Origin of the sequence: Kaistia terrae, from assembly GCF_026344005.1 — a bacterium.
Taxonomy (GTDB): domain Bacteria; phylum Pseudomonadota; class Alphaproteobacteria; order Rhizobiales; family Kaistiaceae; genus Kaistia; species Kaistia terrae.
Window position 1 is genome coordinate 337378 of record NZ_JAPKNH010000001.1, and the last position, 54419, is coordinate 391796.

Here is a 54419-nt window from a genome sequence, read left to right on the forward strand (position 1 = left end):
GGCGGCGTCCTGCTCGGACTGGGGCTCGGCTTTGGCGCAGCAAAATTCCTCTCGGCGATTTTCACGCGCGAGAACGGCGTGGTCCTGCCGGTAGCCTTCTCAAACGCTGACTGGGCGCTGGTCCTGGCGTTGCTGGGCGTGGCGGCGATCCTGGCGGCTATTCCCGCCCTGATGGCCTATCGCCAGCCGGCGGCGGCGGCTTTGCGCGCCTGAGGGGTACTGCGAAGTCTCAACTCGCCGTGGCGGCGTTGACGATGATCACCATGGCAATGCCGAAGGCTGTAACCAGAAGGCCGCTCATGAAGCGATTCTTGGCCTTCTGGTAGACCGGGATTTCGAGCGAGTTGACCTCCAGCATCTCGGCCAGCGATTTGATCTGGAGCACGATGCCGATGACGAGGGCGATCGCTGCCACATAGTCGGACGTGATCCAGGGGGCTTCGTCCGTCGCCCATTGCGCCGTGAAGCCGAGGGAGAAGCCGAGAACGATACCGATCGCCGTCAGCGAGCCGTTGCGGAAGGTTGCATCGATGCGCGGCGTCGGCTCGCGTGGGCTGTTCGGATCCGTTGCCATCGGGACGTCTCCACCTGACGAGGCGGCGGCTCGGCTTCCCAAGCGTCGCTGCGGTTGTGCTCGCCCTCCTGTTTATCGCAAGGGCGGGGGATTGGACATCACCTTGCTGCCTTGCCAGTCGCGCCTGGCACGGACGCGTCGCCCATGGACGCTTCGGCATTGCAAAACATCGATTTGCGTGATGACACCATCAATTTTTCTGCACTTTTCTTTCCAATCGACCGCGGCCATAGTGCTTTTCCTCGGAAAGACCTCCGGAATCGCCGCTTTTGGGCTCGCCCTTCCCCTGGTCAACCTCAATCAAGGACGTTGGAAGTGAGCGAGAGCGCGCAAGTTTTGCCCGCGTCGTCCGCCCGCGGTATCGCGGAACGGACCTCCCTGGGTATTTTGGTGGCCATCAGCATCTCCCATATGCTGAACGATCTGATGCAGTCGGTCATTCCGGCGATCTATCCCATCCTCAAGGCAGAGTTCACCTTGAGCTTCGGACAGATCGGCTTGATCCAGCTGGCGTTCCAGCTGACGGCGTCGATTCTCCAGCCCGTCGTCGGCATCTATACCGACAAGAATCCGCAGCCCTTCTCGCTGGCGGTCGGCATGGGCGTGACGCTCTGCGGCCTGCTGATGGTGTCGATCGCCTCGTCCTATCCGATGCTGCTGCTGGCGGTGGCGCTGATCGGCATGGGCTCTTCGATCTTCCATCCGGAAGCCTCGCGCGTCGCCCGCATGGCGTCGGGCGGCCGGCATGGTTTCGCCCAGTCGCTGTTCCAGGTCGGCGGCAATTTCGGCTCGGCCATTGGCCCGCTGCTCGCAGCGCTGATCGTGCTGGCGCGCGGCCAGGCCAGCGTTGCCTGGTTCTCGCTGGTGGCCTTGGCCGGCATGTTGATCCTGACCCGCGTCGGTTTCTGGTATCGGGACCATCAGCGCGAGCGCAAGAAAGCCAACATCGCCCCCGCCGTACAGACGCTGCCGCTCAATGTGGTCAAGCGCTCGATCCTGATCCTCGCCGTGCTGATCTTCTCGAAGTTCTTCTACATGGCGGCGCTGACCAGCTACTACACGTTCTACCTGATCGAGACGTTCAACGTGTCGGTGAAGGACTCGCAGCTCTATCTGTTCGTGTTCCTCGCCGCCGTCGCTGCCGGCACCATCGCCGGTGGCCCGATCGGCGACCGTTTCGGCCGCAAGTTCGTGATGTGGTTCTCGATCCTCGGCGTGCTGCCCTTCACGCTGCTGCTGCCGCACGCCAGCCTCGGTTGGACGATCGCGCTGTCGGTGGTGATCGGCTTCATCCTGTCGTCGGCCTTCCCGGCGATCATCGTCTACGCGCAGGAACTGGTGCCCGGGAAGGTTGGTCTCATCTCCGGCCTGTTCTTCGGTTTCGCCTTCGGCATGGGCGGCATCGGCGCGGCGGCTCTCGGCGAACTCGCCGACTGGACCTCGATCACCTTCGTGTTCCAGGTTTGCGCCTTCCTGCCGATCCTCGGCCTGCTGACGGCGTTCCTGCCGGACATCCGGAAGGTCAAACACGCCTGACGAAACGAACTTCGACATCGGCGGTGGACAACGCTCCGCCGCCGATGGACCGAAAGCCGGTCAAAATCCTTGCTGCCGCAGCGTCGAGAGCAGGCTCGAGCGGTTCCGGGACGCTGCCCCGCAGCGTCACAATCGATCGGATTCGGCCGATTCTCACCTCCGTTTTGGCGGCCGGAAAGCGTTGCAGAAACGCGCCAGACTTGACTTGGACGCCGGAACAGACGATTAGCCGCCGCCGAACACGCGACAACCATCGCAGTAACATTTCGTGCGGGGCCAGCCATGACGATCGCTCTCACATTTCCCGGCCAGGGCAGCCAGGCCGTCGGCATGGGCAAGGCGCTCGCCGATAACTTCGCTGAAGCACGCGCCGTTTTCGACGAAGTCGATGACGCGCTGGGCCAGAAGCTCTCCGCTGTCCTCTGGGACGGTCCGATCGAGACGCTGACCCTTACCGCCAACGCCCAGCCCGCCTTGATGGCGGTCAGCCTCGCCGCGCTTCGCGTGCTGGAGGCCCAGGGCTTCTCCGTCTCGAAGGCCGCTTATGTGGCCGGCCATTCGCTCGGCGAGTACTCGGCGCTGGCCGCTGCCGGCAGCCTGTCGATCTCCGACGCCGCCCGGCTGCTGCGCATTCGCGGCACCGCCATGCAGCAGGCCGTGCCGGTCGGCGAGGGCGCCATGGCAGCCCTTCTCGGTCTCGATTTTGAAACATCCAAGGCCGTCGCCGACGAAGCCGCCCAGGGCGATGTCTGTGAAGCCGCCAACGACAATGGCCCCGGCCAGGTCGTCATCTCCGGCACCAGGGCCGCCGTCGAGCGCGCGCTGGATATCGCCAAGGCCAAGGGCGCCAAGCGCGCGATCCTGTTGCCGGTCAGCGCGCCGTTCCATTGCCGCCTGATGCAGCCGGCCGCCGACGTCATGGCCGAGGCGCTGGCTCAGGTAGCAATCAACGCGCCCGTCGTGCCGCTGGTCGCCAATGTGCTGGCCGCGCCGATTTCCGACCCGGCCGAAATCCGCGCTCGTCTCGTCGAGCAGGTCACCGGCATGGTGCGTTGGCGCGAATCGGTCAGCTGGCTGGCCGAGAACGGCGCCGACCTGTTTGTTGAAATCGGCACCGGCAAGGTGCTGTCGGGGCTTGCCAAGCGCATCGCGCCCGAGGCACAGACGCTGAATGTCGGCACGCCCGACGACGTGGCCGCCGCGATCGAGCGTCTCGCTTGATCGCCGGTCGTGTTGCCGCCAAGTTTGGCATGAACAGGGTAATCAGAAGGAAGTCGTCATGTTCGATTTGACCGGCAAGCGCGCGCTGGTAACCGGCGCGAGCGGTGGCATCGGCCGGGCGATCGCCCTGGCGCTGCACAAGCAGGGCGCTACCGTCGCCCTTTCGGGCACGCGTCGCGAGGCGCTCGAGGCGCTGGCAACGGAAATGGGCACCAATGTCCATGTCCTGCCGTGCAACCTCTCGGTCGCCGAGGAAGTCGAGACGCTGGTCCCGCGCGCCGAAGAGGCGATGGGCGAGCTTGATCTCCTGATCAACAATGCCGGCATCACCCGCGACATGCTGTTCGCCCGCCTGTCGGACGAAGCCTGGCAGGACGTTCTCGACGTCAACCTGACCTCGGCCTTCCGCCTGACCCGCGCGGCGCTGCGCGGCATGATGCGTCGCCGCTATGGCCGCATCATCTCGATCACTTCGATCGTTGCCGTCACCGGCAATGCCGGGCAGGGCAACTATACCGCGTCGAAGGCGGCCCTGATCGCGATGTCGAAGTCGCTCGCCCAGGAAGTGGCGAGTCGCAACATCACGGTCAATTGCGTCGCTCCCGGTTTCATCGAAACCGCGATGACCGACGCGCTGAACGAAAAGATTCGCACCGCCCTTCTCGAGCGGGTTCCGGCCAAGCGTCTCGGCTCTGCCGACGACATCGCGTCCGCAGTGGTCTACCTGGCCTCTCAAGAAGCGGCATACGTGACCGGTCAAACCCTCCACGTTAACGGCGGTATGGCTATGATCTAATTGAGGAATCTGCGTTTTCGCAGGCCTCTTGGAGAGGGTTGTCACGCCCCCTCGCGGCGACTGGTCAAGGTTCAGAAACTATGTTAGGACCGCGCAATATCAGTGCCGCGTCTTCGCCGCTTTTGCGACGGAGCAGGCGTGGATTGACGATCGCCGAAGACTAGTGACGATATCGCGGTACGTTTTCGGGGGATTGCCGAGGCGTCCGGGTTTCCAGCGCGCGACAAGTCGCGGCAATAGTAGACAGAGAACAATCGAGGTTTTTAGACATGAGCGACATCGCTGATCGGGTAAAGAAGATCGTCATCGAGCATCTCGGCGTTGAAGCCGACAAGGTGACCGAGGGCGCTAGCTTCATCGACGATCTCGGCGCTGACAGCCTCGACACGGTCGAGCTGGTCATGGCGTTCGAGGAAGAGTTCGGCGTGGAAATCCCCGACGACGCAGCCGAGACGATCCTGACGGTCGGCGACGCAGTAAGCTTCCTGGAGAAGAACGCCGGCTGATTGCCGATGTTCATCCAACATAAGCCAATGACAAAAACGGCCGGACCCATTTGGGTCCGGATCGGGGGAAGCGTATGAGACGTGTCGTTGTAACCGGGATGGGTATGGTGACGCCGCTCGGTTGCGGCGTTGAGACCAACTGGTCCAATATTCTTGCCAGCAAGAGTGGCGCCCAGAAGGTCACGAGCTTCCAGGTCGATGACCTGCCGGCTCAGATCGCTTGCCTCATCCCGCATGGTGACAAGGCCGACGGCAAGTACAATCCAGACGATTGGATGGAGCCGAAGGACCAGCGCAAGGTCGATGATTTCATCGTCTACGCAATGGCTTCGGCCGATCAGGCCGTGCTGGATTCGGGTTGGCTCCCGACTGCCTACGAAGACCAGATCCGCACCGGCGTGCTGATCGGTTCCGGCATTGGCGGCATCCAGGGCATTGTCGAGGCCGGCATCACGCTGCGCGACAAGGGCCCTCGCCGCATTAGCCCCTTCTTCATTCCTGGCCGTCTGATCAACCTGGCCTCCGGCCATGTCTCGATCCGCTATGGCTTCAAGGGTCCGAATCATTCGGTCGTCACCGCCTGTTCGACGGGATCGCACGCCATTGGCGACGCGGCTCGCCTGATCGCGCTCGACGACGCCGACGTCATGATCGCCGGCGGCACCGAAGGTTCGGTCTCGCGCATCGCGCTCGCCGGCTTCGCTGCCTGCAAGGCGCTGGCGACCAATTTCAACGATCGCCCCGAAGAGGCCTCGCGCCCCTACGACCGCGATCGCGACGGCTTCGTCATGGGCGAGGGCTCCGGCATCGTCGTGCTCGAAGAGCGCGAGCACGCCATTGCTCGCGGCGCCAAGATCTACGGCGAAATCATCGGCTATGGCATGTCCGGCGACGCCTATCACATCACCGCGCCTTCCGAGGATGGCGATGGCGCCTATCGCTGCATGCATGCCGCGCTGAAGCGCGCCGGCCTCAAGCCGTCCGATATCGATTACGTCAACGCCCATGGCACGTCGACCATGGCTGACGGCATCGAGCTGAAGGCGGTCGAGCGGGTTGTCGGTGAATCGGCCTCGAAGATCGCCATGTCCTCGACCAAGTCGGCGACGGGCCATCTGCTGGGTGCTGCCGGCGCGGTCGAGGCGATCTACTCGCTGCTGGCGATTCGCGACAACATCGCGCCGCCGACGATCAATCTCGACAACCCCTCCGTCGAGACGGCCATCGACCTTGTCCCCAAGGTTGCGAAGAAGAAGCAGATCGACGTAGCCCTTTCCAATTCCTTCGGTTTTGGCGGCACGAACGCATCTCTGGTCTTCCGCCGGCATGGCGAATAAGGGCGGTCTTCGCGCTTTCGCCATAATCCTCCATACAGTCGCCTCTCGGCATCCGGATCGAGTCCGGGTGTCGAGCAGGTGAGAAGTAGGGTGTGATGAACGATACGAACCAACCGGGCGCCAAAGATAACAAAGCTGGCGATGCCGGCGACGTCGGCTCGGCGGAATTCGGCAATCGCATCAATCCTCGCAGCCCCGGCGATACATTGCGCCCCGAGCGCGTGCCGCCGCCGCCGCCGCGGTCGCAGCAGGCCCGCCACCCCGTCGTCATCATCATGAATTTCGCCATGACGATTCTCGTCGTTGGCGTTCTCGGCGCGGCGGGCATGTTCTTCTTTGGCAAGCTCCGGTTCGAGCAGGAAAGCCATTTCGGGCAGTCCAGGACCGTCTCGATCGAACGCGGCAAGAGCCTGCGCGAGATCGCCCAGGAACTCCATGAGCGCGGGCTGATCTCGTCCAAGTGGATCTTCATCGCCGGCGTGCGCGCCTATGGCCAGCAGGACGAGCTGAAGTCAGGCGACTATCTGATTCCGCCGCGCGCCAGCATGCGCGACATCATGAACGCCATGGTGAGCGGCAAGGCGATCCTCTATTCGGTGTCCATTCCCGAAGGCCTGACGAGCAAGCAGATCGTCGATCGGTTGAACGCCGATCCCGGCCTCGTTGGCGAAATTACCGAAGTGCCGGAGGAGGGCAGCCTGCTGCCCGATACCTATCGCTTCTCGCGCGGCGACAGCCGCCAGAACATCATCGACCGGATGCTGCGCGAGCGCGACCGGGTGATGACGGCGGTCTGGTCCAGCCGCGACAAGGATCTGCCAGTCAAGACGCAGGCCGAGCTGGTGACGCTCGCCTCGATCGTCGAGAAGGAAACCGGCATGGCGGACGAGCGCAGCCGCGTGGCGGCCGTGTTCATCAATCGCATGCGCCAGAACATGCGCCTGCAATCCGACCCGACCGTGATCTACGGCATCTATGGCGGCAACGGCCTGCCGTCGGGTACGCCGATCCGCCGCTCCGATCTCGACGCGGTCAATGAATACAACACCTACAAGATCAGCGGCCTGCCCAAGGGACCGATCGCCAATCCGGGCAAGGCGTCGCTGGCGGCGGCCGCCAATCCGTCGCGCACCAAGGATCTCTACTTCGTCGCGGACGGCACGGGCGGTCATGCCTTCGCCGAGAGCTATGCTGATCACCGCAAGAACGTTTCGCGCTATCGCAAATGGCTTGCCGAACAGAAGGCAAAGGGCGCTGCCGCGGCTGCCGAGCAGAGCGCAGGTCCCGGCGACGCCGAGGACGACGGCAGTCTGCCTGACGAGGGCGCGGCCGATACGGCGCCGTTGCCGGCACCCAAGCCGTAGAGGCGGTCCATCTTTGTAGAATTGGCTTCACCTCTCCCTGAGGGAGAGGTCGGCTCGAAGAGCCGGGTGAGGGTTTAGGAACCTATCCGGTGAGGCCGTGAACCCTCACCCGCCGGCCTTTGGCCGTCGACCTCTCCCTCAGGGAGAGGTGAACAACGGGCCCAGCGCATCGTCAGCCTTCGCCGGGCAGCCCGCTGATCTCAGGAACATCTTCCAGATGCTCGTCCCAGTCCGCGCGGCTGGCGACGCAGATATGCGCGTCTGGTCGCATCGTCACGGGGCTGTCGAGGCTTCCTGCGGGAACGACGAGGAACTGGCCGTCCATCTCCGCGCGCGGCAGTGCGGAGCCGCAGGCGACGCAGAAGGCCTTTTTGTGCCGGGTCGCGGGAAGCTGGAACGTACGGACATTGTCCTGGCCCGAAATCCAGCTGATCCGGGCCGTGCCGGAAAACAGGTTCGCCCCATGCGCCGATCCGCTGTCCTTGCGACAACGCGAGCAATGGCACAGGAAGAAATTCTGGAAGTCGCCCGAGATTTCGAAACGAACTTCGCCGCAAAGACACGAACCCAAGTGTTGTGGCATCGCTTAACCGCCCCCCGATCAAATCCGTCAGACTACGCTCCGCAAAGGGGAACGCAGTCTGTCTCTCTCAGCCTCAGCTAGCCTTACGCAATTCGCCGACGATGGAGAAGCTGTCGGGTGACGCCAGCGCCCAGGATTGACGGTAGAACGGGTGAGGGCTGTTGCCATCCAGCAACTCTCCCTCGGTCAGATAAGGGAAGAGCTGCGAGTAGAGGCGGATCTCGTTCGAGCTGACGCGCCGCGCGATGTGATGGGGGCGCAGGGCGGACGGATGCTCCAGTCCTGCTGCCGCCAGCAGCTCCGCCAGCGCGTGCAGGGAGTTGTGATGGAAGTTCGCTACCCGCTGGGCCTTGTCCGGGACGACGAGCGCGCGCTGTCGCAACTGATCCTGCGTGGCGACGCCTGTCGGGCATTTGTTGGTATGGCAGCTCTGCGACTGGATGCAGCCGATGGCGAACATGAAGCCGCGGGCTGAATTGACCCAGTCGGCCCCAAGCGCCAGCACCGCTGCGACATCAAAGGCCGAGACGATCTTGCCGGCCACGCCGATCCGGATCTTCTGCCGCAATCCGGCGCCCACCAGCGTGTTGTGGACGAGCAGCAGCGCTTCGCGCATCGGCGCGCCCATATGGTCGGTGAGTTCCACAGGCGCCGCGCCCGTGCCGCCTTCCGCCCCGTCGACGACGATGAAGTCGGGCACGACGCCGGTCTTCAGCATCGCCTTGACGATCGCCATGAATTCCCAGGGCTGGCCGATCGCCAGCTTGAAGCCGACAGGCTTGCCGCCAGAGAGTTCGCGCAGCCGGGCGACGAACTGCATCATCTCGGCCGGTGTGGAAAATGCCGAGTGAGAGGGAGGCGAGATGCACTCCACTCCGACGGGAATGCCACGGGTCGCCGCGATTTCGGGGCTGACCTTGTTGGCGGGCAGGATGCCGCCATGGCCGGGCTTGGCGCCCTGGCTCAGCTTGACCTCGATCATCTTGACCTGATCATTGGCGGCCTGGGCGGCGAACTTTTCCGACGAGAAGGTGCCGTCGGCGTTGCGGCAGCCGAAATAGCCGGACGCGATCTGCCAGACCAGGTCGCCGCCATATTCCCTGTGATACGGGCTGATCGAGCCTTCGCCGGTGTCCTGCGCGAAGCCGCCAAGCTTGGCGCCCCGGTTCAGCGCCATGATGGCGTGGCTCGAGAGCGCGCCGAAGCTCATGGCGGAGATGTTCAGAACCGAGCCCGAATAGGGCTTGCCGCATTGTTCGTTGCCGATGGTGATGCGGAAGGTCCGGGGGTCCTGCATTCGGGCCGGATGCATCGAGTGGCCCATGAACTCATAGCCATCGGCATAGGCGTCGAGCAACGTGCCGAAGGGGCGCTGATCGGCTTCGTTCTTGGCGCGCTGATAGACCAGCGAGCGTTCGGCCCGCGAGAAGGGGAGCTTGTCGGAATCGGATTCGAACAGATATTGCCGCAGTTCCGGGCGGACTGATTCGACGAGAAAGCGCATGTGGCCGATCACCGGGTAATTCCGCGTGATGGCGTGACGCTTCTGGATCAGATCCCGCACGCCGAGCGCGCTCAGGGCGACGAAGACGATCGTCAGCAGCACGTTGAGCGTCCGGTCCATCGGGATCAGCGGCATGAGCAGTGCGGCGAGAACGCAGATCGCGAAGGCGCTGTAGCGGGCGATGAGCGAGAATTTCAGGATGGATTGCATGGCGCTTTCCCCGGCAGGGATTGTTGGGCCGGCAAGGGCTGCTTGGCCAATGGCCCGGGTCGGTTTGGATCTTAGTCTAAATCCACGACAGTCTCGTTGCGAGATCGGCCGATATACGCGTGCTCGCCCTTGAGCGACAGGAATGCGCGCATTACTGTCGCCGCTTCAAACCGGCGGGCCTGACCGGAATTTTCATGGCCAGGGACATTTCATGGCCGGGGAATCCTGATGGCATTGACGAGCATGACCGGCTTCGCGCGCTCCGCCGGAGCGGGCCACGGCTATCGCTGGACGTGGGAACTGCGCAGCGTCAACGGCAAGGGCCTCGACATCCGGCTGCGCCTGCCGCAGAGCTTCGAACACCTCGACCAGCCGGCGCGCGAGCGCATCGGCAAGGCGCTTCAACGCGGCAATCTTCAGGTCGGCCTCAGCCTGCAGCGCGAGACGACCGCCTCGGCGCTCCGCGTCAACGAAGCGCTGCTCAGCCAGGTGATGGATCTCGTGCGCCGTGTCGGCAGCCAGATCGACGCTGCACCGCCGACGCTGGACGGCCTGCTTTCGATCCGCGGCATTCTGGAAACGGTCGATGCCGAGGATGATCCCGCCATCGCAGGAGCGCTCGCCGCGGACCTCCTCGTCGATCTGGATACGGCCCTCGCCGAGCTCGTCGTCGCGCGGGATCGCGAGGGCGCGGCCATCGGCGCCGTGCTCAATGCCCGCATGGACGAGATCGAACGCCTGACGGCGGCGGCGGAAGCCTCGCCGGCACGCACCGTGGAAGCGATCAAGAAGAAGCTCGGCGATCAGGTCGCCGCCCTTCTCGACGCCTCTCCGGCGCTCGACCCCGACAGGCTGCATCAGGAAGCTGCCCTGCTCGCCACCCGCGCCGATATCCGCGAGGAATTGGACCGGCTGACGGCGCATGTCGAGGCAGCCCGGGCGCTGCTCGCCGAAGGTGGCCCGGTCGGCCGCAAGCTCGATTTCCTCGCCCAGGAATTCAATCGCGAAACCAACACGCTCTGCGCCAAGGCGAATGATCGCTCCCTGACGGCGATCGGCCTCGATCTGAAGGCCGCCGTCGATCAGTTGCGCGAGCAAGTCCAGAACCTCGAATAGGAAGTCGTTTATGTCGGTTGCCGGAACCTCACCCTCGCGGCGCGGCCTGATGCTGGTCCTGTCCTCGCCATCCGGCGCGGGAAAATCCACCATCGCGCGGCACCTGATGGCGGAGGACAAGGATATCGTCCTCTCCGTCTCGGTGACGACGCGCGCGCGCCGTCCGAGCGAGATCGACGGCGTGCATTATCACTTCATCGACCAGCCGACCTTCAACAAGCTGCGCGACAAGGGCGAGTTGCTGGAGTGGGCCGAGGTGCACGGCAATTGCTACGGCACGCCGCGCGCGCCGGTCGAGGCCTGGCTGACATCCGGCAAGGACGTGCTGTTCGACATCGACTGGCAGGGCGCCGACCAGGTTGCCAAGGCCATGCCGGAAGATCTCGTCCGCATCTTCGTGCTGCCACCGACCATGGCCGAGCTGGCGTCACGCCTCGTGCGCCGGGCCGAGGACGCCGCCGACGTGATCGCCAAGCGACTTGCAAACGCCAGGGCCGAGATTCTGCATTGGCGCGACTATGACTATGTCCTGATCAACAAGGACCTTCAGACGTCGCTGGAGAAGGCGCAGGCCATCCTCTACGCCGAGCGCATGCGCCGCGCCCGCACCACCTGGCTGGAAGGCTTTGTCGAGGATCTGCTGCAGCAGGAGTAGGGGGGCGGCGGGCTTTCCGGGCCGCGCTGCCATTCTTATCCCTCGCCCGCTTGCGGGAGAGGGTTGGGTGAGGGGCTTGCTTGCCTCGCCTGCCTAATATCCGAGCGGTTTCAGAAGTGACCCTCGCCCCAGCCCTCTCCCGCTTGCGGGAGAGGGGGCAGATTGTGCGTGCCCGATGTCGCTGGGCATCCGATTGCCTTCGCCTCCTGCCGCTGCGACAATCGCACAAGCATTCCCGTCGATTGGAGACACCGATGACGCTTCACGCTCGCGGCCTCGCCTTGGCCCTTGTCCTTGCTTCGCTGCCGGTCGCAGCTTCCGTGTCCGTCGCCGCCGATATACAGTCGGTCGCCGCCAGTTCCGAGGCGGCGAGGAGCTTCGCCTATCGCTGCGAGGACGGCACCCGACTTTCCGCGTCGTTCAGCCCGGCGGGACAGGGGCAGGGCACGGCCGACATCGCGTTTGCTGATGGTCGGAAGGTTGTGCTGCCACAGGCCGTTTCGGCCGATGGCGGCCGCTACGTGAAGGACGACATCGAGTTCTGGATCAAGGGCAATGGCGCCATGCTGACCATTGCCGACAAGATGACGAACTGCACCACCCACGACTAGAGCAGGATCTATCTGGGTCGATTCCGACTTTGCACCTTGCCCAGAGGGACAGATCGGATCGAAGAGCCGGGAGAGGGTTTAGGGAACCATCCGGTGAGGCCGTAAACCCTCACCCGCCGGCCTGCGGCCGTCGACCTCTCCCTCAGGGAGAGGTGAAGAACGATGTTTCAAATCAGATGGATCGTGCTCTAGCGACCAAGGCCAGCGTTCGTTTCAGCGAACGCCTATGGCAGCGCGTTGGCGAGACGGACAAAGCCGGCGACGTCGATCTCTTCCGCGCGCGCCGTCTCGACGATGCCGGCGGCTGCCAGCAGCGGCAATGGATCGGTGCCGAGGCTCTTCAGGCTCTGGCGCAGCATCTTGCGGCGCTGGCCGAAGGCGGCGGCCGTGACGCGCTCCAGCTTCTGCCGGCTGCACTCCAGCGGCGTCTGGCGGGGAACTAGCTCCACGACGGACGAGACAACCTTTGGCGGCGGGGTAAACGCTTTTGGCGAAATGTCGAACAGGATGCGCGCCTCGCTGCGCCAGCCGCACATGACGCCGAGGCGTCCGTAAGCGTCGTCGGCCGGCGTGGCGACAATGCGCTCCGCGACCTCGCGCTGGAACATCAGCGTCATTTTTTCATAGAAGGGCGGCCAGGGCTCATTCTGCAGCCAGCCGAGCAGCAGCGGAGTGCCGATATTGTAGGGCAGGTTGGCGGCGATCCGCACGCGGCCGGTCGCCAGCTTCGACATGTCGACCTGCATGGCGTCGCCCTCGATGATTTCGAGGCGGCCGGGATAGTGGGCGGCGATTTCAGCAAGGGCTTCGAGGCAGCGGCTGTCGCGCTCGATGGCGATGACCTTTTCAGCGCCCTCGGCCAGCAGCGCCCGCGTCAGCCCGCCGGGTCCAGGCCCAACCTCGATCACCGTGACGCCAGCCAGCGGGCCCGCGGCGCGCGCGATGCGGCCCGTCAGGTTCAAATCGAGCAGGAAGTTCTGGCCGAGCGCCTTCATGGCCTGGAGGCCATGGTTTGCAATCACGTCGCGAAGGGGAGGGAGGCCGTCCTGCGCCAGCGTCACGAAACGGCTCCCGCCGCGTGCTCGCGCTGGCGGTATTCCGCCTCATGTCGCGCGAGTTCGTCGGCGAGACGCAGCGCCGCGGCGAGGCTCGAAATATCGGCCTTGCCGGTGCCGGCGATATCGAAGGCGGTGCCGTGATCGGGCGAGGTGCGCACGAAGGGCAGGCCGAGCGTGACGTTGACGGTCTCCGAGAAGGCGATCGTCTTGGTCGGGATCAGGGCCTGGTCGTGATACATGCACAGCGCCACATCGTAGCGGGCGCGCGCCTCGGCATGGAACATGGTGTCGGGCGCGAGCGGACCGAAGGCGTTGATGCCCTCTTCGCGCAACGCCGCCACGGCCGGGCGGATGAACTCATCGTCCTCGGTGCCCATGACGCCGCCTTCGCCCGCATGCGGATTGAGGCCGGCGACGGCGATACGCGGATTGGAAATACCGAAGCGGCGGCGCATATCGTGGTCGATGGTGCGTCCCGTGCGGATCAGCATTTCCTCGGTCAGGAGACGCGGCACGGCGGCGATCGGCACATGGATGGTGGCTGGCACGGCGCGTAGGCCGGGGCCGGCCAGCATCATGACCGGATGAGCCGGCGAACCGCTCCACGCCGCCGACAGCATGCCGAGAAACTCGGTGTGGCCGGGATGCTGGAAGCCGGCGTCGAACAGCGCCTTCTTGTTGATCGGATTGGTGACGAGGGCCGAGGCAAGTCCGGCACGTACGTCGCCGACGGCACGGGCAATCGCCTCGATGACGCCGCGCGCAGCGCTACGCTCCGGCTGGCCGGGGGCGGCATCTGCCGCCGATTCCAACGCCACGACGGGCAGGACGCGGTCGAACGCATCGATCGCTTCCCCTGCCGACATCGTCTCGATCGGGATGTCGATCCCCATCAGCTTGGCGCGACGGCGCAGCGCATCGGGGTCGGCCAGCACGTAGAATGGCGGCAGCCGGCGCTCGCTTCGTTCTCGCCACACGGCCAGGGTGACGTCCGGACCAATCCCGGCCGGCTCCCCCATCGTTAGTGCAAGCGGCCGGAACGATGCGGAATCAACCATGTCGTCTCACTTGAAGGGGCTCCGCGGAAGCGCGAGGCCAGTCTATTTGTAACTGATCTTGGCGTCCTTGCGGAGCTCGGCGACGAAATCCTTGCCGACATTCTTGCTCTGCTCGGAGGCAAGCTTGTCCTCGATCTCGGCACGGACACCGGCGGTGCTGCGGATTTCCTTGATGTCACAGACGGCAACCACCTCGACGCCGCGTTCCGTGACGTCGGGCTTGATCGTGCTGCCGATCGAAGCCGCCTTCAGCGCCTCGCCGGCCGGGCCCTGGACCTGCGTGCTGTCACGCCGACCCATGTTGAGCACGACCACGCCCTTCAGGGCCTTGGCCTGCTCGAGGCTGGCGTCACAACCGGCGAAACGCTTGCGGAAGGCTTCGGCCTCGCGCTGCCGCTGGCCGACATAGCCGGCGGAGGAACCCTTGGGCACCACGAAGACGATCTGCTGGAGCTTGAACTCCTTGATCGTCGCCGTCTCGGTCTGGACGCCCTGCTTTTCCATCTGCGCCTGGACGTCGGCTTCGCTGACCTTGACGCTGCGGGCCTTGGCCTGGACGACCATGGCGCCGGTGATCTGGGCGCGGAGGAACTTGCGCAGCGTATCCGCCTGCACGCCCTGCGAACTGAGCGCCTTGACGAATTGGGCCGGCGGCAGCTTGACCTGCTTGGCAATGCCGTTGAAGCGCTCCTCGACCATGGCGTCCGAGACGTTCATGCTCCGGCGCTTCGCAACCTGGTCCAGCAGTACCTCGTCGACCATGTCGTCGAGCACCGTCTTGTCGCCGCTCGGCTGGCGGAAAAGCTTCATCAGCTTGATGCGCTGGCTGACGTCATAGGACGTGATCGGCTGGTCGTTGACGGTCGCCCGCACGGCGGACTGGGCCGAAGCCGTTGCCGGCAGGCTGACGCTGGCAAGGCCGATCGCGATGGCGAAAGCCGGCAGAAGGAAGGCGTTCAATTGAGTGCGCATGGCCAAAATCCGAATCCTGTCAGCTGCGGCGTGTCGCCGGTATTTCGGCGCACCGAATCGTCGTGCCGCCACGGAGGAACACATTCCGAGTGCATAAATCCTGCAAATCCGGCGAAACCATGAAGATCAATTGCTGCTGTTGTTGCTCGTCAGGGAGCCGACATCGCTGCGCAGCTTGGTTCCGCCCAGCGTCCGCAGCTCGAGGCGAACCATGAGCTGCTTCGACGTCTGCAGATCGGTGTAGTCGTCACGGATCTCGCTATAGGCGATCGAGAAGGTCGTGCACTCGTCGTCATAGGCGATGCCGATGCCGCTAGACGCGAGTTGATCTCCCTCGATGTCCCAGGCGACCGAGCCGAACACACGCCAGGTATCGGTCATCTGCCAGGAGGCCCTGCCGCTGATCGTATCCGTCCGCGCGTCATTGCCGATCGCCGGCTGTTCACGCAGGAACAGGTAGGATGCAGAGGCTGTGACGTCGCCGAACTTGCCGGTAGCCGTCACTTCGGCTCGATTGACATCAAGGTTCTCGTTGTCGAAGCGACCGCGCGCCGACAGGAAGTAGCCATAGCCGGTATCCAGCGTCACGCCGGCGACGACATCGGAGACGTCGGTTTCGAGACCGGATACGGCGCCGGTCGCGGTCAGGTCCTGGACGGCGAACGAGTTCTCGCCGGCAACCTGATAGGACTGGCCGACGACACCCTGCAGGGTCGCAAGCTGACCGACGCTGGCGAGATAGCGGAAGCCGACATTGACGCGGGTGCCGCCTTCAATCCGGTCGTAGCCGGAGAACTTGTCCCAATCGAACAGGCTCGAATCGTCGAAGACAAGACTCTGCGCGTCTTCGTTCGGCAGGAGACCGGCCATCGGCTCGTCCGGACGGACGATCATCTGGGCAATCGGCTCGAACAGGAAGCTGGAGGAAAGGCCGGCGGCCATGACGGGCCAACGCCATTCCACGCCGACGGCAGGCATGCCGCGGAAGAAGGTGCCGTTGTCGTTCAGGCCGGCAATGATCTGGTCCTGATCGAGATAGTAGCCATCGCCGCGCAGGTAGCCGAACGGCTTGAAGATCATGCCCAGCGGGCCGATCATGCTGCGCTGCCACGTGGCTTGCGAACTCAGGCGGTTGTAATTGCCCGACAGGCCGAGAATGTGCGAGTCGTCCTGGAGCCGGCCGTTGAGAACGCCCTCCGAAACGGTGATTCCATTGCCGTCATTGTTGACGATGTCCGTCTCGTCGCGCGACAGGCTTGTCAGGTTCGACTTGATCGACAGCTGACCGCCCAGGATCGAATTATCGAACAGATAGCTGTGATCGATCACCGGATGGACGATAGCCTGACGGCCCTGGTCGTACTTGATGTCCTCGTCGTTCGTCAGCACCTGGAAATAGAGAGCGCGCGCGTCGAAATAGTTGCGATCGCTTATGCCGGTCAGGTGGACGTCCGAGACGTTGATGTCGGTGTTGGTCGACAGCAGGCTGTAGTCGCGGCTGAAGGTACGGTCGCTGAGCAGCGTCGCGTCCCAGCCGACGGTCCAGTAGCGGTTCAGGTAGAAATCGCCCTTGGTCTTCACGCCGCCACGGAAATCCTTGACGCCGGAATTACGCGTGCCTTCGTCGTAGAAATCGTCGGGATTGAGCTGGTTGATGCCAGCCATCCGCAGCGAATATTCGCCATACTCGACCCGATGACGCCATTCGACATCCGCCAGGAAGCCCTGGTTGGTGTAGACGGCCGGGGCGAGCGTCAGGTCGTAGTTCGGCGCCAGCGCCCAGAAATAGGGGGTCTGGATGAACGCGCCCAGGGTCTTCTTGTAGCCCGCGGAGGGGAACAGGAAGCCGCTCTTGCGCTTGACGGTCGGATCGGGCGCCGAGAAAGCCGGGAAATAGGCGATCGGCATGCCGAGGAATTCGATCGACGCACGCTTGAAATAGACCATGTGCTCGTTGTGATCGACGATGATCCGAGCGGCCTTCACCTGCCAGATCGGCGCCTTGTCGGGCTTTTCGCGGCAGGGTTCGCAGGCGGTATAGACGCCGCGATAGAAGGTCGTGGTCTTGCCCTGGTCGCGCAGCGCCTTTTCGGCGGCGAAATGCGTCTGCGTCGGCGTATCCAGCCGGAGCGCATCCACGAAGCCGGTGGCAAAATCGTCAGTGATGTCGATCGTGTCGGCGGTGACGACCGCGCCGGTCCTGTCGACGATCTTCACGCGCCCTTCGGCGCGCATCTTCTTGTTCTTCTGGTCGTAGGTGACCCGGTCGGCTTCCAGCGTATAGCCGTCGTAATAGATCTTGACCTTGCCGACAGCCGCGACTGCGGCCTTGTCGTAGTCATAGACGAGCTGGTCCGACTCCAGCACCATCTGCGCATCCTTGGCAGGACGCGGCAGATTGTCGGCGCCGAAGCCGAGCGTACCGGGAGCGGATTGTGCAAAGGCGTTGTCGGCAGGGGCCACGAGGCTGAAGCCGAGACCAAGCGATGCCGCGACGAGCAGGGCACCAAAGCCGCGCAAAGCGCGAGACACCGCGCCGCGCCTCTGGAGAGGAACGGAAACGACCATCATCCGTCCTCCCGATGCAGAAGCACTGTTACACTTAACAAGGTGGCGACGATGGCTGGTGTCCAAGCGGCAATCATCGGTGACACGACGCCGCTCCTCCCCAATCCCCTCGCCAATTCTGTGACAACATAAAGCACGAAGCCTACCGCTACACCAGTCAAAATAACCTGCCCCAGGTCCCGCGAACGGGAGAAGCGGAGCGACACGGTCGCGGCGACGAATACCATGGCGAGGAACAGCAGGGGCTGCGCCAGAAGCGACTGGAACTGCATCTCGTACGCATCACTCGGAACTGCCGATTTTCTAGAAATTTCAATGAGTTCCGGCAAAGACCAGAACGAAACTGTTTCGGGGTCTGCCAGACTTTGGCTGACCTGCTCGGCGCTGAGATCCGTGGGGAGGTGAATCTCGGCTTCCGGAGCGGGGCGGCTGCCCGGCCGGGTCAGGGTCGCGTTGCGGAAGACCCAGTTTCCGTCCTCGAAATCAGCTGTGGATGCATCGATCCGATGGTCCAGCGTGCCATTCGATTTGAACACGAATGCCGACGCATCGACGAGCGAAAGGCCGCGGTTGAGGCTCTGCTTGGCGCCGATGATCGACGAACCCTCGCGGCCGGTCTGGCGCATCCAGATGGTCCAGTCCGACGATGATTCGGGTGCCGATCCGACGTCCGTTGGCAGTGTGGGCGTCGCAGCGGGCGCAGGCGCCGGCGTTGGAGCCGCCTTGGCCTCGAGCTTGATTCGGGTCTGAGCCAACTGGTTGGCCAGCAGAATCGAGCGTTCCTTGAGGTCGGTCGAGATCGGATTGAAGACGGTTGTCGCGAAGATGCCGATCATGACGGCGACAAGTCCGGCCGGCAGCAGGAATTGCCAGGCGGAGACGCCGGAGGCGCGCGCGACCACGAGTTCAAGCTGCCGATTCGCCATCACGAAGCTCGCCATCGAGGCGAACAGGATGGTGAAGGGCAGGGCTCGTTCGATGACGTTGGGAACGCGAGCGAGTGACACCAGCAGATAGAGGAAGGCGTCGAAGCCCTCGCGCCGGGCAGCGCGGCGGGCCAGTTCGAGATAGTCGATGAACGCCATCAGCACGAACACGACGATGAAGATGATCAAAGCCGTCTTGGCGAAGCGCTTGGCAAAATAGAGGCTGAGCGTGGGGCTGCGGAACATCACTTAGCTGTGCCCTCCGGTGGAGGGACGCGGGCCGATCCGGAACCGGTTGGCGATTCGCTGGAAGAATTCGGTCACGAACGAGGCGATGCTGTCGGAGGCGGAGAACCGGAACGAGCTGTAGACGGCGATGAGCGACAGGATGATGAAACCGATCGGCAGGGCGTAGAGGGCCGGAATCAGGCGGGCATCGTTTGCCGCCAGGCTGGCGAGAATCAGTCCGCCGATACGCACGCCGGTCGCGATGGCGATCGTGCCAAGCACGACGAGGCTGCGTCCCTGGCGTGTGGTCTGCGCCTGGCCGAGCGCCGCGACGGGCAGAATGGAAAAGAAGATGGCGTAGAGCGGCGCGGAGATGCGGTCATGCAGCTCGGACAGGAAGGTTCCCGGCCGCTTCTGATATTCCGGGTCGTTCGGGCTCGGCGACAGCAGGTAGGCGGTGCTGCGTTCGGCGGCCGTATAATCCGGCAGCGTGTTGCGGCTGCCAAAGGTCGACAGGTCGAACGCATAGGATTCAAACTCGATGATCGACATCGAGTTGTTCGTCTCGGACTTCTGCTGGATCGTGCCGTTCTGCATGATCAGGAAGGTGCCGAGCGGGTTCTTCAGGACGGCGCCGCGATTGGCGATGTAGACCGAGGTCTGGTCCGGCTGGCGGCCATCCTGGATGAAAATGCCTTCGAGCGTACCGTCCGGCTTGCGGTCCTTCACATGGAAGACGAGCCGGTTGCCGAGTTCCATGAACTGGCCTTCGCGCACGAAGCTGGTGATGAGGTCGGCGTTGATGCCAGTGAGCAGGCCCCGAAATGCCTGCAGCGACAGGGGCACCAGATAGAGCGACATCGAGCCGACGATGATCGCGGTGATCAGCCCCATCGACAAAGCGGGCTTCAGCAGACGGGTCTGCGATGCGCCGCTGGCGTTGATGACGACGAGTTCCGAATCGGCATTGAGCTGGTTGAAGGTGTAGATCGCGCCAATCAGCAGGGCGACGGGACAGACGATCAGCAGCAGGCCGGGGAAGATCAGGCTCGACACGCGAAAGAAGGTGACGAAGTTCTGGCCCTTGCTGGTGATCAGGTCGAGTTCGCGCAGAGCCTGGCTCAGCCAGACGGTGCCCGACAAGCCGCAAAGGCTCAGCAGGAATGCCGCAAACATCCGTTTGAAGATGTAACGCTCAATGAGCTTCATCTTGGTATCGTCGATCCTCGAACTCGGTACGCGCCTCGGAATGACAGCCTCGCCTCGGCTGCAACAAAATCTGGCGAATTCAACTCCTCGGAAGTTCAGGGTCGCGAACGTCCATGGGTGAACCAATTGGGTGAATCAAACGCGAACGAACATTCTTAATGAATGGTAAAGCTCTAGCTTGAACCCGCGCCACTTGCCAGAGAGGGCGGTCCGGGGACAGATTGATCCCCTAGCTGTGTGTCTAAACGCACGCACTCCCCGTTCCAGACAGCGCCACCCGGCGCCTGCCAACCTTGCCCCGCGAGATCTCAAATGACCGACAATCCAGCCGTTTCTTTCCACAAATCCGCCTCGTCCGATACCGGAACGCTGGTTGTGCTGACTGACGAGACGCTGGGCTTTGGCGCCGATGTGGGCGGGATGGGCATCGCGGAACTGGTGCTAAAAGCCGCAGGCGTCGCCGACTACAAAGGCAAGGCCATGGCGACTCTGGACGTGCTCGCGCCGGCAGGGCTGAGCTTCGACCGCCTCGTCGTGGTTGGTCTCGGCAAGGCGGGAGAGCTGGTGGAAGGCGATTGGTCGCGGCTCGGCGGCGCTATTCTCGGCGCGTTGCGCAAGGGCGAGAAGGCGACGCTGGTGGCGGAGCGGCCCGATGGCACGCCGATCACCGGCGACCAGCTGGCTGAAATCGGCCTCGGGGCGATCCTGCGCGCCTATTCCTTCGACCGCTACAAGAGCAGCAAGCGCGGCAAGGAGGGAAAAGACGGGGACAACGGCAAGGCGTCCAAGTCGCCGGCTTCGCTCGACATCGTGTCCGCCGAGGCGAGCAAGGCCAAGAAGGCCTGGACGGCGCGCCTGGCTGTGGCCGAGGGCGCGATTCTGGCGCGCGAACTGGTCAACGAGCCGGCCAACGTGCTGGGCCCGGTCGAATTCGCCGAGAAGGCAGCTGAACTGGCGGCACTTGGCGTCACCATCGAGACCCTGACCGAAAAGCAGATGAAGAAGCTCGGCATGCGCGCGCTTCTGGGCGTCTCGCAGGGCTCTGTCCGGCCCCCGCGTCTCGTCGCCATGCACTGGAACGGCAACAAGTCGAAAGACAAGCCTGTCGCCTTTGTCGGCAAGGGCGTCGTGTTCGATACGGGCGGCATCTCGATCAAGCCGGCCGGCGGCATGGAAGACATGAAGGGCGACATGGGTGGCGCCGCCGCCGTCGTCGGCCTGATGCACGCGCTCGCCTCGCGCAAGGCCAAGGCGAATGTCGTCGGCATCATCGGCCTCGTCGAAAACATGCCGGACGGCAATGCCCAGCGTCCGGGCGATATTGTCGCCGCCGCCTCCGGCGTGACGATCGAGATCATCAATACGGACGCCGAAGGCCGTCTCGTTTTGGCCGACGCGATCTGGTACGCGCAGAAGACCTATGAGCCGAAGGTGATCATCGATCTGGCGACGCTGACCGGCGCGATACTGGTGGCGCTCGGCAGCGACCATGCCGGCTTGTTCGCCAATGATGATGCGCTGGCGGCCGCGCTCTCGAAGGCAGGCGAGGCGACGGGCGAAAAGGTCTGGCGCATGCCGCTCGGCGCCGTTTACGACAAGATGATCGAGTCGAAGTTCGCCGACATCAAGAACACCGGCGGTCGCTATGCCGGCTCGATCACGGCGGCGCAGTTCATCCAGCGCTTCGTTGATGACGGCGTTGCCTGGGCGCATCTCGACATTGCCGGCACGGCCATGGGTTCGCCGCAGAGCGAGACCAATCGCTCCTGGGCGTCGGGCTGGGGCGTTCGCATTCTCGACCGCCTCGTCGCCGACAATTACGAAGGTTGATTCTCTTCAAGAGCGATCGGCCGTCCGGCTGATCTGCTACAAGACCACGACGCGGTCCGCTCCGAATGCCTCGGGGTGGGCGGCGTCGCGTGAGAAGGCGTGATGACCGAAGTCCTGTTCTACCATCTGCAGCAGCAGCCGCTGGAAACGCTCCTGCCGGGACTGCTGGAGAAATCGCTTGAGCGGGGTTGGCGCGTTGTCGTCGAGGCCGGTTCGGTCGAGCGCTGCGAGGCGCTGGACGCCTTGCTGTGGACCTATGGCGAGGACAGCTTCCTTCCGCACGGCCTCTGGCGCGATCCGGATGCTGCCCAGCATCCGATCCTGATCACCACCGAGATGGATAATCCCAACGGCGCCAATGTCCGTTTTCTCGTCGCCGGCGCATCGACCGGCGACCTGGCCGGCTATGTGCGGGTGGTGCTGCTCTTCGACGGCAACGACCCGGATGCCCTCGATGCAGCGCGCGCGTCGTGGAAGCGCGTCAAGGCCGAGGGCCATGACGCAACCTATTGGCAGCAATCCGAGCAGGGACGCTGGCAGAAGAAGGCGTGAGGGCAACGCCGAGGACAGTCTCGCAGCACTCCAACGCCCATCATCCTGAGGTGCTTCGCGCAGCGAAGCCTCGAAGGAGGGTTCAGCGAAACACCGGAACCTCACCCTGAGCGCAGACAAAGGGAGCCATCTGGACCCTCCTTCGAGGCCCGGCAGAGCCGGGCACCTCAGGATGATGGTCGTGTGGTTTCCGATGAACGAGTGGACTGGCCCGCGTGAGGCGGGTCAGGCCGCCTCGACCGCCGCTTCATATTCGGCCGACATTTCCAGCCAGGTTTCTTCCCGCTCGCCGAGCGACTTGACCGCGTCGGCGCGCTGCTTGGCGAGCGCGGTCGCCTTGGCCGGGTCCTTGGTGTAGAGGGCGACATCGGCCAGAGCCGTGTCGAGCTTCTGAATCTCTTTCTGAAGCTTTTCCATCAAGGACTCGGTTTCCTTGATCTTTTTCCGGAGCGGCGCGAGTTCGGAGCGCTTGGCGGCGGAATCGCGGCGACGATCCTGGGCGGTGTTCTTCGACGCGTCGCTGTCGGTCTTGCCGGATGACGTATCCGGTCCCTTCACGATCAGCTTGCGGTAATCGTCCATGTCGCCGTCGAAATTCGACACTGTGCCGTCTGCAACCAGCAGCAGCCGGTCGACGGACGCCTCGATCAGGTGGCGATCATGGCTGATCAGGATGACGGCGCCCGGATAGTCGTTCAGCGCCTGCACGAGCGCCTCGCGGCTGTCGATGTCGAGATGGTTCGTCGGTTCGTCGAGGATCAACAGATTGGCACCGCGGAAGGTGGCGATGCCGAGTAGCAGCCGCGCGCGCTCGCCGCCGGAAAGCTCGCGCGCCGGCGTATCCATCTTCGCGGTCGGGAAGCCCATCGACCCGACGCGGGAGCGAACCTGCGCTTCGGTCGCGTCCGGCATCAGCATGCGGATGTGCTGCACGGCGGTCTCGGCCGGGCGTAGATCGTCGAGCTGGTGCTGGGCGAAGAAGGCGATGTCGAGCTTTTCCGCCCGCCGCATCGCACCGGTGAGGTTGGGAAGGCGGCCGGCGAGCAGCTTGGCGAAGGTCGACTTGCCGTTGCCGTTCGCGCCGAGCAGGCCGATGCGATCCTCGACGTCGATGCGGAGATCCAGCTTGCGCAGGATCGGCTTGCCTTCTTCGTAGCCGACCGAGGCGTTGTCGAGCGCGATGATCGGCGGCGCGAGGATTTTTGCCGGCGGCGGGAAGTGGAAGGGCGTCACGTCGCTGTCGACGATGCCGGCGATCGGCTGCATCCGCTCCAGCGCCTTCATGCGCGATTGCGCCTGGCGCGCCTTCGAGGCCTTGGCCTTGAAGCGATCAACGAAGGCCTGCAGATGCTTGCGCTGGTCGTCCTGCTTCTTCTTCAGCTTCAGCTGCAGCGCCTGCTTCTCGCGGCGCTGGCGGTCGAAGCTGTCATAGCCGCCGCGATAGATCGTCAGCTTGCCCTGGTCGAGATGGACGATCATGTCGACGGCGCGATTCAGCAGGTCGCGATCATGGCTGATCAGGAAAACCGTGTGCGGGTAGCGCGCCACATAGTTCTCCAGCCACATCGTGCCTTCGAGATCGAGATAGTTGGTCGGCTCGTCGAGCAGCAGCAGGTCGGGCTCGGCAAACAGCACGGCGGCGAGTGCGACGCGCATACGCCAGCCGCCGGAGAAGGCGGAGCAGGGGCGAAGCTGCGCTTCGGCGTCGAAGCCGAGGCCGGACAAAATGGTGCCGGCACGCGCTTCGGCGGCATGCGCGCCGATATCGGAAAGGCGGATCTGGATCTCGGCGATGCGGTGCGGGTCGTTCGCATGTTCGGCTTCGGCCAGCAGCGCGGCACGCTCGATATCGGCGGCGAGCACGAAATCGATCAGCGATTGCTCGGTGCCGGGGGCTTCCTGCGCGACCTGGCCGATGCGGACGCCGCGCGGCAGGCCGATGGAGCCGCTCTCCGGGGCGATCTCGCCGGTGACCAGCTTGAACAGGGTCGTCTTGCCGGTGCCGTTGCGGCCGACGAAGCCGGCCTTGACCCCGTCGGGCAGGGCAATGGTCGCCCCCTCGAGGAGCGTACGGCCGGCGATGCGATAGGTGACTTCGTTGACGTGCAGCATGGGCGGCTATGTGCCGTGCCTAGACGCCGGACGCAAGCGCGGCGCGCGAACTTGGTCGTTTTGAAGCGCTTATCGGCTCTGGAAGTCGCGCACGATCAGTTCGGCATGGTAGCTGGACAGCTCGTAGCAAAGCACGATCTCGTTCGTCACCGGGTCGAAGCTGGACGTTTCCGCCCCGCAGGTCTTGGCACGCAAGGTCGGAGGGTTTGTCAGGGTGAAGTCGTTGGCGAGACGGGTCGCCACTTCTTCCAGAACCTTGTTGTCGTGCAAGACGGTCAATTCGCCGATCTGATCGCCGGTCGGTGGGTCGTAGAAAACCGGGATCGTCGTCAACGGCGCGCCGGGAGCCCGGCGCAGCGGCTTCAGGGCGCTGGTCCAGACTGCGCGCTTTGCCTGGTACGTTGTCGCGCAATTGGCGCGGATTTCCGGCGTCAGCGATGCCGCTTCGGAAATGTCGGCGAAATCCGTGGGATTCGCTCCGACCATCTTGCAGACGATGGCGTCGGCGCGGTCGGCGTCGAGGGAGTGGCGGTCGGGCAGGCCGGTCGAGGCGGGCTGCGCCGAGGCGGTGAGATGCTTCGAGAGCATCCAACTGTCGACGGCATCGACCAGCGTCTGGTCGCCGGCGCCGGTGCGAGGCTCGAGCAGCGTCATGACGGCGAAATCGTCCGCCGCCTGTTCGCCGCCGATCCGATCCATGCCGAGGCGTTCGATCATCATGTGGCCGGCTTGGTGATAAAGCGCGAACACGGCATTGCCGACGACGAAATCGACAAGCTCCGCCATCTGCGTATCCGACAGTCCCTGCGGCGTCTCGACATCGACGTCGGGGGTCGCAGCCTGCGCGGCGGAGACGGAAAGGGCGAACGCAAGGAGCAGGGGCCGAAACATGGAGACTCGCAGAAACAGAAAACGCATCGGCGGAAAACCTGCGCCTCCACCCCGGTTGAATCAAGCGACTGCCATCACACACTGCCGATAAATTTGCGTGACCGGTTGTGGCGAGATGAAAGGCCCGCAAGGCGTGTCGTTTCAGGGCTTGCTAGCGCAGTCCCATGCCCGTCTGGCGCTGGAACTGGATCAGGTCGAGGCTTTCGCAGGCGTCCCGGCCGGCGATGCGCGTCAGGATCGCCGTCGCCTGGCCGCGATGGTGAGTCTGGTGATTGAACAGATGGGCGAGGGCGGGGCCGAGCGGCTGGGTCACCTCCACCGGGTTGGTGATCGGCCGATAGGTGAAATTGCCGGCGATCTGCGCTTCCGTGAGGCCGTCGACATAGGCGATGAGCCGTGCATCCTCGGCTGCGCGTAGCCGGGCCAGTTCGTCGAGATCGTCCGTCACGATCTCGGTAAGCGCCGCATGGACCGGGCCTGCGCCGCTAAAGCGCCGCTGCCAGATCCGGTCGGTGACGAGGAGGTGGTTGAGCGTGCCGTTGAGCGAGCCGAAAAACGCGCCGTGATCGGCGAGATAGTCCTCGCGCGGCAGGGCGAGGGCCGCGGCGTAGAGACGATCGTTGGCCCAGCCATTATAGGCGGCGAACATTGCGAAATGCGGCTTCATGGTCTGGAAAGCTCCGGATGGCTGGCGCCCGCATCATGGCGGGAACCGAACGCTTGCCGGATTATCCCGGCCCGGAGTTTTTTGCAAAGCGTGTCACACGGCGGGGGAAGATTGCGGTTAACCTTACGTCATATCGGCGGGTGAGTCCCGCGCCATGCTGAGGCTCCGTTCGCGATATGGGAATATCCCACCCGCTGCTGCTCGAGATCATCTTCCATGTCGGCAATGCCATTGCCCTGATCGCCTACCTGTTTCGCGACCAGATCCACCTGCGGCTGGTGATCATCGTCAGCATGATCCTCCAGTCGATCTATTACCTCCTGATTTCGTCGGGTGGTCCGCTGTTCGATCCGCTCGTCTGGAAGATCCTGACGATCGTGCTCAACGTCATCATGATCGTCCTCGTATTTCGGGACCGGCTGCGGTTCGGCATCGACGATGAGGTAAGGCCGCTGTTCGAGGCGGTCGATGTCCTCTCGCCCGGCCAGTTCCGCAGGCTGCTCGCCTGCGCGCGGCGAGTCGACGGGCCGATGGCGATGACGCAGCGGGGCGTCCGGCCGGATCGGCTGTTCCATGTTCTTTCCGGCGTTGCCGAGGTGAACAAGGATGGTAGGCGCCTGAGTATAGGCGCGGGTTCATTCATCGGCGAAATCGCGTTCCTGACAGGCGGCACGGCGACGGCGGATGTGCGCCTGCAACCGGGTGCGCGTGTCCTGGAATGGGATGTCGAGCGGCTACGCGCGCTGATGCGCAAGGAAAAGGCGGTCGATATCGCGCTGCGTGGATTGCTGAGCCACGATCTGGCGATGAAGACGTCCCAAAGCGCCTTGCCCGAGCAAGCCGGCTTACCGGATCAAGGTATTCTGTCGATCCGCTAGCAGAATCGGGCCGTCTGAAACGAGCGGCAGCGATGTTGCCGCCCTTGCCCGGCCCCTGTGGCAAGGCTATACAGCGCCACCCAATCATCCCTCTCCAATCGATATGACAGGACTAAAGACATGGCGATCGAACGCACCTTCTCGATGATCAAGCCCGACGCGACCCAGCGCAACCTGACCGGCAAGATCATCGCCAAGCTGGAAGACGCCGGCCTGCGCGTCGTCGCTTCCAAGCGCGTCTGGATGTCCCGCCAGCAGGCAGAGGGCTTCTACGCCGTTCACAAGGAGCGTCCCTTCTTCGGTGAGCTGGTCGAGACGATGACCGCTGGCCCGACCGTCGTTCAGGTTCTGGAAGGCGAAGGCGCCATCCTGAAGAACCGCGAAGTCATGGGCGCGACCAACCCGGCCAATGCCGACGCCGGCACGATCCGCAAGGAATTCGCCTTGTCGATCGGCGAGAACTCGGTCCACGGTTCGGACGCTCCCGAGACCGCTGCCGAGGAAATCGCTTACTGGTTCTCGGGCATCGAGCTCGTCGGCTAATCAGCCGAACTTTTTGACGATACGAAAATGGCCGGGCTTGTCCCGGCCATTTTTGTTTTCGGGGGTGCCGTCCTTCACCTCTCCCTGAGGGAGAGGTCGGCTCGAAGAGCCGGGTGAGGGTTTACGGCCTTGCCGGATAGTTTCCTAAACCATCACCCGCCGGCCTGCGGCCGTCGACCTCTCCCTCAGGGAGAGGTGAAGGAAGGACGGGAGGGCTCGTATTCGCCTCAGCTCAGCCCGATCATCACCGTCTTGCGATAGGCCGGCCGCTCGGTCAGTCGCGCGTACCACGCCGCGAGGTGCGGTAGGTCGGGGCGCTCGATCGGCATCTCGAACCAGGCATAGGCAAAGCAGCCGAGCGGGATGTCGCCCATGCCGAAGTTTTTGCCCGAAAGCCAAGGCTGATCTGCCAGCGTGCGGTCAACGAAGGCCAACAGGCCGGCGCATTTTAGGCGCCCCGCTTCGATCGCCGCCATGTCGCGCTTGTCCGCTGGCGTGCGGACCATGCCCCAAAACAGATCGCGGAAAGGGCCGGCAAGGCTCGACGTCGCAAAATCCATCCAGCGATCGGCGCTGGCTCGCGCGGTCGGCTCTTCCGGCGAAAGCGTGCCGGGCGCATATCGCCCCGAAAGATAGCGGACGATGGCGTTTGATTCCCACAGAACGAAATCGCCGTCGCGGATGGTGGGCACGAGGCCGTTCGGGTTCATGGCGCGATAGGCAGGGTCGGCGGTCAACCCGAAGCTGCCGCCGGCGGGGATCCAGTCATAGGGGAGACCGGCTTCCTCGGCGCACCAGAGCACCTTCTTGACGTTGGTCGAGTTGTTGCGGCCCCAGATCGTCAGCATCAAGCGTTCCTTTGCTACCGGCAGCGCCTCTTTGAACGGCGGCCTCAGATCTCGTCGAGAAACTCGTCATAAAACCGGCGCAGCCGTGCCTGCCGGAGTTCGGCGAGTTGTGCGCCCGCCTGGGTTTGAAAACCGGCGGCGAGCTTGAACAGCTTGTTCTCGAAGTGATCGATGGCAAAGCTCTTATCGTCGAGCGGACGCCAGTTCGCCTCCGGATCGGCCGGATCATAGAGGCCGCTGCCCATCCTGCCGGCGATATAGAAACAGCGCGCGACGCCGATCATGCCGATGGCATCGAGCCGGTCGGCATCCTGCAAAATCCTGGCTTCCAGCGTCTCGGGCCGGATGGCTGCGGAAAAGCTGTGCGCTTCAATGGCATGGGCGACAGCGGCGATACGCGCTGCATCCCAACCGAGCTCGGCTAGAACCGCTTCCGCCTTGCGGGCGGCGAGGCGCGACGCCTGGGCGCGCATCGGGTCGTTCTTCTCGACCGTAACGCAGTCATGCAGCAGCGTGGCCGCAGCGACGATTTCCGACGCGCCGCCTTCCTTCGCCAGAATGGCGGCAGCGTTGTTCCAGACACGCTGCAGGTGGGCGACATCATGCGAGCCGTCATCGCTGGACGTCGCATGCGGCAGCAGCGCTTCGGCCAGCGCCTCATGCGGCGCGAAGGCGCCGTGGGAACGATGTAGAGGGGAGTGGTTCAATCAGCCGTCTTCCAGCGCTCTTCGGCATCATCATCCGACCGCTTGGCCGAAACCCAGTTCACCGCACCGGCCGCCGTATGTTCCTTTTTCCAGAACGGGGCATGGGTCTTCAGGAAATCCATGATGAAGGCGGCCGACTCGAACGCGGCGTGCCGGTGCTTGGAGGCGGTGACCACAAGCACGATGACTTCGCCCGGCTTCACCTTGCCATGACGGTGCAAAATCGTGACGTCGGAGATATCCCACCGGCCAGCGGCCTGCTCGGCGATGCGGGTGACTTCCGCCTCTGCCATGCCCGGATAGTGCTCGAGCTCCAGCGCTTCGAGCCGTCCATCCTCGTCGCGGCAAAGGCCGGTGAAGGTAACAACCGCGCCGATATCGCCGCGCCCCGCCGTTACGCGCTCCATTTCCGACGTGATGTCGAGAGGTTCCGAAACGATCGCAACGCGGACATGGGCCATGGCGAACTCAACCTCCGGTCATGGGGGGGAAGAAGGCGACTTCCCGGACGCCGGCAATTCGGGCGTCGTGATCCGCGTGGTCATGATCGAGGGCGACGCGGATGGCATCCGGTTCGGCAAGGGCGGCGTCGTAGCCGTCGCCGCGTGTCTTGAGCCAGCCGAGCAGGTCGCCGACCGTCTCGACGCTCTTGGGCAGCTCCACCGTTTCCTCCGCCGTGCCGATCCGCTCCCGGACCCAGGCGAAATAAACGAGCTTCACGTCTCTTCCTCCAGGATATGGCTGAGGCCGGCCCGGAAATAGTCATAGCCGGTGTAGAGCGTGACGATGGCCGAAATCCAGAGCAGCACGATGCCGATCGTCGTGGCGTAGGCGAAATAGGCGTCGCCGGCCGGGCCTGCGAGCAGGAAGGCGATCGAGACCATCTGCAGCGCGGTCTTCCACTTGGCGAGACGCGATACCGGCACGCTGACGCGCAGCTCGGCCAGATATTCGCGCAGTCCAGAGACAAGGATCTCGCGGGAGAGGATGATCAGCGCAGCCCAAAGCGACAGCCCGCCGATGGTGCGCTCAAACACCAGGGCCAGGAGGCAGGCGGAGACGAGCAACTTGTCGGCGATCGGATCCAGCATGCGGCCGAGCGAGGATTGCTGCTTCCATATCCGCGCCAGATAGCCGTCGAGATAGTCGGTCACGCTGGCGATGATGAAGAGCGACAGCGCGATCCAGCGCCACGAATCCTTGCCGCCGACCACGCAGAAGACGACGAGTGGCACCGCCAGAATGCGGGCATAGGTCAGGATGTTCGGAAGCGAAAGCAGAAGCGCCCGCTGCGGCCGTCTGACGTCGAAGGTGCGAAGTTCGCTCATATCTGTCCTGAACCCTCTCCATCATATTGCATCCGGACCATGCCCTGCCAAGGTGGCGGGACAAGATTGGCGCTCGGTTGCATTGCCGGGAGAGGCAATCGCGGGGAATCGCGTACATGATATCGCGTAGCGCGACGATTGCGCCACCTTGGAAGCATTCAACTAGGTGTAGCCGCGGCTTGTGGCAACGTTTGGACGGGGAATAAGCATGCGGGCCTGGATCGATCATTTCTTCAAGGCGCTGCGTTGGTCGGGCGCCGGCATGGCCGTGCTGTTCAAGGGCGAGATGGCCTCGCGCATGGAACTGGCAGCCGGCGCTGCCGGCCTCCTCTGGATTGTCGTGATCGGGCGGTCCATGGCTGAAATCGGCGTGTTTCTCGGTCTCGCTTTCGCCTCGCTCGCCGTCGAGGCGCTGAACACGGCGATCGAGGAGATCGTCGATCGCGTCTCGCCCGAACAATCCGAGTTTGCCCGCCGCGCCAAGGATCTTGGATCAGCTGCAGTCATGTTCATGCTGACGGGAACGGGGCTGTATGTTCTGCTGCTGACCATCGCTTCGGCGCTTGGCAGGTGAACCGTTGTCGCGGGGGCTGGGCGGTGCGGCTTGGCAGGAAGGCAACGCCCCGCTATGTCTCCGTCGAATGCTTATTGATTTGAAGGCTCCATCATGACCGACACGCTGCCCGACCGTCTTTCCAACGACCCGAAGAGCCCCTTCCATGACGAGGCGCTGCTCGAGCGCGGCATCGGCATCCGTTTCAACGGCACCGAGAAGACCAATGTCGAGGAATATTGCGTCAGCGAAGGCTGGGTCCGCGTTGCCGCCGGCAAGGCTCGCGACCGTTTCGGCAACCCGCTGACGATCAAGCTCAAGGGCGTGGTCGAAGCCTATCTGCGCGACGACACGGAAGACGCCGGCTGAGGCGGGTTTGCCCTTCCTTCACCTCTCGCCTCACGGGAGAGGTCGGCTCGAAGAGCCGGGTGAGGGTTTAGGAAACCACCCGGTGAGGGCGTAAACCCTCACCCGCCGGCCCTTGGCCGTCGACCTCTCCCTCAGGGAGAGGTCAGAACAGCGTGTTATTCCATACCCTTGGGCGTCTCGCCTTCGCCGTCCTCGTCGATGGGCGCGCGCTCTGCCAGACCATGGCCAAGCGCGACACGCTCGTCGAACACGAAGCACTCTCCCTGCCAGAGGCTTTCCTCGGCCGGGATTGTCTCGAGATATTTGAGGATGCCGCCCTTGAGGTGGAATACCTCCGCGAAGCCCTGCGACAGCAGGTAGGAACTCGCCTTCTCGCAACGGATGCCTCCGGTGCAGAACATGGCGACCTTCTTGTTCTTGTCCGGGTCGAGCGTGCGGCTGACGAAATCCGGGAACTGCGAGAATTTTCTCGTTTCCGGATCCAGTGCGCCCTCGAAGGTGCCCATCTTCACTTCGAAGCGGTTGCGTGTATCGAGAACGACGACGTCGGGATCCGAGATCAGCGCGTTCCAGTCCTCGGCCGCCACATAGGTGCCGACCTGCCGGGTCGGGTCGACCTGCGGCTGCAACAGCGTGACGATTTCCTTCTTCAGGCGGACCTTCATCCGCTTGAACGGCATCGCTGTCGCGCCGGAATATTTGAGTTCGAGATTATCGAGCCGGCCGCCGAACAACGTGCCGGTCGTCATCTCGGCAATCACCGCCTCGATCCCTTCGTCCAAGCCGGCAATGGTGCCGTTTATCCCTTCCGGGGAAAGCAGCAGCGTGCCGCGAATCCCGTGCGTCGCACAGAGTTCGATCAGCGGCGCACGCAACGCCTCGAAATCGGGAAATGCTGCGAATTGATAAAGGGCGGCAACCTTGTATGTCATGCGGCGAGCCAATAACACGATGCCGCGAATGACGAAATTGAAAGAATGACGCGGCCGCCCCTAAACATCTTCCCTTGCCGTTCCTACATGGCCTCCTGAGGGCCCTAAAGGGCTCGCTATCTCACAAAAGGGAAGAGACATGATTTTCGGCAAGCGCACACCGGCTTTTCTGGCGATGATTGGCATCGCCACGGCGATGAGCTTCGCTATAGTGGCCGACGCGGATGCGCGTCGTGGCGGCAGTTTTGGTAGCCGCGGCTCGCGCACCTTCCAGGCTCCTGCTGCCACCCAGACTGCCCCGAACGCCGCCCAGCCGGTGCAGCGCTCGATGACGCAGCCGTCGGCAGCCCAGTCCACCAACGCCGCGAACCCGGGTGCTGCCGCGCAGGCTTCGCGCCCCGGCTTCCTCGGTGGTCTCGGTGGATCGATGCTCGGCGGCCTGATGGTCGGCGGCCTGATCGGCATGTTGATGGGCAACGGACTCGGCGGAATGGCCGGCGCTTTCGGCTTTATCCTGCAGTTCGCGCTGCTCGCCATCGCCGCGATGTTCCTGTTCCGCTTCTTCGCCAACCGCAATCGCTCGGCGGGTGCCGGTGCGGCTCCGGCCGGTATGCCTCGCGGCATGATGCCGGACGCGCCTTCGGCCAATACGCCTGCCGCGAAGACGTCTGACGCTCCGCGCAGCGGTCTTGGCGCCGGCCTTGGCGGCTTCGGTGGTCTCGGCGGCTTTGGTTCGGGCGCCAAGGCACCCCCGCGCCCTGCCAACGCCATGAACGCCAATGACGAAGTCGGCATCACCGGCGGCGACCTCGAGGACTTCCAGCAGCTGCTGGACGACGTGCAGGGCGCTTTCGGTCGCGAGGACTATGCGGCTCTGCGGTTGCGCACGACGCCGGAAATCATGTCCTACCTCTCCGAGGAAATGAGCCAGAACGCCACCAACGGCCAGCGCAATGACGTCACCGACGTCAAGCTGCTGCAGGGCGATCTTGCCGAGGCCTGGAGCGAGGACGGCACCGACTACGCCACCGTGGCCATGCGCTACGAGAGCCGCGATGTCATGCGCGACCGGGCGACCGGTGCAGTGGTTTCGGGTGATGCCGACGCCGTGACGGAGACGACCGAACTCTGGACGTTCTCTCGTGAGCCTGGCGCCGAATGGAAGGTCTCGGCTATCCAGGAGACCTGATCCGGCCGCGACGTCTGATTTGAGGTAACGTAGCGGGTCGGCATCTGCCGGCCCGCTATTTTTTCATCGATCGTTTGCCCATGGAATTCCAATGTCGTCTCGCACCCCCTCGCTGACCGCTATCGGTTTCGATGCCGATGACACGCTCTGGCAAAATGAGCAGTTCTATCGGCTGACCGAGCAGCGCTTTCTCGACCTGCTGGCCGAGCATGGCGATCGCGAGGATATCGCTCGCCGGCTGAACGAGGCCGAGCGGCGCAACCTCAAGCTCTATGGCTTCGGCATCAAGGGCTTCACCCTGTCGATGGTCGAGACGGCGATCGAACTGACGGAAGGCCAGATTCCGGCGACCGCGATCAGCGAGATCCTCGCCGCGGGCCGGGACATGCTGGTCCATCCTGTCGAGACGTTGCCGCATGTGCGCGAGACGCTGGAGCAACTCTCCGGCCAGTATCGGCTGATCCTGATCACCAAGGGCGATCTGTTCGACCAGGAGCGCAAGCTTGCCGCATCCGGGCTTGGCGAGCTGTTCAACGCCGTCGAGATCGTCAGCGACAAGAACGCCTCGACCTATCAGCGCATTTTCACCCGCCATGCGGACGGTCCGGCGCACAGCATGATGGTCGGCAATTCGCTGAAGTCAGACATCGTTCCGGCGATCGAAGCGGGAAGCTGGGGTGTCTATGTCCCGCACGACCTAACCTGGTCGTTTGAGCATGTCGAAGCTCCGGTCGGCGCGCCGCGTTTTCGCGAGGTGCCGCATCTGGGCGAGCTTCTTTCGCTGCTCTCGAAACTCGACTGAAACGACCCGATTGGATGTCCGCATGAAGAGGGCGAGGCAGTCGATGCCTCGCCCTTTTCATTTTTGCGGGTGGTGGCGCGCTATTGCGGCAGCGCGCTTGTCGCTTCGGCGCGGGTCACCGCAGGCGGAACCCAGCGGCCCGTCAACGCGGCGCTCTGCGGCGCGTAGAGCCGCATCGTCAGGTTGAACGGTCCCTTGGGGGCGGGCAGCCAATTGGCTTCCTTGTCCTTGCCGGGGCTCTCGTTCTGGAAGTAGAGGTCGAGCGAGCCGTCGGGGTTCTTGACGAAGGGCATCCAGCTCGACACCGCGAAGCGGTTGAGCGGGTTGGCGACCTGGAAGCCGTCGGGATCGTACAGGGTGACCGACCAGAAGGCATCGACCGGCGGTTGCTGCCCCGCTTCGAAGTGCAGGACGTAGTCATTGGCGCCATCCAGAGGCTTCCCGGTCGAATCGCCTAGATTGAGCGGATAGATCGCGTCTTCCGGCAGGTTGGCGCCGAGCCCAAGCTGCGCGACAATCGCGCGCTTCAGGTAGTAGTTGCCGTAGACGCCCATGGTGTCGGTGTTCATCGACCAGCCATTCGCGATCTGGGCCAGCGTCTTTACCTTCCACGTCATCAGTTTTTGCCCCGCCGCCGGCGCGGCCATGAGGGCTGCCTGGACATCTGGCGAAAGCTTGGAGAAATCGAAGGTCTGGCCGGGGACGATGCCGATCTTGGCAAGATTGGCCACCATCGGCTGGTCGGTCATGTGGGGCGGGTGCAGCTTCAGCAATTCGGCCGCATAGGCGAAGTACTGGTCGCCCGGCATGTGATCGGCCGTCAGTTTCGGCGGAGTCTTCATGTCGATCTTGGGATCGATCTTGACGGCCGCTGCTGTGGCGGCCTTGCCCCATTGCGACAGCGGCACGACCTTGTAGCCAGCCTGGATCTTGTGGACGGCGTCATAGTCCGACGGGCCATCCGTCTTGGTGCGGCCGACGAGCCAGACATAAGGTGTTGGCGCTTCCAGCCGGATCGTGTCCTTCGGCAGCTTGAATTCCGTCAGCCAGTCTTCCCTGAGATCGGGTCGCCAGCCGGGCGGCGTTACCAGATAATTGGCCGCTTGCGTGCCGGTCGTGCGCCAGCCGGGAGAAGCGAAGACGTCCGACCACATGTCGAGCATCGGCAGCAGGAAATACCTGCCATCGGTGCTCGCATTCGAGACCACTACCGGCTCTTCCGTCATGTCCAGCCAGGCGACCGAGTAGAGCGTGTCGAAATTGGGCCGAACGACGACCTTGAAATCGGCCGGAGGAAACTCGGGGACATTCACGAACGTATTCATCGGTCCGCGCCCGAGCTCCTTGCCGGGCTCGATATTGGTGCTCTGCAGACGCGTCAGGTCCATGGTGATCAGCGGATAGAAGTAGAGATAGGCATCCGTCCCGATCGCCTGGGCCTGCTCCTTTGTCAGCGCGGTATCGGCTTGCGCCGAGAGCGGCACGGCGGCTGCCAACGCAGCCCCCAAAGTCGCCGCAAGAATGGAAACACGCATCGTGCAGACCTGCTTTCCCCGCCCGGAGCGGATCTTGGGTTGAATTATCAGCGGGCACATATTTGGCGATGCACTCCATTCCGTCGAGTAAATTCGATTTGAATTTCTGCGTTGCTTTGAGGTGAGTCGACAATATAAGTTTAGCTTATTTATAATTGCGAACAGTGATCGTGTCCGATTTGGTGTTTGCTTCAGAAAGGGTGGTTCATTCTGGAACGGTCCAGCCTGTTCGGGGATTGTCTAGTCAGTCGCGCAGATGTCTTCGGATCTGCCGCCGGAGCAGGAAAAGACGATGGTTCAGGTTGTCGGAATCGACCATCTCGTCATTCGCGTGGGTGATTTCGCGCGATCGAAGGCGTTCTACGGTCGCCTGTTTGCCTTTCTCGGCTTCGAGGTCCTCGGCGACTACGGCGATATGATCGGCTGGACGAATGGCAAGACGCGCTTCTGGATCGGCGAGGCGGACGCCGAGGGCAAGAAGCGCAAGCATCGCGTCGGCGACATCGGATTCCATCACTACGCCTTCGAGTTGCGCAGCCGGAAGGACGTCGACGATCTGGAGGCATTCTTGAAGCAGGAGGGCGCCGATATCGTCGATCCGGCGGATGAGTATTACGAGGACTATTACGCCGTATTTTTTCTGGATCCCGACGGGCTGAAGCTCGAAGGCATGACGTATGGCGAGAATGCCGCCAACGGTTCAGCGAAGGGCGGCGGCCATGCGGGAAGCGCGGGCTGACCCTGTCTGACGCGACGGGGCAGGGAGCTTTCGGATGACAAACACCGAGTCAGCGCTGGTGCGCTTCCATGCCGGCGTCGCGAGCGACAGTCAGGGCCGACAGATCGCGGAGATCCTGGGCTGGGACGACGACCGGCTTGAGTTCGTTCACGACTATATCCAGTGGCTGTTTCCGCTGCCAGAGCGGAGCGCCTTTAACCCCGACGCGCCGATCCTGACGACAGCCGACATCGCGGCCTTCCGGCAGCGGCCTGACCTCCAGGCCTCGCTGGATGCAGCCTTTCGAAGGATGCTTGCCTTCTACGGATTCGAGGAGGTGCAAGCGGAGGGCGGCCTCGAAATTGTTCGGTCGGCCGCGTTTCCACAAAAGGCGTCGAACTGGCTGAGGCCGGGAAATCACAACCTGCTGCGGATCAGCCGCATTTTGCGAGCCTTGACGCAACTGGGGCTGGCGCACCGGGCGCGCGCCTTTCTCGTTGCACTCGAAACCCTCTATGAGGAGCAGGGCGAACGGATCGGACCGGTGACGCTTTCCTATTGGCGTCAGGCTGTCCGCTAGGCGAGATTTTCGGCGCTGCGAGACGCCAGCCCATTTGATGGGATGCGGCGTCTGCTTATTCGCCGTTGTCGTGGAAGAAGTCATAGATCGCGCGCGCCATCTGCTCCGAAATGCCGGGCACGCTGAGCAGGTCCGGTACGCTGGCGCGACCGACTGCCTTTGCCGTGCCGAAATGGCCGAGCAGGGCGCGCTTGCGCGTCGGGCCGATGCCGTCGATTTCGTCTAGCGGGTTCTTGGTCAGCGCCACCTTGCGCTTGGCGCGGTGGGTGCCGATGGCGAAGCGGTGGGCCTCGTCGCGCAGGCGCTGGACGAAATAGAGCACGGGATCGCGAGGCTGCAACATGAAGGCCTCGCGGCCGGGCACGAAGAACTTTTCGCGGCCTGCGTCGCGGTCCGGCCCCTTCGCGATACCGATCAGCGGCACCTGATCCGTCAGGCCCAGTTCGTCAATGATCGTCTGGGCGGCAGAGAGCTGTCCCTGTCCGCCGTCGACGAAGACAAGGTCCGGCCATGGCCCAAAACCGTCCTCGTCGCGTGGCGCCGTCTCGCGCGAGCCGACTTCCTTGACCAGCCGCGAGAAGCGGCGCGTCAGCACTTCGCGCATCATGCCGAAATCGTCGCCTGGCGTAATGTCTTCCGAGCGGATGTTGAACTTGCGGTATTGGTTTTTCACGAAGCCGGTCGGCCCGGCGACGATCATGCCGCCGACAGCGTTGGTGCCCATGATGTGGCTGTTGTCGTAGACCTCGATGCGACGCGGCGCGCTTTCGAGGCCGAAGGCGGCGGCAACGCCGTCCAGCAAACGCGCTTGGCTGGACGTCTCGGCCAGGTTTCGGCCAAGCGCTTCGCGCGCGTTGAGCAGCGCGTGGTCAACCAGATCCTTCTTCTCGCCGCGCTTCGGCACGGCGATCTCGACCTTATGCCCGGCATGCTCGGAGAGCGCCGCGGCGATCAGGTCCATTTCCTCGACTTCCTGACTGAGCAGGATGAGCGCGGGGACCGGCTTGTCCTCGTAAAACTGGGCGAGGAAGGCGCCAAGGATCTCGGCCGCGTCGAGGCTCTTGTCGGCGCGCGGATAGAAGGCGTGGTTGCCCCAGTTCTGGCCGGTGCGGAAGAAGAACACCTGCACGCAGCTCTGGCCGCCCTCCTGATGCACCGCCAGCACGTCGGCCTCGTCGACCGATTGCGGATTGATGCCCTGGTGCGACTGGACGTGCGACAGCGCAGCGATGCGGTCGCGATAGATGGCGGCGCGTTCAAAGTCGAGATCGGCCGAAGCGGACTCCATCGCACGGGCGAGGTCCGTCTTGATCGCAGACGATTTGCCGGTGAGAAACCCCTTGGCCTCGCGGACAAGCTCCGCATAGTCGTCGAGCCCGATTTCGCCGGTGCAGGGCGCCGAGCAGCGCTTGATCTGGAACAGCAGGCAGGGCCGCGTCCGGCTTTCGTAGACGGAATCGGTGCAGGTGCGGATCAGGAAGGCGCGCTGCATGGCGTTCATCGTCGTGCCGACAGCGCCGGCCGAGGCGAACGGGCCGAAATAGTCGCCCTTGCGCGAGCGCGCGCCGCGATGCTTGACCAGTTGCGGCGCCTCGTGGTCGCCGGTGATCAGGATATAGGGAAACGATTTGTCGTCGCGCAGCAGCACATTGTAGCGCGGCCGCAGGCGCTTGATCAGGTTCGCTTCCAGCAGCAGCGCTTCCGTCTCGGTCCGCGTCGTGACGAATTCCATCGTCGCGGTCTGCTGGATCATGCGGATGATCCGGTTCGACTGCATGCCGATGCGCGTGTAGCTGGTGACGCGCTTCTTCAGGTTCCGCGCCTTGCCGACATAGAGAACGTTGCCGCTCTGGTCGAACATCCGGTAGACACCCGGCGCGTTGGGCAGGCGCGTGACGAAATCGGCGATGACCGCCGCCCCCTGCCCACGTGACAGGAACTCGCCACCCGCTTCGAAGGGGGCAAGATCGGCCGTCGCGGGCCCCGGCGCGTCGGGCTCGTCGACGATCTCCGTCTCGGGGCCGTTCTCGGGCTTGTCGCTGTCGGGAGGGGGCAGGGTGTTCACTCGTTGATGCCTACGATATCCGGCGTTTCCCATGCCAGATGCTGCCCGCCATCGAGCGCGATCATCTGGCCGGTGATGGACCGTGTTTCATACAGATATCGTATCGTTTGTCCGAATTCGCAAAGGTCGGGGCCGTGACGCAACAGCACGGCCTCGGCCTGCTTGCGGAATTCGGCCGGATCCTGGCGCGGCGAGGGCAGGGTTGGGCCTGGTCCGATAGCGTTGACGCGGATGCGCGGCGCCAAGGCCTGCGCCAGCGTGCGGGTCGCCGTCAGCAGGCCGGATTTCGAAAGCTGGTAGGACAGGAAGTGCGGCGTTGTCTTCCAGGCGCGCTGGTCGATCATGTTGACGACAAGCCCCTCGCGGTCGGCTGGGAGCTGGGCGGCAAAGGCGTCGGCGAGAAAAACGGGCGCGGCAAGGTTAACCGCCAGCTGTCGCTGGAAGCGCTCGGCATCAAGCGAGCCGATGCCGTCCGCCTCGAAGATCGAGGCATTGTTGACGAGCAAAGTCAGCGGCCCGAGCGCTTCGGCCGCCTTCGCGGGCAGCGCGCGGGCGGCGTCGAGATCGGCGAGGTCGGCGGTGACCACCGCTGCGCGACCACCCTGAGCGCGGATGTCGCTGGCGAGCGCTTCGGCGACATCGACCGAGCTTCGACAATGGATGGCGACGGCGAAGCCGTTTTTCGCGAGGTCCTCGACGATCGCCCGGCCGATTCGCCGCGCGCCGCCCGTGACCAGCGCTATGCCCTTTTCATCCATCATTTTGCCTGCCGATCATACGAATCCGTGGTGCTGCGAAGATAGGGTGGCGCGCTCATTTCGGTAAGCCTTCATTAGGCTTCGTTAAATGTGGTCAACACCTGCGTCGACATGATGTCCGACGGTTCAATTAGGGGCGAAAAAAGTCGCTAAAATTTTCATTAAATCAGCGACTTAGTGACGATTTGCGTGATTTTGGCAACGCGTGCCGAATGCCTCGAACATGCCGCAATTCCTGTCATGTTCTGCCGCAATGAGAGGGTTAATTCAAACCATCGGATCGGGGGCAAACGACGGCCTCCGGATCCAGCTTTGTAAGATTTAGTTCAGTACGATTTTAGTACGCATGGAGACCAAGATGCTGCGTATCCGCACCCTCTCCCTCGGCGCCCTGGCGCTCGCTCTTTCGGCAGCCCCGGTTCTGGCTGCGGACCTCACCTACGAGCCCGCACCGGCTCCGATGGCCGCTGCTCAGGCATTCAGCTGGACCGGCCCGTATGTCGGCGCCATGGTTGGCTACGGCTGGTCCTCCAACGATGCAGACACGCTCGGCGCGTTCGGTAGCGTCAACGGCAGCGGCTTCAAGGGCGGCCTGTACGCTGGTTACAATTTCGATCTCGGCAACCAGTGGGTTGTCGGCGCAGAAATCGACGCCAACCTTGATGACGTCAGCGGTTCGAATGTCATCGGTGGCGTTCGTCAGAAGTGGGACGGCACGGCCCGCGCTCGCGTTGGTTATGCCTTCGATCGTTACCTCGCTTACGGCACGGGCGGTGCAGCCATCTCGGCAGCCAAGGCTACGGTCAATGGCCTCGGTTCGGACGATCAGACCCACATGGGCTGGACCGTTGGCGCCGGCGTCGAAGCTCAGGTCTGGAACAACGTCACGGCTCGCGTCGAGTACCAGTACGCTTCCTTCGGCAAGGAACACTACAACATCGGTACGAGCGGCACCGACATCGACTTCAGCACCAACACGATCCGCGCTGGTGTTGGCGTAAAGTTCTAAGATCGGTTCTCTCGAACTGGATCAAAACGCCGGCGGGGCAACCCGCCGGCGTTTTTCGTTTGGGCGCCGCTCTCGCGCTTCGGCGTCGCTCGCCATTGGCGTTGCCGCGCAAAAAAAGAGCACCGGCGCGAACCGATGCTCTCAGAGTTATGCGCTGCGCAGATCAGGCGCGGGCGTGCTCCGTCCCGGCAAACAGGGCGGCGTGCAGTTCGTGCCAGCTCGCTTCGTTCGACGCGCAGAGCAGGCCGCCTTCGCGGTGGGCCGCCAGATAGGGGCTGCCGTCGAAGCGAGCCGAATAGCCGCCGGCCTCCTGATGGATCAGCCATCCGGCGACGTGATCCCAGACCGTCAGCTTGGTGAAGAGCGCGAAGTGGCTGTGGCCGCCGGCCAGCATCCGATATTCATGCGCTGCGCAGCGGTAGTTGGCCGCCGAGCGGGTCGAGGCCAGATTGGCGCAAACGCGCGAGCGCGTCGGCTCCGGCAATTGCGACCACGAAGCCGTGCCGGACATCTGCTTCACCGGCTTTGACTTGGCGACCTTCAGGTCGTTGCGGCCGCCATCGGCTGTTTCCGTCCACGCGCCTTCGCCCCGAACCGCGATGGTCCAGTCGCCGCCGACGGGGTCGAGGATGATGCCGCCCACTGTCTCGCCGCGAACGACGACACCGGCCATGACGCCGAACAGCGTCAGTCCGGATGCGAAATTCTTGGTGCCGTCGACGGGATCGACGACAAAGGCGAGATCGGCGCCTTCAAGATGATCCAGGAGCGTCTCGTCCGCCGAAACGGCCTCTTCGCCGATGACCACGGCGCCGGGGAAGGCCTTGCCGAGGGCGGCGGTGATCATCCGTTCGGCCGCTTCGTCCGCGTCGGTGACGAGGTCTTCGGCCGAGGTCTTCTGGCGGATGGCGCCGTCGCTGAGATGACGGAAGCGCGGCAGGATCTCGGTGTCCGCTGCGTCGCGCAGGATCTGGGCAACGGTCTGGGCATCGCCCACTGAAAAGCTCATCTTGATCTCCGGGGGTCGTTCAGATTTTGACGCGCGTCAGTTCGAAGCTGGGGACGCGGGCCGCGAAGTCATCGAGGAAGGCGACAAGCCTTGGGTGGTCTGCACGCCATTTTCCCGCGAAGCGCAGGTCGAGATAGCCAAGCATGCAGACGAGCGCAATCGAGCTGACATCGACGGTTCCGTCGAGCGGCAGCGCTTCGGCGGCGGCGAGACCACGCTGGATCTTCTCCTGCTGATGCGTCTTCCATGTGGCGCTCTGCAGGGCTTCATCACGCCAGCGGCCTTCATAGACCAGGAGGAGGGCGGCGTCGGCGATACCGTCGGCCAGCGCCTGGATAGCCAGTGTCGGATAGCGCTTCTCGGCTTCATTCGGGATGATCTTCCCGCTGCCGGCCAGATGGTCGAGATACTCCAGGATGACGCGGGAATCGTAGAGCACCGTGCCGTCTTCGAGGATCAGTGCCGGAATCTTGCCGAGCGGATTTTGCTGGCGCAGCACGTCGGTCGGGTCGCTCGTGTCGGCGGCGACGATATCAATCCGGTCCGTCAGGCCGAGGTGATGAGCCGCGATCTTGACCTTGCGCCCGAAGGGGGACGCTGGAGAACTACGCAGAACGAGCAAGGCGAGGGTCCTTCAAACAACAAAGTGGTCTGGCCGAGGCCCCGCTTTGAATTCGAGCGTCAGCGTACCGGCGGCATCCCGACGCTCTTGGCTCGGCAGGCCTTGCGGTCCACCTCGGCACAGGCGCGGAACTGGAGGTCCTTGGTCATGCAGATCCGCACTTCCTTCAGCCGGCGCGAGTCGCAGCTGACCGCGATGCCGCTGGCCTTGAGGCCGGGATTGGCGGCAATGAAGGCGGCTTCGACCGCTTGCGGGGCGACGTTGACGAAGTCCGGAAGGTCCACGAACTGTTTGGGAATGCGCACGGCATCATGCGCCTGTCGCGTCAGGTCGAAATAATCGGCCGGCTCCAGCCCGGAGCAGGAGCCGTGCGCGCGCCATTGGTGCCGCACCAGCGAGGGGCTCGGCATCACGTCCAGCATGCTGTCGACGAGACGACGCGGAATGCCGCTACGCGGTCCTGCGTCGCAATTTCTCGGCGAGCCGCGCTCATATTGCGGCCAGAGCCCGTGTACGACAAAGGCGAAAGGGCGGGGGCCGCCACACTGGATGCGGTCCGAGCGACCACGATCCTGGCAATAGGTCGGAGACCAGGACAGCGACAGCACGTAGAAGTCGAAATCGCCCGGCGTATCGGCCGCAGCCGGCAAGGCCGCCGTCCATCCGACGAAAAGCGCTAGCAGGCCGAAGACCAGTCCGCGCAAGGCGGCAATGCGATGCACCGTCAGTACCGACCGGCGCGAACCGTGCGGCACGCGGCATCATGTACCCGCCAGGGATCCTGTCCGGATACGCAGAAATCGACATACCAGCCGATCGAGGCGAAGCCCATGCGCTCCTCGATCAGGTAATAGACCGCCGTGGGACGGATATCGTCGGCGATATAGACGTCGGCCTTGCAGAAGCGGCGGTCGATCAGGCCCGGATCGCCGGGGCGAAACTCGGTCTCCTGGGTCGCGGCGACTTCGCGGAAGGCAAGGTTGTTGCCCCATGTGTGGGTGTTTGCCCAATGATAGCGCTTGGCCATGTTGGAGAGCACAGCGGGCGCATCGCAATTCGGCACGCTGCCACGGTCCCAGCCCCTGCGCACCTCCTGCTCGCCATAGCTGCCGTCATAGTCGGCGGCGAGGGCGGCGCCCGAGCCCACAAGCGTGGCGGTGAGGGCGAGGGCGGCGAGAAGGCGACGGATCATGGTTGCGATTCCCCAGAGGAGGCTTTGAAAGACGATGCGTCACACCCCCGGCATGGTCAAGCGCGCACTGGCTTCGACCGGGCAGGGTGGTGAACAGTTCGTCGCCGTGTGGACGGCTGGCAACACGTCCCGTTTGCTCCAATATGTCGCTCAACAAGGAATGGAGCATCGATATGGGACTTCTGGTCGACGGAATTTGGCAGGACCAATGGTATGACACGCGCAACACCGGCGGTCGTTTCGAGCGCAGCGCCGCCGGCTTTCGCAACTGGGTGACGGCGGACGGAAGTCCCGGGCCGACGGGTCAGGGCGGCTTCAAGGCCGAACCGGGCCGTTATCACCTCTATATCGCGCGCGCCTGTCCGTGGGCTCACCGTGTCATGATCTTCCGCGCCTTGAAGGGGCTGGAGGGAATGATCGACTATTCGGTTGTCCACTGGCTGATGGGCGAGCATGGCTGGACCTTCGCGCCGGGCGAGGGCGTCACCGCCGACAAGATCAACGGCTTCGAATATCTCCATCAGGTCTACACCAAGGCCAATCCCGACTATTCGGGCCGCGTCACGGTGCCGGTGCTTTGGGACAAGCAGACCGGGACGATCGTCAGCAATGAATCGTCCGAGATCATCCGCATGCTGAATTCAGCCTTCGACGGTGTCGGCGCCAAGCCTGGCGACTATTATCCCGAGGCGCTGCGGTCCGAGATCGACGCGCTCAATGCGCGGATCTACGACACGGTCAATAACGGCGTCTACAAGGCCGGCTTCGCCACCAGCCAGTCGGCCTATGAGGAAGCGCTCCATCCGCTTTTCGCCAGCCTCGATTGGCTGGAGGGCCTGCTTTCGCGGCAGCGCTACGTCGCGGGAGATCGGTTGACGGAAGCGGACTGGCGTCTGTTCACGACGCTGCTGCGCTTCGATCCCGTCTATGTCGGCCACTTCAAATGCAATCTGCGCCGGCTCGTCGACTATCCGGCGCTGTGGTCCTACACGCGAGAACTCTATCAGGTGGCCGGTATCCGCGAGACGGTCGATTTCGACCACATCAAGCGGCACTATTACGAGAGCCACAAGACGATCAACCCAACCGGTATCGTCCCGGTCGGCCCGATCCTCGACTTCGACGCCAGGCCGGATCGCGTGATCGCGGCCTGACCATCCTGAAACCCACGCGTCCCGCTTCGATGGCGGGGCGCGCTATTTCTCGCCGCGCAGCCACCAGACGCGGCGGCCGGCCTTGTCGGACTCGGCCAGGATCGGCGCGAGGCCGGTCAGCAGCGTATCGAGCGTGCGGTCGAGCTGCCAGGGTGGGTTGCAGATGATGAGGCCGGTGCCGTTGAACGTGTCGGGATTCGACCGCTCGCGGATCCAGAGTTCGGCTCCCAGCAGCTTGGTGATGCCGCTTTCCGCCAGCCGCCGGTGGAAGTTCGATACCGCGCCAAGGTCCTTGATTGGATACCAGAGCGCGAAGGTGCCGGTCGGCCAGCGCTGATATGCCTTCTCGAACCGCTCGGACATCGTCTTGAATTCGTCCGGCTGTTCGAACGGCGGATCGATCAGCACCAGCCCGCGCCGCTCCTTCGGCGGCACGAACGAGCCAAGCGCCAGCCAGCCGTCCAGTTCGATTGCCTTGACCTGGATGTCGCCGGCGAACCGCGCCGCCAGCGTCGCATGATCGGTCGGATGCATTTCGACCGCCGTCATCCGGTCGGTCTCGCGCAGGAGATGACGGATGATCCAGGGCGAGCCGGGATAGTGCTTCAGCTTGCCGTTCGGATTGGCGGCGGCGACGGTTGCCAGATATGGCGCCAGCGCTTCGGCGAGCTTGCGCGTCAGTTCGACCGCCGGCTTGCCGTCAGGGCGCAGCAGCTTGCCGATGCCACCCTGCCATTCACCCGTCTTGCCCGCCTCGGTGGCGGTCAGGTCGTAAAGGCCGGTACCGGCATGGGTGTCGATCACCCGGAACGGCTTTTCCTTGACCTTCAGATGCTCGATGAGCAGAGCGAGGATGGCGTGCTTGACGACATCGGCGAAATTTCCGGCGTGATAGGCGTGACGATAATTCATGCCCACGGTGTTGGCATTGCCAAGGCGGCGGTGCAAGGGCGATTCAAGCGTCGTTCGAATTATGAGGCGAACAGAGGCAGGGGCACCCTCCGCCCGTCGTTCAGGCCGCGAGCAGGCGCTGGATCTCCCCGACGGGAACGGATGTCAGCGTCTTCGTCACTTCGCCGTGGATCCGATCGCTGACCTGCTTGTGGAAGCTCTGTCGCAGCGCGCCCAGAATTTTGGGCGGCGCGACGATCACCAATTCGGTGAAAACATTCTCGAGAGCGGCTCGATAGAGCGCCTCCGCGATGATGCCTGCGAATTTCTGCTCTTCCAGCGTATGCCAATCCGTCTGTTCAACGGCGCTGCGGGCGGAGCCGACGCTCTGCATGACGCGGCCGGGACGGTCACTGCCCTGTTCGCGCGTCGACGGATTATACGGGCTGCCTATGATCTGCTCGACCGCCAGATCCAACTCTTTTGGCGTGCCTCGATTGCGCAGGAACAGTGCCTTGCGTCCATCACCGACGAGGATGAGAGCTTTGTTGTGAATGAGAAAATCGGCCATGGCGAACCTTCCTGATTACTGGAAAGAACGGTGGCGCCCCCCAGAATGGAGGGGCGCCTGTCGGAGCAACCGCGCAACGATATCAGGCTCTTACGTCATCACTTCCCGCTGGCTAAACATCTCCGCATAGCCAGCGATCATGTCATGCCTACATAGCTATCCTCCGGCGGAAGGGCGGCAAAGCTGCGCACCGCCGGTGTGGTCGCCCAGGGGAGCTTTTCGCTCGTCCACGTCTCCATGTAGGGCGCGAACCAGCTTGGATCATCGAGCATGGTCGGACGGAGATTGACGAAAAAGTCGATGCCCTCGGGCCGGGTGAACATCCACGACATGCAATGACCGCAGAAATAGTGCTTCGAGGCGCCGTGCAGGCCGCCGATGACGGGTTCGCCCTTCGTCACCTCGAAGGCGGGGCTGGGGATGGCGGCCGAGAGCGAGTAGGCGCTTGACGACATTTTCTGGCAGCCAGTGCAGTGGCAAGCCATGGTGAGGAGCGGCGGGGCGCTGATTTTCAGCCGCACCGCGCCGCAGCGACAACCGCCCTCGCGCACAAATGCACCGCCGTTTGGGTTCGTCGGATCGCTCATCTCGGTTCCTTCGTGTGGTTCGACGCCACAGGATCCGCCTGAGGAACGCTGCTGTCAAAGGGCGCGGCGATGCGCCGGGGGCGCGGTTTGCTCCGGCCATGGACCGCGCCGCAATATAGCGCGATAACGGGGTGACACACGGAAACACCACGCCATGAATGCTCCCGCCTTCCCCCGTACCGGTCATTCGGCCTGTCCGCATGATTGCCCGTCGACCTGCGCGCTCGATGTCGAGATTCTCGCGGGCAACAAGATCGGCCGCATCCGCGGGGCGAAGGACAACGACTATACCCAGGGTGTGATCTGCGCGAAGGTCGCGCGCTATGCCGAGCGGGTGAACAATCCGAACCGCTTGACGCAACCCCTTCGCCGCAAAGGCGAAAAGGGATCTGGCGAATGGCAGTTTATTGACTGGGAAGATGCGCTCGACGAAGTGGCTGAGGCCTTCCTGAAGGCCGAGGCCAAGCTCGGCGCCGAGACGGTCTGGCCATACTACTATGCCGGAACGATGGGCCTGGTGCAGCGCGACGGCATCAACCGGCTACGCCATGCGAAGCGCTATTCCGGCTTCTACGGCACGATCTGCACCAACATGGCCTGGACGGGATACATTGCCGGGACGGGCAAGATCGCCGGCTCCGATCCGCGCGAGATGGCGAAGTCGGATTGCGTGGTGATCTGGGGGACCAATGCGGTGGCAACCCAGGTCAATGTCATGACTCACGCCATCAAGGCGCGCAAAGAGCGCGGCGCCAAGATCGTCGCGATCGACATCTACCAGAACGAGACGATGAAGCAGGCCGATCTCGCGCTGTGCCTCAAGCCCGGCACCGACGCGGCGCTTGCCTGCGCCGTCATGCACATCCTGTTTCGCGATGGCCACGCCGACCGTGCCTATCTGGCCCGCTATACGGACGAGCCGCAGGCGCTTGAGGCGCATCTGGCCGACAAGACGCCGGAATGGGCGGCCGCCATCACCGGGCTCGATGTCGCCGAGATCGAAGCGTTCGCTACCCTGATCGGCACGACCAGGAAAACGTTCTTCAGGCTCGGCTATGGCTTCTCAAGACAACGCAACGGCGCGGTGGCGATGCATGCGGCGCTGTCGATCCCGGCGGTGACCGGCGCCTGGCAATATGAAGGCGGCGGCGCGTTCCATTCGAACAGCGGCATCTTCCATCTCGACAAGACGGCGATCGAGGGGCTCGATCTGCTCGACCCAAGCGTGCGCCAACTCGACCAGTCGCGCACCGCATCGGTGCTTACCAACGATCCCGACGCGCTGGCCGGCGGGCCGCCGGTGACGGCGATGATCATCCAGAACACCAATCCGGTAACGGTTTGCCCCGACCAGACGCTGGTGAAGCAGGGCTTCGCCCGGCCGGATCTTTTCGTCGCGGTGCATGAGCAGATCATGACCGATACGGCGAGGATGGCCGATATCGTGCTGCCGGCGACGATGTTCCTGGAGCATGACGACATCTACAAGGGCGGCGGCCACCAATACATCATCCTCGGCCCCAAGCTGGTCGATCCGCCGGCCGAATGCCGCACCAATCATCAGGTGATCGCAGGCCTCGCCAAGCGGCTGGGGCTGGAGCAGCCGGGCTTCGCCATGACCGAGCGCGAGCATATCGACCTGATGTTGCAGCGTTCGGGCTGGGGCACGCTGGCCGATCTCGAACAGACGCGCTGGATCGATTGCCAGTCGGATTTCGAAACCGCGCATTACCTCAACGGTTTCGGCCATGGCGACGGAAAATATCATTTCCGCGTTGATTGGACCGCTGTCGATAGCGAGAACTATGGCGCGGTCGGTCCGCACGCCGATATGCCGACGCTGCCCGACCACTGGGGCTCGATCGAGGCGGCCGACGAGGCGCATCCATTCCGCCTGGCCACCTCGCCGGCAAGGCAGTTCCTGAATTCGACCTTCAACGAGACGCCAACTTCGATCGGGCGTGAGCGCCGGCCGGAACTGATGATCCATCCAGACGATGCCGCCGGTCTCGGCCTCGCGGAAGAGGATCTGGTCAAGGTCGGCAACACGCGCGGCGAGGTCAAGCTGCATGTGAAGCTCTTCGACGGGTTGAAGCGCGGCGTGGTGATCTCGGAAGGTCTCTGGCCCAACAGCGCCTTTATCGACGGCAAGGGCATCAACACGCTGACGGGCGCCGACCCGGTGGCGCCTTTCGGTGGCGCGGCGGTGCATGACACCAAGGTCTGGGTGAAGGCAGCCTGAGGCGGCCCTCTGGCTCGCGGTGCGTCTGCCGCTATGATCGAACGCGTTGATACTTTGCCGGAGAAGGCGCGTGGATGAGTTTGAGCCGTTCTATCGCCTCGCCGTGGCTGCCGCGATCGGCTTGACGGTTGGCGTCGAGCGTCATTGGCGCGAGCGCGAGGCGGCGTCGGGCCAGCGAACCGCCGGCATCCGCACCTTTGCGCTGATTGGAATGCTCGGCGGTGCCGCCGGGCTGGTCGAAGCGGCGCTTCCTGCCGGAGGGGCGCCCGGCATTGTTGTCGCTGGGATCTTCCTCGCCTTCGCCGGCATCTTCGCCTTCTACAAATGGCGCGAGGCGCAGGCGGAATCCGATTTCAGCGTGACGACCGTTGTCGCGGCGATGGTCACCTATCTGTTCGGAGTTCTGGCAGTGGTCGGTGACCTCCGGCTGGCAGCCGCCGGCGCCGTTGGACTGACGGCGATACTCGCCAGTCGCGAGCCGTTGCACCGCTTCATCGAGCGCCTCAGCTGGGTCGAGTTGCGATCGGCCATCATTCTGCTGGCGATGAGCTTTGTCATCCTGCCCCTACTGCCCGCAACGCCGTTCGGCCCCTTCGGAGGCGTCTCGCTGCGGGCGGTCTGGTCGCTGGCCATCCTGCTCGCGGCCATTTCCTATGTCGGTTACGTCGCCGTTCGCGTGTTTGGTGCCGGGCGCGGGGAACTGGCGGCAGGGGCGGCGGGCGGGCTGATTTCCTCGACTGCGCTGACACTCGGCAACGCGCGACAGGCGGCTGACGGTGGCGACGCTCACCGGCTGGCGGCCGGTGCGGCGGTGGCGGGCAGCGTGTCCTATCTGCGGACTGCCATACTCGCGGTCGGGCTCGTCCCCGCGCTGGCCTCGGTGCTGCTGCCACCGCTCATCCTCGGCGCGCTAGGTATGGCTGCGGGAGCTGCGTGGCTGATGCGCGGGCGGATTGCCGCACCGCATGAAGCCCCGCCGATCGGCAATCCGTTTGACCTCGCCGGGGTCCTGAAGGTCGCGCTGTTCCTCGCCGCGATCGGCTTTGCTGTGCGCGCGGCGTCTTCCGTCTTCGGTCCCGCCGGCATTGTCGCGGTGTCGGCGCTGGCCGGCATAGCCGACGTCGACGCCGCAACGGTGACGGTGACGGGGCTTCCATCGCTGGATATCAGGATCGGGGCGTTGGCCATCGCTTCGGCCGTGGCGGCGAATACCGTCGCCAAGGCCATCTACGCGCTGGTGATCGGCGGCGCACGGTTCGGACGCCTGTTCGGCGTCATATCGGCCGTAACCCTGCTGGTCGGCACCGCCGCGTTCCTGCTGGCGCGCGGCGTGGCCGGTTGAGAGCCGCCCTAGCCGACGAAGCTCGGGCTCACCAGCATGCCGCCCAGCTCGGCCGGCAGGTCACTTTGGATCACGAGGCGCTCATTCTCGGCCGTTGCCAGGCCGGAGGCGACGAGGGCGAGCGCCAGCGGATAGAGCTGATGCTCGGCCGTCAGCACGCGCTTCGAAAGCGTGTCGGGCGTGTCGTCAAACGCGATCGGCACGGCGGCCTGACCGATGATCGGGCCGGAATCCATCTGCGTGCGGACGAAATGCACGGTGCAGCCGGTCAGCCGCATACCGGCTTCGATTGCCCGCTCATGCGTGTCGAGGCCGGGGAAGAGTGGCAGCAGCGATGGATGGATGTTGATCATCCGGTCGCGCCAGCCTTCGACAAAACCATCGGTCAGGAGACGCATGAAGCCGGCGAGGCAGACAAGGTCGATGTTTTCGGCGCGCAGGCGCGCATCCATCGCCGCGTCGAATTCGGCGCGGCTGGCATAGGCCTTGTGGTCGATGACGGCGGTGGCGATGCCGGCCTCGGCGGCGCGGACAAGCCCGCCCGCATCGGCGCGGTTTGCCACTACCAGCGCGATCTCGGCCGGATAGTCGGGATCGGCGGCCGCCTCGATCAGCGCCGTCATGTTCGAGCCGCGGCCCGAGATCAGGATCGCGACCCGCTTTCTCGCCATCGTCAAAGCGCCAGCGCGCCGGAGAACTCGACGCCTTCGCCGGTGCGCGGCACCAGCGTGCCGAGCCGCATGACGGTCTCGCCTTCGGCGGCCAGCGCCGCCGTGACGGCGTCCGCATCCTCGGCTCCGACGACGACGATCATGCCGACACCGCAGTTGAAGGTGCGCAGCATCTCGTGTTCGGCGACGCCGCCGGTTTTCGCCAACCAGCCGAAGACCGGCGGGACGTTGACGGCGTCAAGATCAACGGAAGCGGCCAGCGCGTCCGGCAGCACGCGCGGGATGTTGTCGACGAAGCCACCGCCGGTGATGTGCGCCATCGCCTTGATCGCGCCGGTGGCGCGGATGGCGGCGAGCAGCGGCTTCACATAGATGCGCGTCGGCTCCAGCAAGGCGCGGCCTAACGAAAGCTCCGGCGCGAACGGCGCGGAGGCGTCAAAGCCAAGGCCCGATAGCTCGACGATCTTGCGAACCAGCGAGAAACCGTTCGAATGCACGCCGGACGAGGCGAGGCCGAGCAGCACGTCGCCTTCGGCAACGTCGGGGCGCGGCAACAGGCCGGTACGCTCGACGGCGCCGACGGCGAAGCCGGCGAGGTCATAATCGCCTGCCTTGTAGAGGCCGGGCATCTCGGCCGTCTCGCCGCCGATCAGCGCGGCGCCGGCGATGCGGCAACCTTGCGCGATACCGGCAACGACGGTCGCGGCTTCCTGAGGATCGAGCTTGCCGGTGGCGAAGTAGTCGAGGAAGAACAGCGGCTCGGCGCCCTGGACGATCAGGTCGTTGACACACATGGCGACGAGATCGATGCCGACCGTGTCATGGATGCCGGTGTCGATCGCGACCTTGAGCTTGGTGCCGACGCCATCATTGGCGGCGACGAGCAGCGGATCGGTATAGCCGGCCGCCTTCGGATCGAAGACGCCGCCGAAGCCGCCGATGTCGGCGTCTGCGCCGGGGCGACGGGTCGCCTTGACGAGCGGCTTGATCATATCGACCAAGCGATTGCCGGCGTCGATATCGACGCCTGCGTCGGCGTAGCTGAGGGCGTTTTTGGCGCCGGTCTTTTCGGTCATCGAAGGATCCCGGTTGCTTTGCGCAGGGAGGACCACATCCGCGCCGTCGCCGTCAACCTTTATCGCGGCAAAACCGCGACCGTGGAGGCGTCCGGGCCGCCCCGCGCAGAGTGATGCAGCGTTAAGCTGTTTATGCGATGTCTTGAGTTGGCACGTGGCGCGCTATCAGTCCGGGCGATGGAGGGGAAAGCCCGGTGAAGAGGGAAATGAAGTCAATTCAATACCTTAGGGCTATCGCCGCCCTGATGGTTGTCTTCTTTCACCTCGAATTGCAACTGACGGGGCTGGGCTATCGGGGCTTCTGGCCGACTGGCCTCGCTGGCGGCGTCGACATCTTCTTTGTCATCACCGGATTCATCATGTGGGTGACGACCTATGACCGAGATGCGTCGCCGGTGTCATTTTATCGCCGCCGCCTGGTGCGGATCGTGCCGCTCTACTGGCTGCTGACCAGCGTCATCCTCCTGGTCCTGATTGTGCGCCCGTCGACATTGCAGAGCGGTGCTTTCGACCTCGGCCATATCGTCCGTTCATACCTCTTCATCCCGTCGCTCCATCCGGTCCTCAACGACATGCAGCCGTTGCTCGTTCCGGGCTGGACCCTGAACTACGAGATGTTCTTCTATCTCCTCTTCGGCGCCAGCCTTCTTCTCGACCGGTCGCGACGCCTGGCCGTGGTGGTCGGCGCTCTTGCCGTCCTGGTGTTGGTTAATGTGCTGGCGGCGCCTGATCCGAACACACTGCTCGGCTTCTACACAAGCAAGCTGATCCTCGAATTCGCGCTCGGGCTCGTCATCGGCAGCCTGTTCACGAGCGGCGCGCGCCTGCCAGGCTGGCTCGGGTGGGGGATGGTTGTGTCCGGCTTTGTCGCACTTTTCGGCCTCAGCGTCGCACTGCCCGAGGCGGATCGCCTGTTCAAGCTGGGCGTGCCGGCAGCCATCATCGTTGCAGGCGCCCTCGCGGTGGAGCGCGGCGGCGGCGGCGTTCATTCCTGGCCACTGCTTCACGGGCTCGGCGACGCCTCCTATTCGATTTATCTCTCACACGGCATCGTCCTGTCCGCGCTGGGGCAGGCGGCGCGCCGCTTCGAGATCGCCAGTGTTCCCGGCGGGCTTCTCGGCTTTTCGGCGGTCGCCATCGCCGCTACCGCCATCGTCGGCTTGCTGCTCTACCGCTATGTCGAGAAGCCGGTCCTGATGTTGATGACGCGGCAACTCGCTCCACGCACGCAGCTCGAGGCGTGAGTTTCTCGAGTCTCCCGGAAGATGCGCGTCCCGCGGCGACGCTTGCAGGGCCGGGCGGTCAGCCGAGACGGTGGGAACGCCGTTCGAATGTGCCTTGGTTCCGGTAACTTGCAATCGCCTCGCCTTGACCGCTTTGCCATGCAAGCCCTATCTGGAGCGCAATGGATCGAGGCGGATGGCCCGGCCGACCGATGAAAACGAGAGGGCGCCTGCGCCGTGAATCTGCAACGTCACATCGGGTTTTGGCTGGGCGCGCTCCTGGTCTTCGTCGTTTTCCTTTTTGTGTTCAGCAACGTCCTCTTGCCGTTCCTGGTCGGCATGGCGGTAGCCTACGGGCTGGATCCGATCGCCGATTGGTTGGAGCGACGCGGCCTGAGCCGGCTCGCGGCATCGCTGGTGATCCTGATCGGCTTCATCTTGCTGCTGGTGCTGCTGGTACTCCTGATCGTGCCCCTGCTGGTCAATCAGCTCGCCGGCCTGGTCGACAAGGTCCCTACCTATGCGGTGCAGGTGCAGGCGCTGGTGCAGGCGTTCCTCGAAACGCGCGTCGGCCAGATGCTTCAGGTCGATCCTGACCAGCTGAAGAATTCCATGGGCACGCTGATGACCGAGGCCGCAGGCTGGCTTTCGACGGTCCTGAAGTCGCTGTGGAGCGGTGGCTCGGCGCTGGTAGACGTCGCGGCGCTCTTCGTCGTGACGCCGGTCGTGGCCTTCTACATGCTGATCGACTGGGACAAGATGGTGGCGCGGATCGACAGCTGGGTGCCGCGCGACAATGTCGAGACGGTGCGCGCCATCGCCCGCGACATCGACCACGCGATTGCGGGTTTCGTGCGCGGGCAGGGGCTCGTCTGCATGCTGCTCGGCTGCATCTATGCCTTTGGACTGATGCTGATCGGATTGAATTTCGGCCTGCTGAT

General features: G+C 63.9%; 56 protein-coding genes (2 of these 56 only partly in view). 26 read left to right on the top strand and 30 right to left on the bottom strand.

The window, feature by feature from the left end; all coding sequences use genetic code 11:
* Window positions 1–213, top strand: the end of a protein-coding gene (locus OSH12_RS01650) for an FtsX-like permease family protein (RefSeq protein ID WP_266341762.1). The gene continues 1083 nt to the left of window position 1, outside the view; only the last 213 of its 1296 coding nucleotides appear in the window; its start codon lies beyond the left edge, outside the window; it ends in the stop codon at window positions 211–213.
* Window positions 214–229: 16 nt separating this feature from the next.
* Here OSH12_RS01650 and OSH12_RS01655 read toward each other — a convergent pair whose 3' ends face one another.
* A complete protein-coding gene (locus OSH12_RS01655; RefSeq protein ID WP_266341763.1) occupies window positions 230–574 on the bottom strand; it encodes a hypothetical protein in 345 nt (114 codons plus the stop codon).
* A gap of 315 nt (window positions 575–889) precedes the next feature.
* Here OSH12_RS01655 and OSH12_RS01660 point away from each other — a divergent pair, with 315 nt between their 5' ends.
* The 6 genes from OSH12_RS01660 to mltG all read left to right on the top strand — a co-directional run bounded on the left by OSH12_RS01660 (window position 890) and on the right by mltG (window position 7334).
* A complete protein-coding gene (locus tag OSH12_RS01660) occupies window positions 890–2110 on the top strand; it encodes an MFS transporter (RefSeq protein ID WP_266341764.1) in 1221 nt (406 codons plus the stop codon).
* Between the two features lie 282 nt (window positions 2111–2392).
* Window positions 2393–3331 carry an ACP S-malonyltransferase gene (gene fabD / locus OSH12_RS01665; protein WP_266341765.1) on the top strand — a complete coding sequence of 313 codons (939 nt, stop codon included), beginning with the start codon at window positions 2393–2395 and terminating at the stop codon, window positions 3329–3331.
* Between the two features lie 58 nt (window positions 3332–3389).
* The gene (gene fabG, locus OSH12_RS01670; RefSeq protein WP_266341766.1) at window positions 3390–4127 is read left to right on the top strand and encodes a 3-oxoacyl-[acyl-carrier-protein] reductase; all 738 of its coding nucleotides are present in this window, start codon (window positions 3390–3392) and stop codon (window positions 4125–4127) included.
* 269 nt (window positions 4128–4396) lie between these two features.
* Window positions 4397–4633 (top strand): acyl carrier protein, encoded by a 237-nt coding sequence (locus tag OSH12_RS01675; protein ID WP_104218330.1) that lies wholly within the window; start codon window positions 4397–4399, stop codon window positions 4631–4633.
* A 74-nt stretch (window positions 4634–4707) separates the two neighbouring features.
* On the top strand, window positions 4708–5970 hold the full coding sequence (gene fabF, locus OSH12_RS01680; protein WP_266341767.1) for a beta-ketoacyl-ACP synthase II: 1263 nt from the start codon (window positions 4708–4710) through the stop codon (window positions 5968–5970).
* A gap of 95 nt (window positions 5971–6065) precedes the next feature.
* The gene (mltG, locus tag OSH12_RS01685) at window positions 6066–7334 is read left to right on the top strand and encodes an endolytic transglycosylase MltG (protein WP_266341768.1); all 1269 of its coding nucleotides are present in this window, start codon (window positions 6066–6068) and stop codon (window positions 7332–7334) included.
* Between the two features lie 172 nt (window positions 7335–7506).
* Here mltG and OSH12_RS01690 read toward each other — a convergent pair whose 3' ends face one another.
* Window positions 7507–7917, bottom strand: coding sequence for a GFA family protein (locus OSH12_RS01690; protein ID WP_266341769.1), 411 nt, complete (start codon window positions 7915–7917; stop codon window positions 7507–7509).
* 73 nt (window positions 7918–7990) lie between these two features.
* Window positions 7991–9631 carry an FMN-binding glutamate synthase family protein gene (locus OSH12_RS01695; protein WP_266341770.1) on the bottom strand — a complete coding sequence of 547 codons (1641 nt, stop codon included), beginning with the start codon at window positions 9629–9631 and terminating at the stop codon, window positions 7991–7993.
* 228 nt (window positions 9632–9859) lie between these two features.
* Between OSH12_RS01695 and OSH12_RS01700 the strand changes: the two genes are divergently transcribed.
* The 3 genes from OSH12_RS01700 to OSH12_RS01710 all read left to right on the top strand — a co-directional run bounded on the left by OSH12_RS01700 (window position 9860) and on the right by OSH12_RS01710 (window position 12013).
* A complete protein-coding gene (locus OSH12_RS01700) occupies window positions 9860–10747 on the top strand; it encodes a YicC/YloC family endoribonuclease (protein WP_266341771.1) in 888 nt (295 codons plus the stop codon).
* 10 nt (window positions 10748–10757) lie between these two features.
* Window positions 10758–11402 (top strand): guanylate kinase, encoded by a 645-nt coding sequence (gene gmk, locus OSH12_RS01705; protein ID WP_266341772.1) that lies wholly within the window; start codon window positions 10758–10760, stop codon window positions 11400–11402.
* Window positions 11403–11656: 254 nt separating this feature from the next.
* Window positions 11657–12013: an MliC family protein gene (locus OSH12_RS01710; RefSeq protein WP_266341773.1), complete on the top strand. Its 357-nt coding sequence runs from the start codon at window positions 11657–11659 to the stop codon at window positions 12011–12013.
* Between the two features lie 224 nt (window positions 12014–12237).
* On the opposite strand, the gene rsmA is transcribed toward OSH12_RS01710, so the two are convergent.
* The 6 genes from rsmA to lptF form a co-directional block, all read right to left on the bottom strand.
* Window positions 12238–13008, bottom strand: a complete 771-nt coding sequence (gene rsmA, locus OSH12_RS01715; protein WP_266342423.1) for a 16S rRNA (adenine(1518)-N(6)/adenine(1519)-N(6))-dimethyltransferase RsmA — start codon at window positions 13006–13008, stop codon at window positions 12238–12240.
* 62 nt (window positions 13009–13070) lie between these two features.
* Window positions 13071–14129 carry a 4-hydroxythreonine-4-phosphate dehydrogenase PdxA gene (gene pdxA / locus OSH12_RS01720; RefSeq protein WP_266341774.1) on the bottom strand — a complete coding sequence of 353 codons (1059 nt, stop codon included), beginning with the start codon at window positions 14127–14129 and terminating at the stop codon, window positions 13071–13073.
* Between the two features lie 42 nt (window positions 14130–14171).
* Window positions 14172–15101, bottom strand: coding sequence for a peptidylprolyl isomerase (locus tag OSH12_RS01725; protein WP_266341775.1), 930 nt, complete (start codon window positions 15099–15101; stop codon window positions 14172–14174).
* Between the two features lie 126 nt (window positions 15102–15227).
* Window positions 15228–17672, bottom strand: coding sequence for an LPS-assembly protein LptD (locus tag OSH12_RS01730; RefSeq protein WP_266341776.1), 2445 nt, complete (start codon window positions 17670–17672; stop codon window positions 15228–15230).
* Complete coding sequence (locus OSH12_RS01735; RefSeq protein ID WP_266342424.1) at window positions 17669–18841, bottom strand: LptF/LptG family permease; 1173 nt, start codon at window positions 18839–18841, stop codon at window positions 17669–17671. Before OSH12_RS01735 ends, OSH12_RS01730 begins: the two co-directional genes overlap by 4 nt.
* A gap of 3 nt (window positions 18842–18844) precedes the next feature.
* Entirely contained in the window at window positions 18845–20032 is a 1188-nt protein-coding gene (gene lptF / locus OSH12_RS01740) for an LPS export ABC transporter permease LptF (protein WP_266341777.1), read from the bottom strand.
* A 312-nt stretch (window positions 20033–20344) separates the two neighbouring features.
* On the opposite strand from lptF, the gene OSH12_RS01745 reads away from it, so the two are divergent.
* A complete protein-coding gene (locus OSH12_RS01745) occupies window positions 20345–21862 on the top strand; it encodes a leucyl aminopeptidase (RefSeq protein ID WP_266341778.1) in 1518 nt (505 codons plus the stop codon).
* A gap of 102 nt (window positions 21863–21964) precedes the next feature.
* A complete protein-coding gene (locus OSH12_RS01750; protein WP_266341779.1) occupies window positions 21965–22414 on the top strand; it encodes a DNA polymerase III subunit chi in 450 nt (149 codons plus the stop codon).
* 225 nt (window positions 22415–22639) lie between these two features.
* Here the strand turns inward: OSH12_RS01750 and OSH12_RS01755 are convergent, their stop codons facing one another.
* The 3 genes from OSH12_RS01755 to OSH12_RS01765 form a co-directional block, all read right to left on the bottom strand.
* Window positions 22640–24526, bottom strand: a complete 1887-nt coding sequence (locus tag OSH12_RS01755; RefSeq protein ID WP_266341780.1) for an ABC-F family ATP-binding cassette domain-containing protein — start codon at window positions 24524–24526, stop codon at window positions 22640–22642.
* A 69-nt stretch (window positions 24527–24595) separates the two neighbouring features.
* A complete protein-coding gene (locus OSH12_RS01760; RefSeq protein ID WP_266341781.1) occupies window positions 24596–25417 on the bottom strand; it encodes a DUF4344 domain-containing metallopeptidase in 822 nt (273 codons plus the stop codon).
* 151 nt (window positions 25418–25568) lie between these two features.
* On the bottom strand, window positions 25569–26084 hold the full coding sequence (locus tag OSH12_RS01765) for a DinB family protein (protein WP_266341782.1): 516 nt from the start codon (window positions 26082–26084) through the stop codon (window positions 25569–25571).
* Between the two features lie 176 nt (window positions 26085–26260).
* On the opposite strand from OSH12_RS01765, the gene OSH12_RS01770 reads away from it, so the two are divergent.
* A complete protein-coding gene (locus OSH12_RS01770) occupies window positions 26261–26962 on the top strand; it encodes a cyclic nucleotide-binding domain-containing protein (protein WP_266341783.1) in 702 nt (233 codons plus the stop codon).
* A 120-nt stretch (window positions 26963–27082) separates the two neighbouring features.
* Entirely contained in the window at window positions 27083–27505 is a 423-nt protein-coding gene (gene ndk / locus OSH12_RS01775; protein ID WP_266341784.1) for a nucleoside-diphosphate kinase, read from the top strand.
* Window positions 27506–27732: 227 nt separating this feature from the next.
* Here ndk and OSH12_RS01780 read toward each other — a convergent pair whose 3' ends face one another.
* From OSH12_RS01780 to pgsA, 5 genes are read right to left on the bottom strand one after another with little or no spacing between them, the layout of a single operon-like run.
* The gene (locus OSH12_RS01780) at window positions 27733–28353 is read right to left on the bottom strand and encodes a glutathione S-transferase family protein (protein ID WP_266341785.1); all 621 of its coding nucleotides are present in this window, start codon (window positions 28351–28353) and stop codon (window positions 27733–27735) included.
* Between the two features lie 44 nt (window positions 28354–28397).
* Window positions 28398–29060, bottom strand: a complete 663-nt coding sequence (locus OSH12_RS01785) for an HD domain-containing protein (protein ID WP_266341786.1) — start codon at window positions 29058–29060, stop codon at window positions 28398–28400.
* The gene (locus tag OSH12_RS01790) at window positions 29057–29521 is read right to left on the bottom strand and encodes a molybdenum cofactor biosynthesis protein MoaE (RefSeq protein WP_266341787.1); all 465 of its coding nucleotides are present in this window, start codon (window positions 29519–29521) and stop codon (window positions 29057–29059) included. The genes OSH12_RS01785 and OSH12_RS01790 overlap by 4 nt, the downstream gene beginning before the upstream one ends.
* A gap of 7 nt (window positions 29522–29528) precedes the next feature.
* Window positions 29529–29780: a molybdopterin converting factor subunit 1 gene (gene moaD, locus OSH12_RS01795; RefSeq protein WP_266341788.1), complete on the bottom strand. Its 252-nt coding sequence runs from the start codon at window positions 29778–29780 to the stop codon at window positions 29529–29531.
* Window positions 29777–30388 (bottom strand): CDP-diacylglycerol--glycerol-3-phosphate 3-phosphatidyltransferase, encoded by a 612-nt coding sequence (pgsA, locus tag OSH12_RS01800; protein WP_266341789.1) that lies wholly within the window; start codon window positions 30386–30388, stop codon window positions 29777–29779. Before pgsA ends, moaD begins: the two co-directional genes overlap by 4 nt.
* Before the next feature lie 208 nt (window positions 30389–30596).
* On the opposite strand from pgsA, the gene OSH12_RS01805 reads away from it, so the two are divergent.
* On the top strand, window positions 30597–30962 hold the full coding sequence (locus tag OSH12_RS01805; RefSeq protein ID WP_266341790.1) for a diacylglycerol kinase: 366 nt from the start codon (window positions 30597–30599) through the stop codon (window positions 30960–30962).
* A gap of 93 nt (window positions 30963–31055) precedes the next feature.
* Complete coding sequence (locus tag OSH12_RS01810; RefSeq protein WP_266341791.1) at window positions 31056–31310, top strand: DUF3297 family protein; 255 nt, start codon at window positions 31056–31058, stop codon at window positions 31308–31310.
* 155 nt (window positions 31311–31465) lie between these two features.
* On the opposite strand, the gene trhO is transcribed toward OSH12_RS01810, so the two are convergent.
* The gene (gene trhO / locus OSH12_RS01815) at window positions 31466–32242 is read right to left on the bottom strand and encodes an oxygen-dependent tRNA uridine(34) hydroxylase TrhO (RefSeq protein ID WP_266341792.1); all 777 of its coding nucleotides are present in this window, start codon (window positions 32240–32242) and stop codon (window positions 31466–31468) included.
* A 139-nt stretch (window positions 32243–32381) separates the two neighbouring features.
* Between trhO and OSH12_RS01820 the strand changes: the two genes are divergently transcribed.
* Together OSH12_RS01820 and OSH12_RS01825 are read left to right on the top strand one after the other, a co-directional pair.
* Entirely contained in the window at window positions 32382–33431 is a 1050-nt protein-coding gene (locus OSH12_RS01820) for a Tim44 domain-containing protein (RefSeq protein WP_266341793.1), read from the top strand.
* A gap of 91 nt (window positions 33432–33522) precedes the next feature.
* Window positions 33523–34233, top strand: a complete 711-nt coding sequence (locus OSH12_RS01825; RefSeq protein WP_266341794.1) for an HAD family hydrolase — start codon at window positions 33523–33525, stop codon at window positions 34231–34233.
* A gap of 80 nt (window positions 34234–34313) precedes the next feature.
* On the opposite strand, the gene OSH12_RS01830 is transcribed toward OSH12_RS01825, so the two are convergent.
* Window positions 34314–35768, bottom strand: a complete 1455-nt coding sequence (locus OSH12_RS01830) for a DUF1254 domain-containing protein (protein ID WP_266341795.1) — start codon at window positions 35766–35768, stop codon at window positions 34314–34316.
* A 292-nt stretch (window positions 35769–36060) separates the two neighbouring features.
* Here OSH12_RS01830 and OSH12_RS01835 point away from each other — a divergent pair, with 292 nt between their 5' ends.
* Both OSH12_RS01835 and OSH12_RS01840 read left to right on the top strand, forming a co-directional pair.
* Window positions 36061–36507, top strand: coding sequence for a VOC family protein (locus tag OSH12_RS01835; protein WP_266341796.1), 447 nt, complete (start codon window positions 36061–36063; stop codon window positions 36505–36507).
* A 34-nt stretch (window positions 36508–36541) separates the two neighbouring features.
* Entirely contained in the window at window positions 36542–37066 is a 525-nt protein-coding gene (locus OSH12_RS01840; protein ID WP_266341797.1) for an opioid growth factor receptor-related protein, read from the top strand.
* Between the two features lie 55 nt (window positions 37067–37121).
* On the opposite strand, the gene uvrC is transcribed toward OSH12_RS01840, so the two are convergent.
* Both uvrC and OSH12_RS01850 read right to left on the bottom strand, forming a co-directional pair.
* On the bottom strand, window positions 37122–39164 hold the full coding sequence (gene uvrC / locus OSH12_RS01845; RefSeq protein ID WP_266341798.1) for an excinuclease ABC subunit UvrC: 2043 nt from the start codon (window positions 39162–39164) through the stop codon (window positions 37122–37124).
* The gene (locus tag OSH12_RS01850) at window positions 39128–39892 is read right to left on the bottom strand and encodes an SDR family oxidoreductase (RefSeq protein ID WP_266341799.1); all 765 of its coding nucleotides are present in this window, start codon (window positions 39890–39892) and stop codon (window positions 39128–39130) included. Before OSH12_RS01850 ends, uvrC begins: the two co-directional genes overlap by 37 nt.
* 355 nt (window positions 39893–40247) lie before the next feature.
* On the opposite strand from OSH12_RS01850, the gene OSH12_RS01855 reads away from it, so the two are divergent.
* Entirely contained in the window at window positions 40248–40898 is a 651-nt protein-coding gene (locus OSH12_RS01855) for an outer membrane protein (RefSeq protein ID WP_266341800.1), read from the top strand.
* 163 nt (window positions 40899–41061) lie between these two features.
* Here the strand turns inward: OSH12_RS01855 and OSH12_RS01860 are convergent, their stop codons facing one another.
* From OSH12_RS01860 to OSH12_RS01875, 4 genes are read right to left on the bottom strand one after another with little or no spacing between them, the layout of a single operon-like run.
* Window positions 41062–41907 (bottom strand): inositol monophosphatase family protein, encoded by an 846-nt coding sequence (locus OSH12_RS01860; RefSeq protein WP_266341801.1) that lies wholly within the window; start codon window positions 41905–41907, stop codon window positions 41062–41064.
* 19 nt (window positions 41908–41926) lie between these two features.
* On the bottom strand, window positions 41927–42529 hold the full coding sequence (locus OSH12_RS01865; RefSeq protein WP_266341802.1) for a glutathione S-transferase N-terminal domain-containing protein: 603 nt from the start codon (window positions 42527–42529) through the stop codon (window positions 41927–41929).
* A 59-nt stretch (window positions 42530–42588) separates the two neighbouring features.
* Window positions 42589–43284, bottom strand: coding sequence for a ribonuclease T2 family protein (locus OSH12_RS01870; protein WP_266341803.1), 696 nt, complete (start codon window positions 43282–43284; stop codon window positions 42589–42591).
* Window positions 43254–43721 (bottom strand): hypothetical protein, encoded by a 468-nt coding sequence (locus OSH12_RS01875; protein WP_266341804.1) that lies wholly within the window; start codon window positions 43719–43721, stop codon window positions 43254–43256. The genes OSH12_RS01870 and OSH12_RS01875 overlap by 31 nt, the downstream gene beginning before the upstream one ends.
* Before the next feature lie 173 nt (window positions 43722–43894).
* Between OSH12_RS01875 and OSH12_RS01880 the strand changes: the two genes are divergently transcribed.
* Entirely contained in the window at window positions 43895–44875 is a 981-nt protein-coding gene (locus OSH12_RS01880; protein WP_266341805.1) for a glutathione S-transferase family protein, read from the top strand.
* A gap of 42 nt (window positions 44876–44917) precedes the next feature.
* On the opposite strand, the gene OSH12_RS01885 is transcribed toward OSH12_RS01880, so the two are convergent.
* The 3 genes from OSH12_RS01885 to OSH12_RS01895 form a co-directional block, all read right to left on the bottom strand.
* Window positions 44918–45787: a 23S rRNA (adenine(2030)-N(6))-methyltransferase RlmJ gene (locus OSH12_RS01885; protein ID WP_266342425.1), complete on the bottom strand. Its 870-nt coding sequence runs from the start codon at window positions 45785–45787 to the stop codon at window positions 44918–44920.
* A 100-nt stretch (window positions 45788–45887) separates the two neighbouring features.
* Window positions 45888–46337: a host attachment family protein gene (locus tag OSH12_RS01890; protein WP_266341806.1), complete on the bottom strand. Its 450-nt coding sequence runs from the start codon at window positions 46335–46337 to the stop codon at window positions 45888–45890.
* A gap of 137 nt (window positions 46338–46474) precedes the next feature.
* The gene (locus OSH12_RS01895) at window positions 46475–46924 is read right to left on the bottom strand and encodes a GFA family protein (protein ID WP_266341807.1); all 450 of its coding nucleotides are present in this window, start codon (window positions 46922–46924) and stop codon (window positions 46475–46477) included.
* Between the two features lie 154 nt (window positions 46925–47078).
* Between OSH12_RS01895 and OSH12_RS01900 the strand changes: the two genes are divergently transcribed.
* Both OSH12_RS01900 and OSH12_RS01905 read left to right on the top strand, forming a co-directional pair.
* Complete coding sequence (locus OSH12_RS01900) at window positions 47079–49166, top strand: molybdopterin-containing oxidoreductase family protein (RefSeq protein WP_266341808.1); 2088 nt, start codon at window positions 47079–47081, stop codon at window positions 49164–49166.
* Between the two features lie 70 nt (window positions 49167–49236).
* On the top strand, window positions 49237–50508 hold the full coding sequence (locus tag OSH12_RS01905; RefSeq protein WP_266341809.1) for an MgtC/SapB family protein: 1272 nt from the start codon (window positions 49237–49239) through the stop codon (window positions 50506–50508).
* An 8-nt stretch (window positions 50509–50516) separates the two neighbouring features.
* On the opposite strand, the gene purN is transcribed toward OSH12_RS01905, so the two are convergent.
* Window positions 50517–51179 (bottom strand): phosphoribosylglycinamide formyltransferase, encoded by a 663-nt coding sequence (purN, locus tag OSH12_RS01910; RefSeq protein ID WP_266341810.1) that lies wholly within the window; start codon window positions 51177–51179, stop codon window positions 50517–50519.
* Window positions 51180–51181: 2 nt separating this feature from the next.
* Entirely contained in the window at window positions 51182–52255 is a 1074-nt protein-coding gene (purM, locus tag OSH12_RS01915) for a phosphoribosylformylglycinamidine cyclo-ligase (RefSeq protein WP_266341811.1), read from the bottom strand.
* A 206-nt stretch (window positions 52256–52461) separates the two neighbouring features.
* Here purM and OSH12_RS01920 point away from each other — a divergent pair, with 206 nt between their 5' ends.
* Window positions 52462–53499: an acyltransferase family protein gene (locus OSH12_RS01920; RefSeq protein ID WP_266341812.1), complete on the top strand. Its 1038-nt coding sequence runs from the start codon at window positions 52462–52464 to the stop codon at window positions 53497–53499.
* 216 nt (window positions 53500–53715) lie between these two features.
* Window positions 53716–54419, top strand: partial view of an AI-2E family transporter gene (locus OSH12_RS01925; RefSeq protein ID WP_266341813.1) — the 5' portion only. It continues 388 nt past the right edge of the window; 704 of the gene's 1092 nt are visible here — the first part of the coding sequence; it begins with the start codon at window positions 53716–53718; the stop codon falls past the right edge of the window.

What these genes read in the sequence shown, in the direction of transcription:
- OSH12_RS01655 (WP_266341763.1), bottom strand. Translation starts at nt 574, where the DNA reads ATGGCAACGGATCCGAACAGCCCACGCGAGCCGACGCCGCGCATCGAT.
- fabD (WP_266341765.1), top strand. Translation starts at nt 2,393, where the DNA reads ATGACGATCGCTCTCACATTTCCCGGCCAGGGCAGCCAGGCCGTCGGC.
- fabG (WP_266341766.1), top strand. Translation starts at nt 3,390, where the DNA reads ATGTTCGATTTGACCGGCAAGCGCGCGCTGGTAACCGGCGCGAGCGGT.
- OSH12_RS01675 (WP_104218330.1), top strand. Translation starts at nt 4,397, where the DNA reads ATGAGCGACATCGCTGATCGGGTAAAGAAGATCGTCATCGAGCATCTC.
- fabF (WP_266341767.1), top strand. Translation starts at nt 4,708, where the DNA reads ATGAGACGTGTCGTTGTAACCGGGATGGGTATGGTGACGCCGCTCGGT.
- mltG (WP_266341768.1), top strand. Translation starts at nt 6,066, where the DNA reads ATGAACGATACGAACCAACCGGGCGCCAAAGATAACAAAGCTGGCGAT.
- OSH12_RS01690 (WP_266341769.1), bottom strand. Translation starts at nt 7,917, where the DNA reads ATGCCACAACACTTGGGTTCGTGTCTTTGCGGCGAAGTTCGTTTCGAA.
- OSH12_RS01695 (WP_266341770.1), bottom strand. Translation starts at nt 9,631, where the DNA reads ATGCAATCCATCCTGAAATTCTCGCTCATCGCCCGCTACAGCGCCTTC.
- OSH12_RS01700 (WP_266341771.1), top strand. Translation starts at nt 9,860, where the DNA reads ATGGCATTGACGAGCATGACCGGCTTCGCGCGCTCCGCCGGAGCGGGC.
- gmk (WP_266341772.1), top strand. Translation starts at nt 10,758, where the DNA reads ATGTCGGTTGCCGGAACCTCACCCTCGCGGCGCGGCCTGATGCTGGTC.
- OSH12_RS01710 (WP_266341773.1), top strand. Translation starts at nt 11,657, where the DNA reads ATGACGCTTCACGCTCGCGGCCTCGCCTTGGCCCTTGTCCTTGCTTCG.
- rsmA (WP_266342423.1), bottom strand. Translation starts at nt 13,008, where the DNA reads ATGAAGGCGCTCGGCCAGAACTTCCTGCTCGATTTGAACCTGACGGGC.
- pdxA (WP_266341774.1), bottom strand. Translation starts at nt 14,129, where the DNA reads ATGGTTGATTCCGCATCGTTCCGGCCGCTTGCACTAACGATGGGGGAG.
- OSH12_RS01725 (WP_266341775.1), bottom strand. Translation starts at nt 15,101, where the DNA reads ATGCGCACTCAATTGAACGCCTTCCTTCTGCCGGCTTTCGCCATCGCG.
- OSH12_RS01730 (WP_266341776.1), bottom strand. Translation starts at nt 17,672, where the DNA reads ATGATGGTCGTTTCCGTTCCTCTCCAGAGGCGCGGCGCGGTGTCTCGC.
- OSH12_RS01735 (WP_266342424.1), bottom strand. Translation starts at nt 18,841, where the DNA reads ATGTTCCGCAGCCCCACGCTCAGCCTCTATTTTGCCAAGCGCTTCGCC.
- lptF (WP_266341777.1), bottom strand. Translation starts at nt 20,032, where the DNA reads ATGAAGCTCATTGAGCGTTACATCTTCAAACGGATGTTTGCGGCATTC.
- OSH12_RS01745 (WP_266341778.1), top strand. Translation starts at nt 20,345, where the DNA reads ATGACCGACAATCCAGCCGTTTCTTTCCACAAATCCGCCTCGTCCGAT.
- OSH12_RS01750 (WP_266341779.1), top strand. Translation starts at nt 21,965, where the DNA reads ATGACCGAAGTCCTGTTCTACCATCTGCAGCAGCAGCCGCTGGAAACG.
- OSH12_RS01755 (WP_266341780.1), bottom strand. Translation starts at nt 24,526, where the DNA reads ATGCTGCACGTCAACGAAGTCACCTATCGCATCGCCGGCCGTACGCTC.
- OSH12_RS01760 (WP_266341781.1), bottom strand. Translation starts at nt 25,417, where the DNA reads ATGTTTCGGCCCCTGCTCCTTGCGTTCGCCCTTTCCGTCTCCGCCGCG.
- OSH12_RS01765 (WP_266341782.1), bottom strand. Translation starts at nt 26,084, where the DNA reads ATGAAGCCGCATTTCGCAATGTTCGCCGCCTATAATGGCTGGGCCAAC.
- OSH12_RS01770 (WP_266341783.1), top strand. Translation starts at nt 26,261, where the DNA reads ATGGGAATATCCCACCCGCTGCTGCTCGAGATCATCTTCCATGTCGGC.
- ndk (WP_266341784.1), top strand. Translation starts at nt 27,083, where the DNA reads ATGGCGATCGAACGCACCTTCTCGATGATCAAGCCCGACGCGACCCAG.
- OSH12_RS01780 (WP_266341785.1), bottom strand. Translation starts at nt 28,353, where the DNA reads ATGCTGACGATCTGGGGCCGCAACAACTCGACCAACGTCAAGAAGGTG.
- OSH12_RS01790 (WP_266341787.1), bottom strand. Translation starts at nt 29,521, where the DNA reads ATGGCCCATGTCCGCGTTGCGATCGTTTCGGAACCTCTCGACATCACG.
- pgsA (WP_266341789.1), bottom strand. Translation starts at nt 30,388, where the DNA reads ATGAGCGAACTTCGCACCTTCGACGTCAGACGGCCGCAGCGGGCGCTT.
- OSH12_RS01805 (WP_266341790.1), top strand. Translation starts at nt 30,597, where the DNA reads ATGCGGGCCTGGATCGATCATTTCTTCAAGGCGCTGCGTTGGTCGGGC.
- OSH12_RS01810 (WP_266341791.1), top strand. Translation starts at nt 31,056, where the DNA reads ATGACCGACACGCTGCCCGACCGTCTTTCCAACGACCCGAAGAGCCCC.
- trhO (WP_266341792.1), bottom strand. Translation starts at nt 32,242, where the DNA reads ATGACATACAAGGTTGCCGCCCTTTATCAATTCGCAGCATTTCCCGAT.
- OSH12_RS01820 (WP_266341793.1), top strand. Translation starts at nt 32,382, where the DNA reads ATGATTTTCGGCAAGCGCACACCGGCTTTTCTGGCGATGATTGGCATC.
- OSH12_RS01825 (WP_266341794.1), top strand. Translation starts at nt 33,523, where the DNA reads ATGTCGTCTCGCACCCCCTCGCTGACCGCTATCGGTTTCGATGCCGAT.
- OSH12_RS01830 (WP_266341795.1), bottom strand. Translation starts at nt 35,768, where the DNA reads ATGCGTGTTTCCATTCTTGCGGCGACTTTGGGGGCTGCGTTGGCAGCC.
- OSH12_RS01835 (WP_266341796.1), top strand. Translation starts at nt 36,061, where the DNA reads ATGGTTCAGGTTGTCGGAATCGACCATCTCGTCATTCGCGTGGGTGAT.
- OSH12_RS01840 (WP_266341797.1), top strand. Translation starts at nt 36,542, where the DNA reads ATGACAAACACCGAGTCAGCGCTGGTGCGCTTCCATGCCGGCGTCGCG.
- uvrC (WP_266341798.1), bottom strand. Translation starts at nt 39,164, where the DNA reads ATGGGAAACGCCGGATATCGTAGGCATCAACGAGTGAACACCCTGCCC.
- OSH12_RS01850 (WP_266341799.1), bottom strand. Translation starts at nt 39,892, where the DNA reads ATGATGGATGAAAAGGGCATAGCGCTGGTCACGGGCGGCGCGCGGCGA.
- OSH12_RS01855 (WP_266341800.1), top strand. Translation starts at nt 40,248, where the DNA reads ATGCTGCGTATCCGCACCCTCTCCCTCGGCGCCCTGGCGCTCGCTCTT.
- OSH12_RS01860 (WP_266341801.1), bottom strand. Translation starts at nt 41,907, where the DNA reads ATGAGCTTTTCAGTGGGCGATGCCCAGACCGTTGCCCAGATCCTGCGC.
- OSH12_RS01875 (WP_266341804.1), bottom strand. Translation starts at nt 43,721, where the DNA reads ATGATCCGTCGCCTTCTCGCCGCCCTCGCCCTCACCGCCACGCTTGTG.
- OSH12_RS01880 (WP_266341805.1), top strand. Translation starts at nt 43,895, where the DNA reads ATGGGACTTCTGGTCGACGGAATTTGGCAGGACCAATGGTATGACACG.
- OSH12_RS01885 (WP_266342425.1), bottom strand. Translation starts at nt 45,787, where the DNA reads ATGAATTATCGTCACGCCTATCACGCCGGAAATTTCGCCGATGTCGTC.
- OSH12_RS01890 (WP_266341806.1), bottom strand. Translation starts at nt 46,337, where the DNA reads ATGGCCGATTTTCTCATTCACAACAAAGCTCTCATCCTCGTCGGTGAT.
- OSH12_RS01895 (WP_266341807.1), bottom strand. Translation starts at nt 46,924, where the DNA reads ATGAGCGATCCGACGAACCCAAACGGCGGTGCATTTGTGCGCGAGGGC.
- OSH12_RS01900 (WP_266341808.1), top strand. Translation starts at nt 47,079, where the DNA reads ATGAATGCTCCCGCCTTCCCCCGTACCGGTCATTCGGCCTGTCCGCAT.
- purN (WP_266341810.1), bottom strand. Translation starts at nt 51,179, where the DNA reads ATGGCGAGAAAGCGGGTCGCGATCCTGATCTCGGGCCGCGGCTCGAAC.
- purM (WP_266341811.1), bottom strand. Translation starts at nt 52,255, where the DNA reads ATGACCGAAAAGACCGGCGCCAAAAACGCCCTCAGCTACGCCGACGCA.
- OSH12_RS01920 (WP_266341812.1), top strand. Translation starts at nt 52,462, where the DNA reads ATGAAGTCAATTCAATACCTTAGGGCTATCGCCGCCCTGATGGTTGTC.